Here is a 53261-nt window from a genome sequence, read left to right on the forward strand (position 1 = left end):
CCGCCCGGCAGCGGCAGCCGCGGCGCGCGCACGACGAGGTCCATGTTGAGGCTACCGACAACGGCCACGCGGCCGGCGCCCGTGGCTCGTGTCTCAATGCGCGCCGTCATGCGCGGCCGCCGGCCGGTGGCGGCTCGCGATACACGGCGGTCGATTCGCGCAGCACGAGACGCGGCGACACGACGCGCCTGCGGCTCGGCGCGGCCGACGAGCCGCCGCCGATCCGCTCGATCAGCGTCTGCGCGGCCATCTCGCCGAGCGCGCGCACCGACTGTCCGACCGTCGACAGCGCCGGATACGTGTAGCGGGAGAATTCGATGTCGTCGAAACCGATGATCGAGCAGTCGTCGGGCACGCGCAGCCCGCGCTCGGCCGCCGCGCGCAGCGCGCCGACGCCCATCAGGTCGTTACCTGCGAAGATCGCGCTCGGCCGTACCGATTCGAACAGCCGCGACGCCGCGTGATAACCGCCGAGGCACGAGAAATCGCTTTCCGCGATCGCGCCCGGCACGATGTCGATGCCGCGCTCGGCCATCGCGCGGATGAAGCCGTGCACGCGCATTGCGCTGACGGCCGTGTCGGTCGGCCCCGTGATGCAGCCGATCTTCGCGTGGCCGAGCTCGAGCAGGTGGCGGGTCGCAAGATAGGCGCCGCGCTCGTGGTCGATCTGCACGAGGTCGGCCGCGAGCCCCTCGATGTTGCGGTCGACGACGACGAGCGGCGCGTAGATGTCGGCGAGCGTCTGCGCGAGCACCGCGTCCTCGCCGGCCGACGCGACGATCAGCCCGTCGATGCGCTTTTCCTGCAGCACGCGCAGGTAGTTGCGCTGCTTGACGGGGTCGTCGTCCGAATTGCAGAAGAACACGCAATAGCCGTTCGCCGCGCATTGATCCTCGATCCCGCGCGCGAGCTCGGCAAAGTACGGATTCGTGCTGTTCGGCACGACGAGCCCGATGGTCGCCGTCGCGCGCGCCTTCAGCGAGCGCGCGACGGCCGACGGCACGTAGTGCAGCTCGCGAATCGCCCCTTCGACCTTCGCTCGCACGTCCGCGGACACCGGCCGCGAGTTGTTCACCACGTGCGACACGGTCGTAAACGACACGCCCGCCATGGCCGCCACATCCTTGATCGTCGCCATTTCCCGTTTCTCTCTGGTCTGCTCTGTTGTTTTTACCGGGCGCGTGCGCGCCGGCTGCGATACGTGTCCAGCACGACCGCCACCACGATCACCGCTCCGGTGATGATCCGCTTCGTCGGCTCGTTCGCACCGATCTGCGCGAGCCCCGCGGCCAGCACGGAGATGATCAACACGCCGAAGAACGTGCTGATCACCGACCCGCGGCCACCCATCAGGCTCGTGCCGCCGATCACGACCGCCGCGATCACCTGGAGCTCGAGCCCGATGCCGGCGTTCGGATCTGCCGCCTCGAGCCGCGAGATCTGGAACAGCGACGCGAGCCCCGCGAGCGCGCCCATCAGCGCGAACACGAGGATTTTATACGGGCGCGGGTTTACCCCGGCCAGCCGGACCGCTTCCTCGTTCGTGCCGATCCCGACTAAATAGCGGCCGAACACGGTGCGCGTCAGCACGAACTGCGCGACGACCATCACCAGCACGGCGATCACGAACGCCGGCGAAATCCCGACCGCGATCGGGTTCGACAGGAAGTCGAACGCATCGCCGATGTACGCGGTGCGCGAATTCGTCAGCTGGTATGCGAGCCCGCGCGCGGCTTCGAGCACGCCGAGCGACACGATGAACGACGGAATCCGCCAGCCGACCGTCACCGCGCCCGTCAGCGTGCCCGTCACGGCCGCGGCCGCGATCCCGAGCAGCGCGGCGGGCAGCGGCCCCCACTGCCACTTGAGCGCGGCGACGCTGACCACCGATGCGGCCAGCGCAAGCACCGAGCCGACCGACAGGTCGATCCCCGCGATGATCAGCACGAAGGTCATCCCGACCGACATCACGACGAGATCGGGAATCTGGTTTGCGATCGTGCTGAACGTGTCGTAGCTCAGGAAATGCGAACTCAGCGACGAGAACAGCGCGATCATCGCGGCGAGCGCGCCGGCGAGCCCGAGGTAGTTCGACACGCCGAGCCGCGTGCCGGACAGCGTGCGCGCACGGCGCCCGCTCGCGGGCTGCGAAGCTGCGTCGGTCGGGGTAACGGGGGTTCGGGTCATTGCGGTCGTCCTGTCGTCGAAGCGCCGGGCTCCGTGCGCGGCACCTGCCACGCAGCGGGATCGCGCGCGGCCTCGTCGCGGCCGAAGCCTGCGAACGCGGCAGCCAGCAGCGCGTCCTGGGTCCAGTTGCCGCGCTCGAACACGGCGGTCATGCGGCCGGCCGACATCACGCCGATCCGGTCGCAGATCAGCATCAGCTCGCGCAGGTCGCTCGACACGACGACGAGCGCGCGGCCCTCGCGCGCGAGCGCTCCCATCAGAGTGTAGATCTCGAACTTCGCGCCGACATCGATTCCGCGCGTCGGCTCGTCGAACAGCAGCACGCCCATGTCGCGCGCGAGCCAGCGGCCGATCACGACCTTCTGCTGGTTGCCGCCCGACAGCTCGCCGACCGGCTGCGACGCGCCGTGGGTGCGGATGCGCAGCGCGTCGATCTGCCGCTCGGCGAGCGCCGCCTCGCGTGCGCCGTCGACGATGCCCGCGCGCGCAAACCGGTCGAGCTGGCCGAGCGACAGGTTCGCGGTGACCGACTGCGACAGCAGCAGGCCCTCGCCCTTGCGGTCCTCGGTGATCAGCGCGATCCCGTGCTTCACCGCGTCGACCGGCGAGCGGATCACGGCCGGCTCGAGCGGCTCGCCGACCGCGATCATCCCGGCGTCCGGCGTATCGGCGCCGTAGATCAGCCTCAGCAGCTCGGTCCGGCCCGCGCCAATCAGGCCCGAGATGCCGAAGATCTCGCCCGCGCGCACCTCGAGCGACACGTCGCGCACGGCCGGCTCGCGCGTCATCCCCGACACGACGAGCCGCGGCGCGCCGAAGTGGCGCGCGCCGAGGTCGATGTGTTCGCCGACCTCGCGGCCGACCATCAGCGTGACGAGGCGCTCGGTCGTCGTCGCGGCCATGTCGCCGTGATGCACGAGCCGCCCGTCGCGCAGCACGGCCACCCGTTCAGCCACGCGCGCGAGCTCCTCGAGCCGGTGCGAGATATAGACGATTGCGACGCCGCGCGCCTTCAGCCGGTCGACCTGCGCGAACAGCAGCTCGACCTCGCGCGCGGTCAGCATCGCGGTCGGCTCGTCGAGGATCAGCACGCGGCAGTCGCCGATCAGGTTGCGCGCGATCTCGACCATCTGCTGGTGGCCGATCCCGAGCGCGCCGACCGGCGTGTCCGGATCGACGTCGTCGAGCCCGACCTGCGCCATCGCGGCGCGCGCGTCGTCGCGCAGCCGCTGCCGGTCGATGATGCCGAAGCGGCGCGGCAAGCGGTTCAGGAACAGGTTCTCGGCAACCGACAGCGTCGGCAGCAGGTTCAGCTCCTGCATCACCATCCGCACGCCGAGCGCTTCGGCGTCCTTGCGGCTCGCGGGCGCATACGCGCGGCCGTCGAGCTGCAGCGTGCCGGCCGTCGGCGCGACGAGCCCGCCGACGATCTTCGACAGCGTGCTCTTGCCGGCGCCGTTCTCGCCCGTCAGCGCAAGCGCCTCGCCGGCTGCCAGCGTCAGCGAGACGTCCGCGAGCACCGGCTCGGCATAGGTCTTGCCGATGCCGGAGACGGTCAGCACGGGGACGGCTGAACGGGAAGGTTCGAAGGTCGGTTCCATCGCGATCCTGGTTGCGGCCGCACGCGGCCGGGGCGCGCGGGATTGACGCTCACAAGTGGCACGCTGGGGCCGTGATCGCGCTCACCCCGGATAACGGCCGCCGCGCCGCTTTCTTGAGGGCGGCGGCCGCAACCGGGCACGCGTTACCGGGTCACGAGGTCCACCGGCGTCTCGACCACGCCGGACATGTCGGACTGCTTGCGGTGCTCGGCAATCGCCTTGAGCGCGGTGTCGATGCCGAACACGGCCTGCTTCGCCGCGTACTGGTCGGCGGTCGCGAGCACGCGGCCGTCCCTCAGCATCGGCTTGATCGCGTTGATGTTGTCGTAGCCGACCACCGACACCTTGCCCTGCTTGCCGGCCGCGCGCACCGCGGACACCGCGCCGATCGCCATGTTGTCGTTGCCGCACAGCAGTGCCTTCAGGTTCGGGTATTCGTTGAGCATCGCGGAGGCGACCGCGTTGCCCTTGTCGATCTCCCATTCGCCCGACTGTACCGACACGACCTTCATCCCGCCCGCCTTCATCGCATCCTGGAAGCCGGCCGTGCGCTGCTGCGCGTTGGTCGTCGTCGACACGCCCTCGACAACCCCGACCTGGTCGCCGGCCTTCAGCTTCTTCGCGAGGAAGTCGCCGACCTTGCGCGCGCCCTTGCGGTTGTCGGGGCCGACGAACGGCACGTTCAGGTTCTTCGACTTCACCACGTCCGGATCGAGCCGGTTGTCGATATTGACGACGATGATGCCCGCGTCGACCGCCTTCTTCACGACCGGCACGAGCGCCTTCGAATCGGCGGGCGCGAGCACGATCGCGTCGACCTTCGATACGATCATCTGCTCGACGATGCGGATCTGGCTCGCGGTGTCGGTCTCGTCCTTGATCCCGTTGGTGACCAGGTCGAACTGACTCGCATTGTGCTTCTGGTATTCCTTCGCGCCGGTTTCCATCGTCAGGAAGAACTCGTTCGCGAGCGACTTCATCACGAGCGCGACCTTCGGCTTGCCGGCTGTCTCGGCATGGACGACCGGCGCGACGGCCAATGCGACGGCCGCGAGTGCGGCGCTCAGGAAGCGACGGCGAAAGGTGACATTCATACACATCTCCTGGCGACTGGCCCGGTGGGGCCAATTGTTGTTTTATTGCGAGCAAACGTTTGCGCTACACGTCCCGCCCAATGGCCATCGATGCTGTCGGTACCACGGAAAGAGATGCGGGGCAGACGGCCGGCTGCCGCACGCGCCAGGCGTTCACACGCCACCGCCGGCAGGTCGCCGGCGGAGTGACGGCTATGCTGGACCGTTTCTCGCGCACGCGCAACCTGTCTGATCAATATTTAAGGGTTTATTCGGAGCCCGCGGGGAAAGGCACCGCGCGAGCCGCGCGCGTGTCGCTCGTCGTACCCGGCTGCTGACTGTTGCGCACTGTCACGCGGGCGATGCCGGATCCGGCCGGGACGCCTGCCGCGCCACATCCGGGCGCGGCGCGCGACGGCGAGCGATATACGCGCGGCGTCGTCAGACGGCTTCGCGCAGTTGGCCGGCGATCTCCGCCTCGTTCAGGTGCGGTGCGAACATCTCGATCAGCCGGTATGCATACGCGCGCAGGAACGCACCCTTGCGCAGACCGACCCGCGTCGTGCTCGCCTCGAACAGGTGCTGCGTATCGAGCGCGACGAGGCCCGTGTCGCGCTGCGGATCGTACGCCATCGCCGCGACGACGCCGATCCCCATCCCGAGTTCGACGTAGGTCTTGATCACGTCGGCGTCGATCGCGGTCAGCACGACGTCCGGCACCGCGCCCGCCTGCGCGAATGCCTGGTCGATGTGCGAGCGGCCCGTGAAGTCCTGGTCGTAGGTGATGATCGGATATTCGGCGATGTCGTCGAGCGACAGGTTCTCGCGGCCGACGAGCGGGTGCCCGTTCGGCACGACCACCGTGTGATGCCACGAGTAGCACGGGAACGTGACGATGTCGGAATAGCGGTCGAGCGCCTCGGTCGAGATGCCGAGATCGGCCTCGCCGTTCAGGATCATCTGCGCGATCTGCTGCGGGCTGCCCTGGCGCAGCGCGAGATGCACCTTCGGGAACACCTCCTTGAACTGGCGGATCACCTTCGGCAGCGCGTAGCGCGCCTGCGTGTGGGTCGTCGCGACGACGAGGTGGCCGCTGTCCTGGTCCGCGAACTGGCGCGCGACGCGGCGCAGGTTCTCCGCATCGAGCAGCATCCGCTCAATCAGCTGGTGCACGGCCTTGCCGGGCTCGGTGAGTCCGGTCAGCCGCTTGCCGCGCCGGATGAAGATGTCGACGCCGAGCTCGTCCTCCAGGTCCTTGATCTGCTTCGACACGCCCGACTGCGACGTGTACAGCACGTTCGCGACCTCGGTCAGGTTCATGTTCTGGCGCACGGCCTCGCGCACGAAGCGCAGTTGCTGAAAGTTCATGGGTATGCCTCTTGGGCTGTCTTTTATCTGGTTGTTTGGTGAATCAGTTGCCTGCCGTGTTTCGGGGTGCTTCGGGGTGCGTTGCGCGATGCGTTTTGCCACGCGTTGCGCCGGCCTCAGCGCGCCGGAAACACGCGCACTGCGCGCGGCACAGCCGTCGCGCGATCGCCGACCTGCAGCGCGAGCGCGCGCCATGCGTCGCGATCGAGTTCCGCCTCGAGCGCGCCGCCGGCCCGTGCCTCGAGCTCGACGCGCACCGAGCCGCCAAGCGGCACGACGCGGCGCACGTCGACTGCGATGCCGTCCCGCTGCCCTTCACCTGCCGGCCGGAGCTGCAGGTCGTGCGGACGCACGTACGCATTCGCCGGCCCCGCGAAATCGGCATCGACCGCGATCGGCGCGGCCGCGCCTTCGGCGACGAAGCCGCGGTTGGCGACCGTGCCCGGCAGCCGGTTCGCCGCGCCGAGGAATTCGTAGACGAACGCGCTTTGCGGATGATCATAGACGTCCTGCGGGCTGCCGACCTGCTCGACGCGGCCGCGGTTCAGCACGACGATCCGGTCCGCGACCTCGAGCGCTTCCTCCTGGTCGTGCGTGACGAAGATCGTCGAGATGTGCAGATCGTCGTGCAGGCGCCGCAGCCAGCCGCGCAGTTCCTTGCGGACCTTAGCGTCGAGCGCGCCGAACGGCTCGTCGAGCAGCAGCACCTTCGGCTCGACCGCGAGCGCGCGGGCGAGCGCGATGCGCTGCCGCTGCCCGCCCGACAGCTCGGAAGGATAGCGCTGCGCGAGCCAGTCGAGTTGCACGAGCTGCAGCAGCTCGTGCACCTTGTCGCGGATCACGGCTTCCGACGGCCGCTCGCGGCGCGGCTTCACGCGCAACCCGAACGCGACGTTCTCGAACACGGTCATGTGGCGGAACAGCGCGTAATGCTGGAACACGAAGCCGACCTGACGGTCGCGCGCGCCGACCGACGCGACGTCCTGCCCCTGCAGCACGACCTGCCCCGCGTCCGCGTGCTCGAGGCCCGCGATCACGCGCAGCAGCGTGGTCTTGCCGCAGCCGGACGGCCCGAGCAGCGCAACGAGCTCGCCCGCCGGAAAATCGAGCGACACGCTGTCGAGTGCCGTGAAATCGCCGAAGCGCTTCTGAAGATGACGTACGGTGATGCCCATTCTGGTTGCCTCTTTACGAATTCGACGAAGTGACGGCGGGGCCGGCAGGCGCGGCAGCGGCATCGCGCGCGCCGGCGAGATCGGCCGCGAGGTGGCGCTCCGCGAGGAGCTTCAGCGCGAGCGTGACGAGCGCGAGCAAGGCCAGCACCGATGCGACGGCAAACGCGGCCGCGAAGTTGTATTCGTTGTACAGGATCTCGACGTGCAGCGGCATCGTGTCGGTCTGCCCGCGGATGTGGCCGGACACGACCGACACCGCGCCGAACTCGCCCATCGCGCGCGCATTGCACAGGATCACGCCGTACAGCAGCCCCCACTTCACGTTCGGCAGCGTCACGCGGCGGAAGATCTGCCAGCCGGACGCGCCGAGCACGCGCGCGGCCTCCTCCTCGTCGCTGCCCTGCGCCTGCATCAGCGGGATCAGTTCACGCGCGACGAACGGGAACGTGACGAAGATCGTCGCGAGCACGATGCCGGGCACCGCAAAGATGATCTGCACGTCGTGCGCCTGCAGCCACGGCCCGAGCCAGCCCTGCGCGCCGAACAGCAGCACGTAGACGAGGCCCGAGATCACCGGCGACACGGAGAACGGCAGGTCGATCAGCGTCGTCAGCAGCGCCTTGCCGCGAAATTCGAACTTCGCGATCGCCCACGATGCGCACACGCCGAACACGAGGTTGAGCGGCACCGCGATCACCGCGACGGTCAGCGTCAGCTTGATCGCCGACCATGCATCCGGATCGGCGAGCGACTCGACATAGAAGCCGACGCCCTTGTGCAGCGCCTCGGCGAACACCGCGGCGAGCGGCACGACGAGGAACAGCCCGAGGAACACGAGCGCGATGCCGGTGAGCAGCCAGCGCACCGCGCGCGGCTCGCTGACGGGATCGATCTGTCGGGCGGCGCGCTCACGCGCCGCGGCGGACGGGTTTTTCAGCACGGCGGTGGTCTCCTCGCTCATGGCCGGCCTCCTGCAGTGACGGTGGCGGCAGTAGCAGGCGCGGGAGCGCTTGCGCCGCGGCTCGTGCGACGCTGCAGATACCACTGCAGCGTGTTGATCAGAAGCAGCATCAGGAACGACACGACCAGCATCACGACCGCGAGCGCGGTCGCGCCCGCGTAGTCGTACTGCTCGAGCTTCGTGATGATCAGCAGCGACGTGATCTCGGACTTCATCGGCACGTTGCCGGCGATGAAGATCACCGAGCCGTATTCGCCGAGCGCGCGCGCGAACGCAAGCGCAAAGCCGGTCAGCAGCGCCGGCAGCACGGCCGGCAGCACGACGCGGCGGAACGTCAGCCAGCGCGACGCGCCGAGGCACGCGGCGGCCTCTTCCTGTTCGCGCTCGAAATCCTCGAGCACCGGCTGCACGGTGCGCACGACGAACGGCAGGCCGATGAAGGTCAGCGCGACCAGCACGCCGAACGGCGTGAACGCAATCTTGATGCCGTACGGCGCGAGGTACTGGCCGATCCAGCCGTTGGTCGCGTAGACGGCCGCGAGCGAGATGCCGGCGACCGACGTCGGCAACGCGAACGGCAGGTCGACGATCGCGTCGACCACGCGTTTGAACGGGAACGTGTAGCGCACGAGCACCCACGCGACGAGAAAGCCGAACACGGCGTTGATCAGCGCGCCGCCGAGCGCGGCCGAAAACGTCAGCCGGTAAGACGCGAGCACGCGCGGTGACGCGACGGCCGCGATGAACTGGTCCCACGACAGCGTCGCGGTTTTCAGGAACGTGGCGGCGAGCGGGATCAGCACCACGAGGCTCAAATACGCCACCGTGATGCCGAGCGTCACGCCGAAGCCGGGCAGCGCGCTCGGCTTGCGAAAGGTGTACGTCGTCATCGGATGCTCTTGCTGGGTCGAATCACAAGGGTCCGGCGCGAACGCCGGCGCCCGGAAACGCGCCGACGGACCGCCGGGAGTGCGGCGCGCTCGATGTGGCGCGCCGCTGTCGTTATGTCTGCTGTCGTCAGGTGGTTACTGCGGTTTGTAGATCGAGTCGAACACGCCGCCGTCCGCGAAATGCGTCTTCTGCGCATTCGTCCAGCCGCCGAACGTGTCGTCGACCGTGTACAGCTTCAGTTTCGGGAACTGCTTCGTCAGCTCCGCCGGCACGTTCTTCGAACGCGGCCGGTAGTAGTTGCGCGCGGCGATCTCCTGGCCCTGCGGGCTGTACAGGAAATTCAGGTACGCGTCGGCGAGCTTGCGCGTGCCCTTCTTGTCGACCACCTTGTCGACCACCGCGACCGGCGGCTCCGCGAGGATGCTCACCGACGGCACGACGATCTCGAACTTGTCGGGGCCGAATTCCTTCAACGACAGGAACGCCTCGTTCTCCCACGCGATCAGCACGTCGCCGATGCCGCGTTGCACGAAGCTCGTCGTCGCGCCGCGCGCGCCGGAATCGAGCACGCCCGCATTCCTGTAGAGCTTCGTGATGAAGTCCTTCGCGCTCTGCTCGTTGCCGCCCGGCTTGTGCACCGCGTACGCCCATGCGGCCAGGTAGTTCCAGCGCGCGCCGCCCGATGTCTTCGGGTTCGGCGTGACGATCGACACGCCCGTCTTCGTCAGGTCGTCCCAGTCCTTGATGCCTTTCGGGTTGCCCTTGCGCACCAGGAACACGATCGTCGACGCGTACGGCGACGCGTTGTCCGGCAGGCGCTTCTGCCAGTCCTTGTTGACGAGCCCCTTGTTCGCGAGCGCGTCGATGTCGTACGCGAGCGCGAGCGTGACGACGTCCGCCTGCAGCCCGTCGAGCACCGAGCGCGCCTGCGCGCCCGATCCGCCATGCGACTGCTTGAAGTTGACGGTCTCGCCCGTCTTCGCCTTCCACTCCTTGCCGAACGCCTGGTTGAAATCCTGGTACAGCTCGCGTGTCGGGTCGTACGACACATTCAGGAACGTCGTATCGGCGTGGGCGTGCGCCGCGACGCCGAGCACTGCGGCCGCGCCCAGCGCGAATGTCGTGATCAAGCGGCGTACCCCGCTCACCAGCCCCGTGTTGCGCTTCACCATCCGTGCTTCTCCCGTGTTGTCCGTCATGTTGTCGGTCTTGCGATCTGCGGGCCAGTCTAGCGAACGGCTTACATTATTAAAAATAATCGTTCCTCATTTTTTAATATTGAAAAGTGCTAACGCAGACGGAATCGACGGTTGCAGCGAACGAACCGGCGTCCGGACGTCGCGCGATCGCGCCGGAATCGACGTGATTGCGACGAACCTCACGTAACACTTGAAATTCGCGAAGTACTGTATAAAAATACAGCTCACTGTCTATCCATACAGTTCTGCCATGACCAAACTCACCGCCCGTCAGCAGCAAGTGTTCGACTTGATCCGCCGCGCGATCGAGCGCTCCGGCTATCCGCCCACCCGTGCCGAGATCGCGGCCGAGCTGGGCTTCAGCTCGCCGAATGCGGCCGAAGAGCATCTCCGCGCGCTTGCGCGCAAAGGCGTGATCGAGCTGGCGGCCGGCGCGTCGCGCGGCATCCGCCTGCTCGGCGGCGACGACGCGCCGCACCAGTTCACGCTGCCGCATGCGGGCCTGATGCAGTTGTCGCTGCCGCTCGTCGGCCGGGTCGCGGCAGGCAGCCCGATCCTCGCGCAGGAGCACATCTCGCAGCATTTCGCGTGCGATCCCGCGCTGTTCTCCAGCAAGCCCGATTACCTGCTGAAGGTCCGCGGGCTGTCGATGCGCGACGCGGGCATCCTCGACGGCGACCTCCTCGCGGTGCAGAAGCGCACGGAAGCGAAGGACGGCCAGATCATCGTCGCCCGCCTCGGCGACGACGTCACGGTCAAGCGCCTGAAGCGCCGCCCCGGCGGCCTCGAGCTGATCGCGGAGAACCCTGATTACGAAAACATCTTCGTCAAGGCCGGCAGCGCGGAATTCGCGCTGGAAGGCATCGCCGTCGGGCTGATCCGCTCGGGCGAATTCTGACAATCCGTCTCGCTCAGGAGAACACCATGGAACGCCTTGCCCGCCTGCTGCCTTTCCGTCAATTCGGCCGTCTGCGTCACCTGCGCGGCCGCACGCCATGCGCGCCGCTGTCCGCGGCGCCCGTCGGTCCAGAAGTCGCAGCCGAACAGCAGGCGTCGCTGCTGCCGTCGGCACTGCCCGCGTTCGCGCGGGTGTCGCTGAACGCCGGCCTGAATCACGCCGAACCCGCGCGTCGTGCGCCGGTGCGCGTCTATCACGGCCGGTCGCGGCTGATCATGGTCGGCACGATCGATGCGGTCTGTCGGATGATCGATCGCTGCATTGCGGAGGAACATTCGGCCGCGCACGGTGGTCTCTGATTGCGGATCATTCCCGCACCGGAGGCACCGTGAATCACGCAGCGGGCCGCTCGAAGCGGCTCAAGCCCCTGTTGATCGTCGCGCTGGTGGCCGCCGTGCTGGCGGCGATCGGCTACGGATATGCGTCACCGTACGTCGCGCTCGGTCGCCTGAAAGCGGCGATCGACGCACGCGACGCGCAAGCGGTCAGCGAATATGTCGATTTTCCGGCGCTGCGCATCAGTCTCAAACAGCAGGTCACCGACGAGTTGATGCGCCGGATCGACGCAAAGCGGCACGACAACAATCCGTTCGCGGTAATCGGGGCGTTGATCGGCTCTGCGTTGATCGGGCCGCTGGTTGACGCGTATGCGACGCCCGAAGGCGTCGCTGCGCTGATGAGCGGCATTCCGCCTCGCGGCAATCCCGGCGAGCGTCCGCCTGAATGGACAGCACGACCGTCGGGCAGCGCCTCCGGCACGCAGGCTGCCAGTGCTTCCAGTGCTGCAACTCCGCCTGCTGGCAGCGCGCCGGCCGCCCCATCATCTGCGGCGACCGACCACGCGCAAGCAAATCCGCCAGAGCGACGGCCAACGAGTGCCGGATATCGGAATATCGACGAGTTTGTCGTGACTTACCAGCGTAACGTCGACGGCGCGCGCTACGCGGCGATCTTCCACAGAGAAGGCCTGTTTTCGTGGAAGCTGGCCGCGATCGATCTGCACGGCTGAGCCGGCAGCAAGCCGCTGCCGGCCGCATCCGGCGCGCGGCGTGAAGCCGGCGCCGGTCAGACGGTCAGACGGTCAGACGGTCAGACGGTCAGACGGTCAGACGGTCATTTGGTCGCCGCGGCAGCCTCGCGTTCGCGGGCGATTTCGGCCTTCTGTTCCTCGGCCGACGAGCAGGCCACGAGGATGCTGCAATTCACGCGATCGAGCAGTTGCGTATTGCCCGACCCCATCCACCATCTCGACAGCCCGCTGCGGCAGCGGTGGCCGACCACGATCAGGTCGACTTTCAGCTCCGACGCGAGATTCGCGATCTCGTCGATCGGGTAGCCGAACGCGAAATGGCCTTCGGCCTGCAAGCCCCGTTCGCGCAGCCAGTCGACGCCTTCCTGCAGGATTTCGCGCGCGGTTTCCTCGAAGCGGCCGCACGCGACATCGGTCAGCAAGCCCGCGCTTTGCGCAATGCTCGAACGCATGTCGACGACCGACAGCAGATGCGTCTCGGCCTTCAGGTCCAGCGCGAGATTGGCACCGCAACGCAACGCCTTGCGTCCCTCGAGCGTGCCGTCGTAGCACAGCAGAATCTTGTTGTAGCTAGCCATGAAACCTCCCTATCGCGACATCGAACCCTACGCAATCATCATGGTGCGCCGCAATTCAGGACGCAAGGGATGGAAAACGCTGATTTGCCCCATGCGGCCTGTTCGCGATGATGCAGTGCATGATCCACCGCACACCGCCCGCACATCGTGCATGCGCGCCCTGAAGAGACGCAGCCGATGCACTAGAATGGCCCGTCGGTATCGCACATTCGCATTGCGCGTGCGCATCGCGAAATCTCGCCGGCCGAACCGCGGGCCAGACCGTTCATGCACCGGTTTTCGCGGACGCGCCCACCGGACACAATTGCACGCTACACCTCCAACGACAATCCCGCTCATGGCCGTCGCACCGATCGATTTTCAGAACGTCGAAAAGCGCTATGGCGACAAGCTCGTCGTCAATGGTCTCTCCTTTCGCGTGCATGCCGGAGAGTGCTACGGCCTGCTCGGACCGAACGGCGCCGGCAAAACGACGACGCTGAAAATGCTGCTTGGCATTGCGTACCCCGATGCCGGCGCAATCTCGCTATGCGGCGAGCCGGTTCCGTCACGCGCGCGTCATGCACGGCAGCGCGTCGGCGTCGTCCCGCAGTTCGACAATCTCGACCCGGATTTCACGGTTCGCGAGAATCTGCTGGTGTTCAGCCGCTATTTCGGCCTGTCCGCGCACGAGGCGCGTGCACTCGTGCCGTCACTGCTCGAATTCGCGAAGCTCGAGAACAAGGCGGACGCGAAGGTCAGCGAGCTGTCGGGCGGCATGAAGCGGCGCCTGACGCTCGCCCGCGCGCTCGTCAACGATCCGGATGTGCTGGTGCTCGACGAGCCGACGACCGGGCTCGATCCGCAGGCGCGGCATCTGATGTGGGAACGGTTGCGCTCGCTGCTCGCGCGCGGCAAGACGATCCTGATCACCACGCACTTCATGGAGGAAGCCGAGCGTCTGTGCGATCGCCTGTGCGTGATCGAGGAAGGCCGGAAAATCGCCGAAGGCGCGCCGCACGCGCTGATCGAATCGGAGATCGGCTGCGACGTGATCGAAATTTATGGGCCCGAACCGTCCTCGCTGCGCGACGAACTCGCCGCCTATGCGGTGCGCACCGAGATCAGCGGTGAGACGCTGTTCTGCTACGTGAGCGATCCGGAGCCGCTCAATGCGCGGCTCAAGGGCCGCGCCGGATTGCGCTATCTGCACCGCCCCGCCAATCTGGAGGACGTATTCCTGCGGCTGACCGGCCGCGAAATGCAGGACTGACCGATCATGGACGTACGCGACTATTCCACTTCCGCCCCGTCCGCGCCACCGCGCGCATCGCGCTTCGCGATCGCGATGCCGTCCAATGCGACCAACTGGTTCGCCGTCTGGCGCCGCAACTACCTGGTCTGGCGCAAGCTCGCGGTCGCGTCGATGATCGGCAACCTCGCAGACCCGATGATCTATCTGTTCGGACTCGGTTTCGGCCTGGGCCTGATGCTCGGGCACGTCGACGGCGTGTCGTACATCGCGTTCCTCGCGGCCGGCACGGCCGGGTCGAGCGTGATGATGTCCGCGAGCTTCGAAGCGATGTATTCGGGTTTTTCACGGATGCACGTGCAGCGCACGTGGGAAGCGATCATGCACACGCCGCTCGCGCTCGGCGACATCGTGCTCGGCGAGATCGTCTGGGCCGCAAGCAAGGCGATGCTGTCGGGCGCCGCGATCATGTTCGTTGCCGGCCTGCTCGGCTATGCGAGCTTCCCGTCGATGCTCGCGGCGCTGCCGGTGATCGCGCTCGCGGGCCTTGCGTTCGCCAGCGCCGCGATGATCGTCACCGCACTCGCGCCGTCATACGATTTCTTCATGTTCTATCAGACGCTCGTGCTGACGCCGATGCTGCTGCTGTCGGGCGTATTCTTCCCGCTCAAGCAGTTGCCGGAGATCGCGCAGCATGCGGCATATGCGCTGCCGCTCGCCCACGCGATCGAGCTGATCCGGCCCGCGATGCTCGGCCGGCCCGCGTCGCACATCGGCACGCACATCGCGGTGCTGGCAGCTTATGCAATCGGCGGCTTCCTGCTGTCCGCGTGGCTGTTCCGGCGCCGGATGATGCGCTGAGGCCCGTGCATCGCGCGGCGGGATCGTCCGCTCCCGATGCGCTCGCGGGCCCCATGTGGCCCGTCATGCGGCCCTCATGCGGCCCTCATGCATCCGTTACTCGTCGTCGTCGCTCCACGGAATCTCGACGTCCGTCAGGAACGCGACGGTCGCGAGCGGGCCGCCCTCGTGGCGGCCGAGCTTGCCGTCTGCGCGATGCCATTCGATCCGGAACTGCGTGCCCGGATCGTCGGCCACCAGATAGACCGAGCGCAGTTCTTCCGGATCCGCTTCCTCGATCGGGCCGTCGAACGACACGAGCATCTTCTGCGGCCACAGACCATTGACCGGATCGTAGATGCGGTCGCCCTGCGGAATGTCGATGCTGGCTTCGACGCCGATCGTCGCGGACGCCTCGACGATCATCGTGCCAAGTGCGCTCAGCACGGCAGTCGCGCGCGCCGAATTGGCCTGACGAATCGCGAGATCGCCGCGCGTCAGCGCCTTCTCGAGTCGAGGATGAATCTTGGGTTGGGTCATGCGTTTTCCTGATTGCTTCTTGTGAGTGGCGCTGCACGCACAATGCGGCGGCGCCGGATGAATATGACGATTACTTGGCCGGTCCGCGCGGCGCGGACCCGGCGCTCCTGACTTCGCGTCGCGAACCGCGCGGCCCGGGCTCGACACGCTGGCTGTCGCGTTCGCGACCGGCTGCCTGAACGGTGTGTTCGATGACATGCCGTCTGCCGGGCGATCCTGGCGAGGCTTCCGGATCATGCGCGCCGCACTGGTGCCCCTGTCGGGATACAGTCAGTCGGGACCCAGCCTACGGCGCCGCGGGGTGCCGGACCGCTCCGACGACGCGCGCCGCTAGAACCCCAACGCGATCGCGAGCAGCCCGCCGACGATCCCGAACACGACGACGAGCGCCGTGACGATCGCGAGCATGTATGGCTTGAACGAGCGCGCGAGCATCGCGAGCGACGGCACGCTGACCGGCGGCAGCGTCATCAGCAGTGCGCCGGCCGGGCCGACGCCCATGCCGAGCGACAGCATCGCCTGGATGATCGGCACCTCGCCCGCGGTCGGAATCACGAACAGTGCGCCGACGACCGCGAACGCGACGATCCAGCCGAGGTGGTTGCCGATTTCCGGGCCGATGTGCGGGAACAGCCACGCACGTGCTGCGCCGAGCAGCAGCACGAGCACGATGTACTCGGGCACGAGGCGCGCCGTCATCCGCGCAAGGATCTTGATCCAGCGCACGAACGCGTTGCCGGCCGCCGCCTGTTCGGCCACCAGCGCCGCGAGCCGGGTGTCATGGATCTGGTCCTCGGGGCGCGCGATCCGGTTCAGCAGGTAGCCGACCCCGAACACCATCGCGATGCCGAGCACGAGCCGCAGCGCGCTCCAGTGCCAGCCGAGCACGAAGCCCATGAACACCAGCGCGGCCGGGTTCAGCACGGTATTGCCGAGCCAGAACGCGACCGCGCCGCCCGGCGACGCGTGCCGCTCACGCAAGCCGGCGACGACGGGCGCCGCGCAGCACGTGCACATCATCCCTGGCAGCGACAGCAGGCCGCCCGCGGCGACGCTGCCGAAACCCGTCCTGCCGAGCACGCGCGCGACCCAGTGCGCGGGCAGCAGCGCCTGCACCGCGGAGCCGAGCAGCAGGCCCAGCACCATCGCCTGCCAGATCGCCTTGCCATACGCCCACGCGTAGTCGAGCGCGGCTTTCAGCGACGGTTCGGGCGCCGCCGCCGACGCGCCCATCAGGATCGACTGGCCGATCGAGTGATGTTCGGCGGCGACGAACGCCTTGTTGTAATACGGAAACCATTTCACATAGAACAGTCCCGCGACCGCGATCAGCAGGAAGGTCATCCAGCCGAGTGCCGGACTGGGTTGAGTGCGTGTGTTCTTCATGTTCTGGCCTGACGATCTGGGGTGGGCACCGCGCTGGCTGCCGTCGCCGGCAGGCCCGACTGCGCGAGTTGCGCGAGCAGCGCACTCGCCTGTTCGCGGGCATCGCCCGCATTGGGCCGGAACTGGAACGTGAGCGCCCGGTTCGGCTTGCCGAAATGCTCGCGGTAGGTCCGCGCATAGGCAGGATCGTAATGCCGGTCGATCAGTTCGCCAAACAACTCGGCACGCGCCCCCGCATCGATCATCTCGCCCCAGCGGGCGATCTGTTCGCGGCTGTGCAGGCCGATCAGCCGTGCGAGCTGCGCCCTGAACGCATCCGGCGCGTCGAACAGGTGGCCGTAATCGTCGAGCAGGAACGCGATGCGCTCGTCGCGCGCGGCGTCGACCTGGACCCACGGCGCTGCGTGGATCGCCTGCAACAGCGCGAGCGGCATCTGCACGAGGCCGATCTTGCGGCTCTCGGACTCGACGAATACCGGCCAGGCCGGATCGAAGCGCTCGAGCGCCTCGACGAGCGCCGAGTCAAACGACTTCTGCGTCGGCTGCGGCACGCCCGGCAGCGCGCCGAGCAGCGAGCCGCGATGGCATGCAAGCGCCTCGAGATCGAGCATCTGTGCGCCTGCGTCATGCAGCGCCTGCAGCAGCCGCGTCTTGCCGCAGCCCGTGTGGCCGACGAGCGCGATATAGCGCAACCGCGCGGGCAGCGCGTCGAGCGACGCGCAGACCGAGCGGCGGTACGCCTTGTAGCCGCCGTCGAGCTGGCGCGCCTGCCAGCCGATCAGGTTGAACCACGTCGTCATCGAGCCCGAGCGCTTGCCGCCGCGCCAGCAGTAGATCAGCGGCCGCCAGTTGCGTGGCCGGTCGGCGAACGTCGTGTCGAGGTGACGGGCGATGTTGCGCGCGACGATCGCCGCGCCGACGCGCGTCGCCTCGTAAGGCGACACCTGCCGGTACATCGTGCCGACGAGCACGCGCTCTTCGTTGCTGAGCACGGGCGCGTTCAGCGCGCCGGGGATGTGATCCTCGGCGAATTCGAGCGGCGTGCGCACGTCGATGATCTCGTCGAACTCGCCGGCGCGATCGAGGGTGACTATCAGGTTCTTCAATTTGGCGTCAAACGGAGGCGGCGCGACGTCGCGTGCCGCGTGGGCGCAGAGGGCGGATCGCTGATTATCTCACGCGACGGCCCGGCGGGCGTCGGGCGGGCGTCGGGCGGGCGTCGGCAGCGCCGGCGCCGCCGTGATCGCGTCGATCAGATGATCGCGGAACGCGCGCACCGACGCCGGCAGATCGCGCCCCGCCATCGTCTGCACCTGGATGCTGCGTTCGCGCAGTTGCGGGTTCGACACCGGCACCACGACGAAGCCGTCCGCGTCGCAGCGGTCGCGCACCGACAGCAGGCCGGTGAACATCACGGCACCCGTATGCTGCGCGTAACGGTACATCGACGCCGTGTTGTTGCTCGTCAGCTCGGGCGCAAGCAGCAGCCCGTCGAGCGCGCATGCGATGTCGATCAGCTGGCGCACGGTGGTGCCCGCCTCGGGCAGCACATGCGGGAAACGCGCGACATCGGCGAGCGACACCGTGTCACGCGCCGCGAGCGGATGATCGCGGCGCACCAGCGCGTAGATCGGCGCGCGCTCGGTGTGCTCGACGCGCACGCCCTTCTCCGGCGCGAGGCTGAAGGTCAGCGCGACATCCGCGTCGCCGTCGCGCACGCGCCGCGTCGCGTCGGCCGGCGACACGACCCACACCGAGAAGTCGACGCCCGGATGGCGCGCCTTGAAGCTCGCGAGCGCGCCCGGCAGGAAATCGATTGCAAAGCCCTCCGAACACGCGACCTTCAGCACGCTGCCGTGCAGCGCGTCGAGCCCGCCGATCTCCTTCATCACGTGCTCGGCCTCGAGCAGGCTGCGCTGCGCGAAGCTCAGCAGCCGCTCGCCCGCCTCCGACAAGGCCATGCCGCGCGGCCGCCGCTCGAACAGCGGCGTGCCCAACTCGCTTTCCAGCTTCGCGATCTGGCGGCTGACCGCCGACACCGCGACGTGCAGCCGCGTCGACGCGTCGCTGAGCGAACCGGTGCGCGCCACTTCAACGAAATACCGCAATCCGAGGCCGTGCAGGAAAGCCGCCATCGTTCTGTCCCCCGGCCGCCGGCGGCCGTCACGCTTTGCCTTTTCGACAAGGAAAGGTTCGAAATTCGATCATTGTGACAAATAAAACGGCTTTCTAGAATCGATCGCATTTCAGGCCACGGGCATCCACGGCCTGCCACCGGACAACTTTGCATGCGTCCCGTGTGCGAAGCATGGGGCCTGAGCAAGCGCTAAAGCGCCAACTCCGGTCGACAAAGGAGACACGTCTTGACCCGCACCGCCGCCATCCAGCACGCGCAAAGCCAGTTCGAATCCGGCGCGTTCTTCGCAACCCTCAGCCGCCGCATCGGCCTGCGCACCGAAAGCCAGGAAAGCGGTTCGGCCGCCGCGCTGCGCGCGTACCTGACCGACGAGATCGCCCCCGAAGCCGAACGCCTCGGTTTCGCAACCCGCATCGCGGACAACCCCGTCCACGGCGGCGGCCCGTTCCTGATCGCGTCGCGGCACGAGGACGACACGCTGCCGACCGTGCTGATCTACGGCCACGGCGACGTCGTGCGCGGCTACGACGCGCAATGGCGCGCGCCGTTGTCGCCGTGGTCGCTGACCGTCGACGGCGACCGCTGGTACGGCCGCGGCAGCGCCGACAACAAGGGCCAGCACTCGATCAATCTCGCGGCGCTCGCGAGCGTGCTGGCTGCACGCGGCGGCCGGCTCGGCTTCAACGCGAAGCTGCTGATCGAAATGGGCGAGGAAACCGGCTCGCCTGGCCTCGACGCACTGTGCCGCCGCGAGCGCGACGCGCTGGCCGCCGACGTGCTGATTGCGTCCGACGGACCGCGCATCGCCGCCGACCGGCCGACCGTGTTCCTCGGCTCGCGCGGCGCCGTCAATTTCAGATTGAGCCTGCGCGCGCGCGATGGCGCGCATCATTCGGGCAACTGGGGCGGGCTGCTGCGCAACCCGGCGATCGTGCTTGCGCACGCGCTGGCGAGCCTCGTCGACGCGCGCGGCGCGATCCGCGTCGCCGGCCTGCGTCCGCCGCCGATTCCGGCCGCCGTGCGCGACGCGCTCGCCGATCTGACCGTCGGCGGCGGGCCCGGCGACCCGACGATCGACACGGACTGGGGCGAACCGGGTCTCAGCGCCGCCGAGCGCGTGTTCGGCTGGAACACGCTCGAGATCCTCGCGTTCAAGGCCGGCAACCCCGAGTACCCCGTCAACGCGATCCCGCCCGCCGCCCATGCGCACTGCCAGCTGCGTTTCGTCGTCGGCACCGACTGGGAAGCGCTGCACACGCGCCTGCGCGCGCACCTCGACGCACATGGCTTCGCCGACGTCGACATCGACGTCGAGCGCGGCGCGCCGGCAACACGCTTGCCACCCGACGATCCGTGGGTGCGCTGGGCCGTCGCGTCGCTCGCGCACACGACCGGCAAGAAACCCGCGATCCTGCCGAACCTCGGCGGCACGCTGCCGAACGAAGTGTTCTCCGACACGCTCGGGTTGCCGACGCTTTGGGTACCGCACTCGTATCCCGCGTGCGCGCAGCACGCGCCGGACGAGCACCTGCTCGGCAGCGTCGTGCGCGAGGGTCTCGCGATGATGGCGGGACTCTTCTGGGATCTCGGCGAACACCCGCCGTCCGGGCATCGTGCGGCGCTCGATGCCGCCGGCGCCGGCCACTGACTCGACGCGGCCGTCGAGATTTCATGCATCGCCAGTCGTCCACCCTTTCGCCGGACACGCACACACGATGACCACCACTACGCTGACCACACCGGAAGCCGTCCGCCCGAGCGCCGCGAAGATCCGGCGCATCATCCTCGCCGCGTCGATCGGCAACGCGCTCGAATGGTTCGACCTGATCGTCTACGGCTTCTTCGCGGTGACGATCGCGAAACTGTTCTTCCCCGCGACGAGCGAAGCGACGTCGCTGCTGCTCACGCTCGGCACGTTCGGCCTGTCGTACCTGATCCGGCCGATCGGCGGCTTCGTGCTTGGCGCGTACGCGGACCGCGCCGGACGCAAGGCATCGCTGCTGCTGTCGATCGCAATGATGATGGGCGGCACGCTGCTGATCGCGGCGATGCCGACCTATGCGTCGATCGGCATCCTCGCGCCGCTCGGGATCATGCTGTCGCGCCTGATGCAGGGCTTCTCCGCGGGCGGCGAGTTCGCGAGCTCGACCGCATTCCTCGTCGAACATGCGCCGCAGCGGCGCGGCTTCATGTCGAGCTGGCAGTTCGCGAGCCAGGGGCTCGCGACGCTGCTCGCATCGGGGTTCGGCGCGCTGTTGACGAGCACGCTGACGCCTGCGCAGCTCGAAAGCTGGGGCTGGCGCGTGCCGTTCCTGTTCGGTCTCGCGATCGGGCCGGTCGGCCTGTACATCCGCCGCTACGTCGACGAAGGCGTCGAGTTCAAGACGCAAGCCCGTTCGGAGGCGCCCGTGCGCGAACTGTTCGCGGGCCAGAAGCTGCGCGTGCTGCTCGCGATCGGCGCGCTCGTGATCTCGACCGCGGTCAACTACATGGTGCTGTACATGCCGACCTACGCGATCAAGCAGCTCGGCCTGCCCGCATCGACCGGCTTCGCGGCGACGCTCGCAACCGGCTTCGTGCTGACGCTCGTCACGCCGCTCGTCGGCCACTGGTCGGATCGCACCGGGCGGATCCGCGTGATGACGGTCGCGGCGCTGCTGTTGCTCGTCACGGTCTGGCCGACGTTCGCGTGGCTCACGCATCATGCGTCGTTCGCGACGATGCTTGCCGCGCTGATCTGGATCGGTGCGTTGAAGGCGATGTATTGCGGCGCGCTGCCCGCGCTGATGGCGGAGATGTTCCCGGCGCAGACGCGTGCGACGGGGCTTGCGGTCAGCTACAACACAGGCGTCACGCTGTTCGGCGGTTTCGCGCCGTTCGTCATCACGTGGCTCATCAGCGCAACCGGGAACCGCCTGTCGCCGGCGCTCTACCTGATGGGCTGCGCGCTGCTGAGTCTCGCGGCACTGTTCGTCGCGCGCACGCGGCTGCGGATGCGCTGATCGTTGCAATCGACGTGATAAACACGTTCGCCACGGCCCGCGCGGCGATGCGCGCGCTGCGGCCGTGACAAGCGTCAAGACGTCATTTACGGTGCGGGGTTCGGCTGCAGTTCGTGCAGCGCGTCGATCTCGGCGAGGATCTCGTCGGACAGCTTGACGTTGACGCTGCCGATGTTCTCCTTCAGTTGCTCGAGCGACGTCGCGCCGATCAGGTTGCTGGTCAGGAACGGACGGCTGTTGACGAACGCGAGCGCGAGCTGCGCAGGCGACAGGCCGTGCTGCTTCGCGAGCGCGACGTAGCGCGACGTCGCCGCGACCGCCTGCGGCTTGCTGTAGCGCTGGAAGCGCTCGAACAGCGTGATGCGCGCGCCGGCCGGACGCGCGCCGTTCTCGTACTTGCCGGACAGCCAGCCGAACGCGAGCGGCGAATACGCGAGCAGGCCGACGCCGTCGCGGTGCGTGAATTCCGACAGCCCGTTCTCGAACGTCCGGTTCAGCAGGCTGTACGGATTCTGGATGCTGGCGATGCGCGGCAGCCCGAGCTTCTCGGCCGCGCGCAGGAATTGCGCGACGCCCCACGGGGTCTCGTTCGACACGCCGATCGCGCGCACCTTACCCGCCCTGACGAATTCCGCGAGCACGCCGAGCGTTTCCTCGATCGGCACCGTGTAAGCGTCGTCGACCCACGGATACGCGGGACGGCCGAACGTCGTCGTGCTGCGGTCCGGCCAGTGGAGCTGGTAGAGGTCGACATAGTCGGTCTGCAGGCGCTTGAGGCTGCCGTCGAGCGCTTCAGTCAGGTTCTTGCGGTCGAACTGATTGCCTTCGCCGCGAATGTGGCGCGGGTTGTGCGGTTGCCGCGCAGGGCCGGCGATCTTCGTCGCGAGCACGATCCTGTCGCGCAGCGCGCGATGCTGCGCAAGCCAGGTGCCGATGTACTGCTCGGTGCGCCCCTGGGTTTCGGGCTTCGGCGGCACCGGATACATTTCCGCTGCGTCGATCAGCGTGACGCCTTGCGCAATCGCATAGTCGAGCTGCTCGTGCGCATCGCGCTCCGAGTTCTGCTCGCCCCACGTCATCGTACCGAGACCGATCAGGCTGACTTCGATGCCCGAATCGCCAAGTGTGCGGTATTCCATGCTGTTCCTGTCGCGTCGGTGGAAAGCAGGAAAGCTATCACATTGAAGCGTCTGCTTCAGATCGGCGCCGCAATCGCTTACAAGCGGCCTTCGCGAACGGATGCGATGCGCCAGAACCGGCGCGAGCCGGCCAGCTCAACCTCGCCGCTTCGGCAGCGCGCACGCCGGGCGCCAGGCGCCGGGAGCGACGGATGCGCACCCTTCCCGCGGCACCGCGCTTGCGCCCCGCTCCGTCACTGCGGCCGCTGAATGAAACAGGTCGCCGACGCGTGCGCGACGATCTTGTCGTCCGGCGTCTTCAGCGTGCCTTCGGCGACGCCGAGCGAGCGCGACAGATGAATCACGCGGCCTTCCGCGATCAGGTCGACGTCGCGCGGCACGGGCCGCAGCATCTTCACATGCAGGTCGATCGTGCCGTAGCCGATGCCCGCGTCGAGCATCGTATGCACCGCGCAACCGGTGACCGAATCGAGCACCGTCGCCGCGAATCCGCCATGCACGCCGCCGAGCGGGTTCAGGTGCCGGCCGTCGGCGCGCGCCGACATCTTCACGTAGCCGAGTTCGACCGCCTCGAACTGCATCGGAACGGTTTCGGTGATCGACGCGCGCGGCACGTCGCCCGTGGCGGCGGCACGCAACAGTTCCAGACCGGACATGGAAAGCGGCTTCATCGGGTGACTCCTGATGGCAAGCGCATTGCAGCGCTAGTAAGTTCCAAATTGGAACTGATTATTCACAACGGAAAACCGGCTGTCAATGCCAGCGTCGGCCGATGCATCCGAGGGTCGGTTCTATAATCGAACCCGCTCTTTCCTGAACCGACTCACGGAGCCCGACGATGAAATGGGATGACATCGGCTCGCTGAACTGCTCGGTCGCGCGCACGCTCGCCGTGCTCGGCGACCGCTGGACCATGCTGATCCTGCGCAATGCGTTCCTCGGCTGCCGCCGCTTCGATGCGTTCCAGGCGCAGCTCGGGCTGACCCGTCACGTGCTGGCCGAACGTCTCGCCCGCCTCGTCGACGAAGGCGTCTTCGTCAAGCGCGCATATCAGGAGCGCCCGCCGCGCTTCGAATACCGCTTGACCGAGAAAGGCCGCGACCTCTACCCGGCGCTGCTCGCGCTGATGGCGTGGGGCGACCGCTGGAAGGACGATGGTCAGGGAGCACCGCTGCAGCTGCGCCATCGCACCTGCGGTCACGTGATGCACGCGGTCGCGGTGTGCTCCGCGTGCGGCGAACCGCTCGATCCGCGTGACGTGCAGCCGGAGGCAGGCCCGGGATGGATCGGGTCGGATACATCGGAGGCGCCGGCCGCGCCTCGTGAGTAATGTGTTCGGTGGAAAAGCCGATTGGCATCGTGTGTCGCATGACTCCGCATTCACACTGACGAACGCAGATCGTTTCGCAGCCGCATACGACTCGAAACAAGACAGCCGTGGTCGCCGCAACGCGTCTGCGCTAAACTCACGGCCCGCTGTCTCAAAAAACCCCGTTGTCCACGATGTTGTCGAGAAATCGCGTCGCCGCTGTCTGCCTTGCCTCATCCCTGCTCGTCACGCCATTCGCCGCATTCGGCAAGACGCAATCCGAATCATTCCTGCAGCAGGCGATCGATTTCGTGTCGCGCCTGCTGCCGGCCCCGACGCACGAAGCACCGGCCAGCCAGGTCGTCGAGTCGGCGTTCTCGCCTGACGGCGGCGCGGAGGCGCTCGTGCTGAAGGCGATCGGCGCCGCGCGCAGCTCGCTGCGCGTCGCGGCCTACTCGTTCACGTCGCCTGCCGTGACGCGCGCGCTGCTCGCCGCGAAGCGGCGCGGCGTCAACATCGCGGTCGTTGTCGACGACAAGGGCAATCGCGCGAAAAGCAGCAAGCAGGCACTGAACCTGCTCGTCAACGCAGGCATTCCGACCCGCACCATCGATGCATACGCGATCCATCACGACAAGTACATCGTGGTCGATGCCGAACATGTCGAGACCGGGTCGTTCAACTACAGCGCATCGGCGGCAACGCGCAACTCCGAGAACGTCGTCGTGGTCTGGAACAATCCGCAGCTCGCGTCACGCTATCTCGCGCACTGGCAGAGCCGTTTCGACCGGGGTACCGCTTACCGCTCCACGTACTGATACGCGCGAGCGCAACGCGCCACGTGCCGCGCGGAACGACGCCGCACGACGACACGACCGCCGGCAGCCCCCAGCACACGATCGATGATCGCCGACCATCGAACGGCAATCAACCCGGCCGAACGGCCAACGATTTGGCCAACGATTTGCGGCTCTTACGCGCGCGGAGCGGCGACGACGTGCAGCGCCGATTTGCTCAATGCAGCCCGCCCGCTTGTCCGGCAGCGGCATTGGTTCGTGACATCAGCAACGCGCAGTCGCGCTGGCTCTGCTGCGCGCCGCTCGCCGGATGCCCGTCCGGACCGGCTGCATCGATCATTGCGGCGCTGCGAACGCAGGTCGCGTCGGCTGCGAGGAAGGTCTGAACCATCGGATAGAGGATGTAGAGCGCCAGCGCGAGATACCCGGCGTACAGAAATCGAACCATGTGGCGTTGTCGTGAACAGATCAATTCGCTCTGTTTACGGCACCGCGACGCACGACTTGAGGCCGCGCGCAAAGCACGCGCACGAGCGCGATGCATGCGCCGCACCGGTCGAACCTGCATGCGCGGCCCGCGTGCGCCGCCGGCCTCCCGCAGCCGCATGGCGGCGCGGCGCGGAACGCGCGACACAATCGCGCGTGATCCACGCCGCTCTTGCGCGAACCCTCAGCCGCCGCACCCCGGCGCGCTCGCCATCGCGGCGGCAATCTGTTCCGGCGTCAGGTCGCGCTGGTGCGTCGCGAGCGACCAGCGATGCCCGAACGGATCCTCGACCTGGCCATAGCGATCGCCCCAGAACATGTCCGTCGCCGGCATCTTGAGCGTCGCACCGGCCGAGACGGCCTGTGCGATCGCCGCATCGACGTCCGGCACGAACAGGTGAAGCACGACCGGCGTGCCTTTCAGCGCCTGCGGCCCGAGCGCGCCATGCTCGGGCATCTCGTCGACGAGCATCAGCGCCGAATCGCCGATGGTCAGGCAAGCGTGCGCGAGCATCCCGTTCGGGACCTGCAGCCGGAACAGCTCGACCGCGTTGAACGCGCGCTTGTAGAACTCGATCGCATCGGCGGCGCCGGCGCAGATCAGATGAGGGGTCAGCGTACGCATCCCTTCGGGGATCGGTTTGACGGACGTGGACATGAGCATCGCTCCTTCGGTCGGTTGTCGGTTTGGAAAGCGAGGCGTGGCGCACGATGCGTACGCCTCCGACGATACGACGGACGAGCGGATGCGGAATCGACATGTCGGGCAAAAAATTTTCGCACGACGGACGCGGAGGACGTTTCGACGATGCGTTGCGCACCGTTCAGATCTGCGGAAGATCCCTGAGCGTGCGGGCCTCTCTCGTCGCATCCACATCGAGCTCGATGCCTTCAGTGGCGTCGCGATAGACGACGCTCTTCAATTTCGGTCCCGCCACATGATCTCCCGACGCGTCGAAGATCACATGGACGTCGTCGCCTCCGACGACGGCACGGACCACCTCCGCCACCGGCGCTTCACGGGGCGCTGCGATCCACGCACGACCCGCGGCATTCACCTGCCCCCATCGCACGTGGGTCACGCGTCCACTGCGTGGATCGATTCTGACGCCATTCACTGCGAATACCGACATCGGGACCTCCGTGAACTCGTTTGCGGGCGATACGCGTGGAACGATCATCTCCGAATCGCGGCGCGCTTGTCCAGCGTGAATCCGCACGGGTGTGCGCAGCAGTGATTCGGTCGACCACGCACCCGGCACGATCGAGTTGCCGTGCAGGCTCGGCGGGACCGCCGGCCGAAGGCAAAAAAAATCCCGACAGCACGAGATGCGCTGCCGGGACCAAGGCATTGCCGACACGACATCGACAATGGGCCTAAGTACAAGCCTAGGCACGAGGATCGTTACGCACACATGTTATGCGAATGAAAGAATGTTTCGGAATGGCACAATCCGCCAAACACCTGTTCGAATCGGTCAAGACGACCAGTGAAACGGCCATGCGCCCGTTCGCGATTCGCGAGTCAGACACGATGCGATCGGCTGGCGGCGCGCTTGAGCCACGCGGCGGCGACTGCAGTGCGCCGTACAGGAATCGTGACGCGGCGCCTCGACGAGGACATACGTCAACGGGATCACGACGCATCCGAATTGCATTTCGAACTGATGACATCGGGCATAGATGCGCTATGCTGGTCTTTCAATTTCGTTACCAACACAGGCCCCGGAAACCGATGAAATTCGCCTCGCTCGTCGTCACCGCACTCATCGCGCTTGTCCTCTCAGGCTGTGCGATCTCGACGCCTGACGGCGGATACAGGATCGGGCCGGCTGCTACTGGCGGCTTCTGAATCGGTTCGACAGCCCGCTCGACGCAGCACAATTTCACGCGGAATTGGCAGTCGACAACAGCACGTCGCATGCTGACGCCCGCATCGGCAATCACGTCCGGGATGCGTGACGTCAAGGCAAATGAACACCTGGCCGTTCCTCTACGTAGAGTCGCGATTCGCGCTTCCGTGCGTACTGCAGTTGTTGTCCCTGACCAGCGACGCTCTCCCCGGCCGCGCAATATCCATGCGTCGCTGCGGGGACCTTGAACCACGCTCGCCGTGTCTCCCGATATGGCTGCATCCGACAGCATCTTGGGACTGGCGTTCGCCCACCGCATACCTTAGTCTATGGGTTCTTTCGGCAAGCGTCTGCAAGCACAATGAGCATCTCGGGTCCGAGTCTCACCACAGCGATCATATGCCGGGATTCATGCATATGGTTCTCCGCTTACCAATTCGGATGGGGCTACGGGGCCTACGCCTTACCAGGCACGATCGTTTGCAGCCTGCTTGGCGCCGCCGACACAACCCCACCGCAATTGCTATTGGCCTTTGAACTGGGCACGCAGAAAATCCTGCGCGCCGTCACGCGACGCGGACCGGCCGCAAGCGGCGAGCGCGTGTATCTCGATGCCTGCGATTTCCACTTCGAGCAGACCGTCTCGCCTGACTCGATAGCCGAGGTTGCAATCTCGTCTGCCGGATAAAGCAAGAGCATCGCGAGGCCGCGTCGATGTTGTTCGTGTCATGAACCGACCCATCACGTTGCAAGCCGCATCGTCGGCCGACATGCCGTTTCTCCTGAGTCTTCGCAAGCTCACGATGACCGAGCATTTGCTGCGGGTCGGCTTGCCTGTCGACGACGACGCACACGACCAGCGCATCCGGTTGCACTTCGAAGACGCGACGATCATTTGCGAAGGAAGTGAACGTATAGGGCTGCTTAAACTGAGCCGCGCCGTTGACGAATGGCACTTGCACCAGATTCAGATACTGCCCGATCACCAAGGAAATGGCGTTGGGAGACTCGTGCTATGCACCGTCCTCGAGGAGGCCAGACTCGAACGCGTCCCTGTCTCCCTGAGCGTCGTTCACGGAAATCCGGCGCGTCGCCTCTACGAGCAGCTTGGTTTCCGCCCCGTCGCCGAGACATCGATCGATGCGAAGCTGATATGGCGTCCGTGAAGGTGCGTGACGCGCAAGTTTGCCTGGGAATCGATCGGGAAATTCAGCCAACCCATCTCAGCACGCTGTTGTCATCGTCTGATTGCGAGAGATGGACGGGACCTTGCTATACGCCCTCCAACATGCCCGCCCAGACCTCGGCGGTCTCGTCGAACGTGCCGTATTCGTGGTTGCCGCTGACGCCAAACCAACCGTTTTTGATCGCGTGGCTGATTGCCCTTCGGCAGATTTCCTCGAGTCCGTCACTTTTCGCGCGGGTCCAGAGTTTCCCGGGCAAAGGGATGCTGAACCAGGTATCGCTGAAATCGTCGAATGCGCTGAATTGAATATTGGTCGGAAAGCAATCGTCTCGGCAAACGACACCGACATGGAAGCCTCGCGCATAGCCGTTGACGTCCACTTCGAAGAGATAACCTGGTGCGAAGAGTTCGATCATCATTCTGGTCACCTATATTCAATTCGTGGTGATCGTACCAGCGGGGACCGGCGTACTTTTATCAAAAGCTAGTCCGCTGACGCCAACCTCTATGTCACCAAGCGGCCGCCAGGCAACCGCGCCCCATTCCGTCACGCGCGCCTCAACACGCCAGGCCAACACTCGGCGATCTCGTTGAACACGACGTCGTACTCACGATGGCCACTGACGTCGAACCAGCCACTGCGGAGAGCCTGGCTGATTGCCTTGCGGGAGACAACCTCAAGGCCGCCCTCTTTCGCGGGACGCCAGAGTTCGGCGGGCAAATGGATACCGAACGAGGTTCGACGAATGCCGCTGCTATCGGCAAACTCGTTGAAATGAATGCTGGTGGGATATGAATCGTGCCGGCACACGACGTCGACATGAAACTTTCGCGGGTCACCGTCGATGTCAATTTCGCAAATGTAACCCGCAGCAACGAGTTTGGTCGTCACCCCGCTCCCCTTCATTCAAATCGGGGCGATCGTAGCATTGGAGAACGAGCAATTTGTCTCAAAAGCTAGGCGGTTTGAGACATCGTTGGTGGTGGCCGACACCGCCATATTGCCTGGATGGTACCCGTCCTTGAACGCGGTCACGTCGGCGACGATTTATCTTCGCCTTTATTTATTTCGGAATGCATATAAACTGCAATGCGCCCCGATGTCGGGACGTTCAAAGCAATTGGGTTACTTGATAGAGAAACCCGGCACTTACGGGAATTGAAAAGCAGCTTGTGGACGGCTTGTATGGCGCCCGCATTTTTTGACTTGAGGATGCGATGGGCGATCGATCAAAAAAAACCCGGCAGCCGGAGCCGCCGGGACAATCACCCGCTGTTTGTCGGCGCGCTAGCGGGAGGGTCATAGCGCGAAATCCGCGCCAGAGGACGCTGAGAGGTTGAGGTCAATGCTATCGCCGAAAAACTGGTGCGATCCGCCAAGCCTGTGGTCGATTCAGCCATTGTGGCCGTTTGACAGGCAACCCGGACCACGACTGACCAGAACGAAAAAAGCCCGCTCTCAGGGGATGAGAGCGGGCAAGTGTTTGGCACACCTCTGGCACGAGCTGTGTCAAGAGAAGATAACGGCATCTCCGCGGACAACCTTATCCTCGGGAAAACCCTCACTCCCGAACGGGATGGCCGGGGCGCGGCGGAGAAAAGCAACGTCCGTTGGCGCTCGGATGGTTTCGAATTCCGCTGCGACGACGGCGCATCCTTGCGCGTTGTTTTCAGGCAGGACCGCTACATTGCCGACCGAACGCTAATGTTCTTGCCGCAAATTGTCCGGAAGCCGGCGACGAAAATCGTCAGAAGTCCATATAAATTGGATGACTTAGCGCTTCGTCAAAGCGATGAAGCATGATTTCGTTTCGTGGATGCGTAAGCCCGGCGCCAGAACGGCGCAGCAGAATCGGGCGATCGCGCTCGATCACGACAACGAGCCGCATCAGCACGGCGCGCACCCAACGCAGACAGCGTCGGACATGGAAACGAAGAAGCCCGCTTGCTTTCGCAGAGCGGGCTTCGATGTTGGTTGCGGGGATAGGATTTGAACCTATGACCTTCGGGTTATGAGCCCGACGAGCTGCCAGACTGCTCCACCCCGCGGGCGAAATTATATGGGTTTTAGTTCGTCAATGCAAACATAAAAACGCGCTTGCTTTCGATTGCGGGCCTGGCTTCCTGCAGACGCCCGTCCTCATGGGGAGAGCGCTCATATCAGCGAGGCGGACGCGCACGCCGAACGCATGCACGCATGGAGTACTGCTGGCGGAGGCGGCTACGACGAAGACGGGGAATCTGCCAGCGAGCAATTTGCCGATCTGTGGAATGGCCTCGACTCCGTGCGCGGCTACGAACGGACACGCACCCTTGGGTCTCGGCCATCGGTTCGCGAAGGTGCACCTGTGCTAAAGGTCACCCTCATCGATCTGGATCACGAACGCGTCAGGGGCATCAACCGGCCCGAGCGAGTCGTAGTGCCCGATACGTTTCGCGACGATTTCTCGCACGCGCCTCTCGATCCGAGTCTGCTCGCTCGCATTGCTGGACCGACCTCGTCGACTGCAAACCGAACTGATGCCAACCAAGCACCCCGACTACTTCTCGTTGCAGGACATTCGCCCCGTCGCGATTCCGACGAAGCTCACGAATCGCGATGTCGATGCATACGATTTCGCGGCGCACGCGAACCCAGGCGCGACGCCTCGGCACTACGATCGACGGGAGGTGAAAGCCGCGGACGCGACAGAGTGAATTCCGAAATTGCGATTTCCGTTCCGGAATTCAGATCGTGAAAAGCAAAACAGGCGCCTAAGCGCCTGTTTTGTTTATGCATTCTGTGGGGTGGCTGATGGGACTCGAACCCACGACGACAGGAATCACAATCCTCTAAAGACGACATTTCCCCGCATTGACTGAAATTCACAAAATTGTGCGTATCGCTCTACAGACAACGTATACAGCCGATTAAGGTTACAACATCCTGTTGACTTGCGTTGATTTGTCTGCCTAGAATCGGGTTACATGGCGGTTACATGGAACGTATGTAACCCGAAACCCGAATGGTGGCGACAGTGGCGAAGGTCAATTTCACGGCGGGGCGGGTCAACGGGCATAGCTGCCCCGCTGGCAAGTCTCAGGCGTTTCTCTGGGACAGCGGTGCTTCCGGCCTAGGCCTTCGTGCCACGGCGGCGGGCGCGCTGGCCTATATCTATCAGGGCAAACTGAACGGGGCGACGGTGCGCGTCACGATTGGCTCGCCGAAAGACTGGGGCATTGATGATGCGCGGGACGAAGCGCGCCGCCTTCAACGCTTGGTTGACGCCGGCAAAGACCCGCGCGAGGAAGCCGCCGAGCAACGCGCCGCCCATGAAGCTCGAAAAGTTGAGGCGCGCCGCCTGGACGTGACTCTGACCGAGGCGTGGACTGCGTACATCGAGGCTCGCCGCTCGAAGTGGAGCGACCTGCATCACCGCGACCATGTAACCCTCGCCAGCGCCGGTGGCCAGCTGAAGAAGCGTGGCAAGGGGCTGACGGAACCCGGGCCGCTCGCCGCATTGATGCCACTCAAACTGTCGGACCTGAGCGCCGACCGCGTGAGCGAATGGCTGACGGATGAGGCCGCCAAGCGTCCGGCCCGTGCCCGTCTCGCTTTCAATCTTCTGCGCATCTTCGCGACGTGGTGCGAATCGAAGGCCGAATATCAGGGGCTCATCGACCCGCAGGCCGTCACCACCCGCCTGTCGAAAGACGCCCTGCCGAAACAGGCCGCCAAGACCGATTCCATTCAGCGCGAGCAACTGGCCGCCTGGTTCGCCGCGGTCCGCCAGCTCAGTAATCCGGTCATGGAGGCGTATCTGATTGGTCTGCTGCTGACCGGCGCGCGCCGCGAGGAATTGGCCGAGCTGCGTTGGGATGATGTGGATTTCCGGTGGCGCAGCCTGCACCTGAAAGACAAGGTGGAAATTGAGACCGGGCGAGTTATTCCTCTGACACCTTATTTCGCCAGCGTGCTGCTCGAACTGAAGCGCATCAACGACACGCCGCCGAACGTCCGACAGATGCGCAGCCTTGAGACCAAGGGCGAAACGTGGCGGCCGCCAGATTGGGTATTCGCCAGCAAGACTTCGAGCGGGGGCCGACTGGCTGCGCCGAACAGCGCCTTGCATCGCGTCTGCGGGATTGCGGGCATCGCGCCAGTGACGTTGCACGGCCTGCGGCGGTCATTCTCGAGCCTGGCCGAATGGACGGAAGTCCCGTCCGGCATCAAGGCGCAAATCATGGGCCACAAGCCGTCCGCCATCGCCGAGCGCCACTACAACGTGCGCCCGCTCGACCTGCTGCGCATGTGGCACGACAAGCTGGAGGTGTGGATTCTCAAGGAGGCCCGTATCGACTTCAAGCCCGAACAGAACCAACAGGGCCTGCAGGCTGTCAGTCAGTAACCTGCAAACATAGCAAAAAAGAGATAAACTGATGACGTGGCATGTTGAGCTGATATCCGAGGCCGAAGCCGAATTGCTGGCGCTGCCGCCCGATATGCGCGCCCGGTTCGTGCACATCGCGGAAATGCTGGCGGAGTTCGGGCCGCAGCGTGTCGGGATGCCCCATGTGCGCCCGCTGGAGGGGAAGCTGTGGGAAATCCGCATGACGGGCCGGGATGGCATCGCGCGGGCGATATACGTTACTAGGACCGGGCGGCGGCTGGTTGTGCTGCACGTGTTTGTGAAGAAGACACAGAAGACTCCGCGCCGTGCCATCGAAACGGCCTACGCCCGGATGAAAGAGGATTGAACGATGACTGACCTTGCAACCCTGAAGAAGCGCCTGCTGGCGGACCCGGCTACCCAGGCCGAGTACGAGACGCAGGCGCCGGAATTTGCCGTCGCGCGCGAACTCATCGCCGCTCGCGTGCGTGCCGGACTGACTCAGGAACAGGTGGCCGAGAAGATGCAGACGACCCAATCGACCATCGCGCGCATGGAGAGCGGCCGCACGATGCCGTCGCTGCGCACGCTGTCCCGCTACGCCGAAGCAACGGGAAGCCGCGCCGTGGTGCGCCTGGAGGCCGCGAAGTAGTTTGACCGCCGCCTGACGGTATCAGGCAGAAGCGGCGGCCAAGGTGCTGCAACACCAAGGCCACCTAACCACAATCCAAGCTAAAAAGGAGCTTGAATCATGGCTGAAGCTGATTTTACCCTCGACGACAAGGCACTCGACGAACTCTATGAGCAGGTCTTGCACTGCGAGCCTGCCATTGCGCCACAGGATGTTCGCCAGCTAGCTGACCTCGTGATGAACCAAGAGCAGGTAGGTCGCAATTGGCGGTTGACCGCCCTTATTGCGGGCAAGGGGGGCGGATTTTATCGGGAACTTGCCGAAAATGCGGACCAAGCGCAGACGTTTGCACCCACCACCATTTGCCTGCGCGACTTTGCCAAACTGCTTCGTCAAGTGGCTGATTTAGCCGATTCGGCGTCAGCGCGCATCATGGTGGCGGGGTGCAACCACGAACATTTTAATGATTGGGTGAACGAGCCGGCATAGGCATGTTGTCCAACTTCCCCAACTCCGCCATGTTCGCCAACTTTTCCAACGTGGAAGACGTGGCGTAGTTGGCGGACTTGACCCGTTTTGCCTCTGCCTAGCTCGACGGAGCGAAAAGCCGGACACCTTCACCGGCCTGGCAGGGGCTCCCGATTGAAGGTTTGCGCTTGAAGGAGCGCAGATGAACCACAACCATGTAACGTCGGCTGGACTCCCCGACCGGCTAACCATTGACGAGGCTGCAAGCCTCGTTGTCAAGAACACCGGGAAGCCGCGGGATCACGTCATCTCGTACCTGATCGATTGCGCCGGACAGGGTTATTTTTCGGCAGATGTCGCATCGCAAGCGGACTACGAGAACGTAAGCCACATTTCCCGCATTGCCCCGTCGAAGTCGACCGTCTCAACGGCAGAACTTATCGAATGGCTTAACGACGAAATCGAAGACGCGCACCAGAGAGCTCGTGAGGCGGTAGCTCGCAAAGAAACCGACAAGTGGGGTTATCCCGTCAAGCCTGAAGATGTGCGTGTACATCTCATCCCATGGTCGGAGCAACTGGACGATTTATCGCGAGACGAAACCATCAGCATGTCGCCACGAGGCTGGATCGAATATCTCGCTGTCGAGGTTGCCGAGCGACGGCAATGGGAGAAGGCCGAGCGCGATGCCAAACTCCCGACGGTCCGGGCTGAATACCTCAATTTTTTTGGTCAACTCTCGACCACGTTGCCGCTACGCGAGCAATTCACGGGCGTTCGATGGGCTGGCACGGATCTCCCACACGATTGGCTCACGCGATTCCATATCGGCAAGTCGGATCTGCGTGACTGGGCCATGTCATATGCGCCAGAAATCGCCCAGGCACGCATCCTCACCAAGCCATCGTTCGCTTCCACTCCAGATCAGAACACTGAACGCGGCGAGACCGCGCCGGCGAGCCAGTCGCTAACCGCTCATACGTCCGCGCCTTCGGCTAACGCGGCATCGCCGACCTGGGTCAGCCGCGCACGTGAAATCGCGCTAGAGTACATCGATCGCCATGTCGCGAAAGACCTGTATCCAACGCAGGATGACGTAGCTAGTCATGCGGAAACTGAATGCCGCGCACGCAAGATACTGGGCCCTCGCGGTCCCCTGAGCGCCGCCACAATAAAACGGGATGCGATTCAAGGCGATTGGTGGCGGGAAAACCAGCCCTCGAAGCGTTTTGGGAAACTGGGAAAATTGGGCCAGTCCGACTAACGTCTAGGGCAGTAGCAACCGTAAATGTCCGAAAGCCAGCACCCGTAAGGGTTTGCTGGCTTTTTTGTTTCCCGATTGAGCCCTTCCACCCCAATTTCCCCAGGCACTCAATTTCATCGTCGATCAACGAACCGCACAGCGCGGAAAGGAAACAGACGATGCATACCGCCCAATCAACACCCCACTTCGGGGCCTCGCTTGCAGCGCGCGGCATTGAGCCAACACTCACGACCGAGGATGCCGCCGCGGCGCTCAACCGGCAACCGCAGACTCTACGGAAATGGGCCTGCCTCGAGAACGGACCGATTCGCCCGATTCGCGTCCATCGCCGCCTCGCGTGGAAGGTTTCGGACATTCAGAAGTTGCTGAATGGGGAGGCCGTATGAGCCTCTGGAGCCGCGCTTTTAACCCGATGCAGCGCAACGAGCAGGAAGTGCCCAAAAGCGTAGCCGCCCGCGCCGCCGAGAATGCCAAAGATGCCTTTGAGCATGCTCGTATGCAGAAGGAATCCTCGATGCCTATTAGCCTTGACGATCCGGAAATTCTGCACGACTCGAAACCGCTTTTCTTTGAGATTAGGCCTTCCCGGGTCGGCCTTGTCGAAGTTTTCTATAGTCGACGGGAAAGCTTTTCGCCCAAGCGCGCTTTGGGCGAGATGCGACATGAAGATCTGGGGTCTACCCTGCTCAAGCTGCTTGCCAATGTGCAGCCCCCAGAAATCGATATTTATAACGGAATCGACGGCGGCGGCGACGATGAATAAAAAAATGGCCACCCCGCAAAGCAAGGCAGCCCAGAACGATAAGCCGAATAATAACGCACTGACGCTTCATGAGTCACGCGGAGAGTCGCGCGTCGATAGCCGCGTGATCGCGGCATACCTGGGACAGACACATCAACACGTCCGCGAACTGATCGAAGATCACCGCCAACACTTTGAGCGCTTCGGGGTTCTCCGGTTTGAAACCGGAAAACCTCCACGCGGAAGCGCTGGCGGTCGTCCAGAGCGCTTCGCCCTTATTAACGAGGACCAGTGTTACTTCCTACTGTCGCTGTCTCGAAACACCGAACGCGTCGTCGACCTGAAAGCCCGACTCGTCCTCGCCTTCCGCGAGGCCCGCGAGCGTCGAAATTTGGCCGATGCTACCTACCTACCGGGGTATCACGCCCTGCACGACGAGGTAATGGCACTGGCAAAGCTCGCCCACGATAACGGCAGTATGGCTGACGACAACGTCTTCCATTGCAACGCCAACAAGCTTGTGAACACGGCGGCAGGCATCAGCCCGGGAATGCGCGACAGACTCACGGACAGCCAACGCTTGATGGTCATCAATCTGCAGGAGGTCATTCGTAACGCGATTCGCAGAGCCATCGCTGCTGGTGCCGATCACAAGGCTGCGTACCAACAGGCAAAAGAGGCCGCCGCGTCTTTCGCGTCGACTGCTGGTCGCTTGCTGGGAGGTGCGTGATGTATGGCGAAGCCACGGCGACACAGCAAGTCCAGCCGGGACGCTGGAGGCTTTCTCGCGATTCCATGGAGCGTATTGGACAGCCCGGCGTACTTGTCACTGTCGCACCCTGCTCGATCGCTCTTGCTCGAGATGGCGAGGCAGTACCACGGGGACGACAACGGACGTTTGATCGCGACGCTGGCGCACCTCAAGCCCCGGGGCTGGACGTCCAACGACACAATACAGCGAGCCAAGCAGGAATTGCTGGATGCCGGTCTGATCTACGAGACGGCGAAGGGTCGACGGCCGAACCGCGCGAGCTGGTACGCGCTGACCTGGCAGACGCTCGACAAACTGGACGGGTACGACGAGGGAACTGCGGCCGGGTTTGTGCGCAGTGCGTATCTGAAAACGCAGCCCTTACACCGCGAGACGGTGTAGAGGCCACTCCTATTGCACCGCGAGACGGTATAGAGACCCCTTCCGCTACACCGCCAGACGGTGCAATGAAGGCCATTTTTGGGGCGTTCTCTACACCGCCAGACGGTGACCCTCTAGAGATGCCATCTTTACCGGTCATTCAAGCAAAGGAGATGCAGCAATGATCCAGCAATCGATGCTGCCCGATACTGAAACGTTACTGAAACGGAAACGTCGGCACGAAGAAGTCACGATGGCCGAGTTCCTCGATGCTTGCAAGGCTGCTGGCGAGATGTCGATTCCGGCCGACGATCCAGCCTATCGCTACGCCGAGCGCGCCGGCATCCCGGACGATTTCCTCGAACTCGCCTGGCTGGAGTTCCGCGAGCGCCATCTGGACAACCCGGCGAAGAAATATCGGGATTGGCGTGCGGCCTTCCGAAATTGCGTCCGGGACAACTGGTTCCGTCTCTGGCGCTATGCAGACGGCCAATGCGTCCTGACCGTCACGGGAGAACAGGCGGCACGAGTACACGGTAAGGCGCCATCTCAGTCGTCACGCCTGCGTTACGACGATGCTCGCTTCGAAAACGCACCGAAAGCCCCTTCTAAGCCCCTCCGGAGCCGTTGGAACAACTTCGATCAGATCGACTATCGCGAGGGCGTCAATGAAGACGGTTCGTTCTGAAGTTCGCCCTGCGTCGACCGGTGAGGCTGAGGTTCAGCGTCTCGTGCCGTTGGAGACGTGGTTGCACGAAAACGCCCGGATGCGTTCCATCTGGTGCTTCGGCAGTCCGCGTCTAACCGGGCCCGCCGACATGGGCAAATGGTTGCGGCGACATGAGGCGAGGTTGACCGACCGCGGCGCGGTGATGCGTCTGGGCACTGCGTGGCGGATTGTCGAGCCGGCGTTCCGGCCGGTGCTGTTCGAGATACTGGCCGAGGAGCGTGAGCGCGCCGGCCGCAAGGGAGGTAAGCAATGACAAACCCGCCAGCAATCACGCATTCCGAAGCTGCAAGCCAAGGCGATGAGGCAACCCCGGAAGAGATCGAAAAAGCCCAGGTGCGTGCAGCGCGAAAGGCTCGCATGACCGTCGACGGAGGGATGGCGTCTATCCAGATCATGCAGATGTTTGGAGCGCCGATGGCCTGCGAAAAGCTCTCCGTGGTGGAACTAGGCCTCGCCATGAACGATATGGTCGGCCAGATCAGGGATGGCGACATGTCCAGCGTGGAGCGCCTTCTGGTGACGCAGGCCATTGCACTGAACACGCTGTTCGGAGAATGCGCCCATATGGTCGGGAAAAGCATGGGCAAGCATCTGCAGGCGACGGAGGCATACATGCGCATGGCCCTAAAAGCGCAGCAGCAATCGGCGACGACACTCAAGATCCTGGGCGAAATCAAGAACCCGCGGCAGGTGGCGTTCATCAAGCAGCAGAACAACGCGCATCAGCAGCAGGTGAATAACGGCACTGCCCCGCCCTCCCGCGCACGGGAAGAAGGCCGTGACCGGACGAACGAACTTTTGGAGCACCAGCATGGCGAACGGATGGACGCCGGAACGGCGGGCAAAGCAGGCCGAGGCAATCAGGCGATGGAAGCCATGGGAGCGGTCAACTGGCCCGCAGACTGAGGCCGGCAAGACCACCGCAGCAGCGAACTCAAAAAAGCACGGCATGCGCTCGGCCGAGTGGCGTGAACAGCAAAAGCGGATCAATGCATTCCTGCGTGATTGCCTGAACCGTTTGAAAAACGAAGTCTAGGGCAACAATTGACGTGAACGCTGCCGCATAAAAGTGGCAGCGTTCGATGAAGCCCGTTTAATGCACCTATTGGTCAACAGCAATATCTTTCCAGTCGTCCGGCATGACAATTTTTGCTTCGACGTTGGCGTGCTCCTGCAACAGATAAAGCAGGTTACTTCCAGCCAAAAGCTCGATCGGTTTGCCGTTGGCAAATTCGAACGCAGCCTTTCCATAACCGCTGGTAGTAACGAGGATTCCTTTCGATGCCCCTTCGTTCTGCATGGTGCCAAATAGATCGCGGACAGCGCTGACGCCAACGGTGTTTTTGTAGCGCTTGGCCTGAATCACCACCTTGCCACCGAAGATGGGCCGCGGGTCGAATGCCACGCAGTCAACACCGCCGTCACGTGAAGCTTGCGTCTGCCGGGTTTCGAGGCCCATCGTCTGGAACAGATTTGTAATCAGCGATTCGAACTCGCCTGGCGTTAGGTCCATCAGGTTAGGCCGCTGATCGAGTGTCGAGAGCACGTCACCTTCTTCGATGAAACGCGGATCCGACATATTCAGCTCGAGCACTGGCCGCACAGGCGCCAATTCCGCAGCGCTCTTGGACACGGAGGCATTCAGTGCTTTGAGACAGGTGGCCGGATCCACCTGCGCCAAATCTATGTCACCAAAAGTGTCACGGTTAGTCCGAACCGTGACGATACACGGATGGACGGGTTTGCCAGTCCCTCTATCGATCGCGTGCACGTAGCCATTGAAAACGACCGTGTCGACGTACCCGGGCGAATCCGATGCATAGATCTCGTGGATGGATCGCAATGCCGTTTGCGCAATTACTTCAGCGTACAGCGCGCGGCGCTGGCTTTCTGGCCGAGCACTCTCGGTGAACGAATCCGAAGTTCTGACGTATTTCACTGACTTTAGCTTTGGGATCAGGGCGTCGTATTCTGGCAAGTCGTAGGCCACGATCAATTGCTTCGATTCGGGCTGGTATTCGGCCTGGGCTTTTTGAGGAAAGCCGTCACAGTACGGACTGCTGCCGAGGACAGTGACGAAATACGACGAAATGGCATCAGGATCGCACTGCGAGAAAGCCTCGAGGAACTGCTTTATTGCTTGGTTATGGTCGTCTGCTTGACGCTTGGCACACTCGACCGCGCGCTCGTGTTCCTTATGGCGTTGCCTGATAGTAGCCTGACGATGATCCTCTGCTGCTTGAAATTCCCGATGGGCTTGCTCGAAAGCACGCTTCGCCGCTTGGACGCGTTGCTCGTAAGCACTTTTGACCCAAGGGAACATGCTCGCGATGCCTTTGGGTTTCTCTGGTTCGTACTCGGACCAGAGAGGCTCCGCATATATCTGAGCAAGATCACTCAAGTCGAGCGAATCATAGATCGGGGTAACGTATAACTCCGAGAAATCGATCGTTGGGTTGCGGCTCAACCCGTTGGCCAGAATCTGTCCGAGAGACTGCACACAATCTTCGATCTGCTCATTCCGGCTTTCGGCGTCAGCGACTTGCGACTCGGCGTAGAGTCTTTTCTGCTCCTTCTCGTCGGCTTTGGCTGCTCGCTCATATGCGCGCTGGGCACGCTCAGCCTCTCGAACTGCCCGCAACTGGGCGCGGTGCTGCATTTCGGCTTCGCGCTGGCTAGCGCGAGCGGAACGCTCCATTTCGCGCACAAGTCGATTCATGCTGCTGACAAACCCCCGAGCCATATCATCCCCCGCTTGTTTTCGCGCAGTGTACCAACAGCCGATTCGTCAGTCACGCCGGTCGACTGGTAACTCCAAAGAGCGTTGATGCAGGCTGCATAACCAAAACGGCTGAGTGAGCTGCCCTTTGAAAATTCGCGACTAGTACGCACGCGCGCGCGAGACGGTCGCGAAAACTGGCGAAGCAATGGCGGAAGATCGGCCGCACCGCGCGCGCCAGAAGCCGCTGAGGCAGGCTTAACGCTTTGCCGCCATGCCGACGAGACTCGACGACGTGAGCCTGACGAAGCCCGTTCCGCGCGAGACGCCTGCTTCACATTGCCGTGTCTTCCTTGCATCCGTGGACGGCCGTAGCATCTTGTTCCGCCGTCATGCCGGGGAAAATCTCCATGTAGGTGGTGGCAGCGCGCATCCTCACCATGTCGGGCCCGGAAACCCGCCAAGTAATCACGGCGGGAGCTCCATGCGGTCCGGATACTTGATATTGCGGCCCCGAGTCGCCATAGCATACCCGCTGCACGGTAACACCGGCCCTCTCGAGGGATTCGCGAATATCGCCAGCGCATACGCTCGAATCGGCGGACGTGCAATCGTTTGTGCTGATGCCTATCTGGGTCAAGCCGCCACTCTTCGGGGCGATGCGAATATCGCCGAGTGCTCCGTTCGCAAACACCAAGATACCGTCACGGCTCGGTATATCGCTCTGCTTCACCCACTTCACAGGCAGCCCCCCGCTGTTCGTCCACGCCGCCTGCGTGCCCGCCGTTGCTAGCAACGAGGCGGCCAGTTTCCCAATGTCCACCGCAGGCGCGCCGCACGCGTATCTGTCGCGCGACGGATTGCATATCATGCTGTCACTGCTATGTGCCGTCACGGCCGCAGCGACTCGCTGTTCGACAGAGGGCGGATTAGTCTGCCGTTCGGACACAGACCAGTTCGCGGAAGCCGCTCGACCGGAACTATAACTGCCGCCATAGCCGCCGCCCGGTTTCTCCCATGTGCTGAAGTGATAGTTCTCGTCGACGTGGCCGTCATCCCAGGAAACTGAAATCATGCAGTCGATTCGATAGCGGCCATTACCGATCTCGCGTGCATGAGAGTTGCCGGTCGGGACGATTCCCAAGATTTTCGGGCCGTCCGATGGGAGGTGGAGCATCTTCGGTATAGCTGAAAGCTCTACGAAGTTTGCCATCGGCGCACGGCAGTTCTCTGGTATCCCTTGAGCGAGCGACATCGTTGGCACCACCAGCAGTGCAGCAATCCACAAACGATTCATCATCGTCCCCTGTTGGTCTTAGTTCTCGCTCCAGATTCAATCGAAGACCACGCCGACGGCAGACAACGCCGAATTTTTCCGCGCGTTACCTCGTACATTTCGGAACGACTCAATCGGCTGAAAGCCTTACGTGGCGGCGCGTGCGTGGATATGCGCTTCGCAGTTTCCGAACGAATTTCCCCCAAGGTAAACCCGCATCGGAAAATCCGCCAGCACGGATTGTTGCGGAATCGTCAACGGCTGGCGGGCCTGGTTTCCAGTTTGGTTTCCACGGTATCGGGCTGGCTGGCAACCATCTCGGCAGTTCGCGCCGCCGAGGTACGCAGGCAGGTACGCACGGAAAGCTTGGCTCCGCCACTTGCACACAATAACTTGATCCTACCGGTCCTGGGATCTATGCGACTCGCAAAGCCATATAGGCCAGCGATTCCAAGTACACAACAAACCATGAAGGCCGCGAGCATGCCGGACAGCAAAGGGCGAATGGAAGATGGCGAATTGTACGTGGCCGCAAAGTTCCTCGGTTAGACGGTTGCTGCCAATATCATGGCGGATTTCGCCAGTGCTCATTGGTGACAAACGGAGAATTTGGCGCATGGAGAACGTTTCCATGGCGGTGGAATGCGATATGCCTGTATTGCAGGGGTTGCAAATTTTGCTGTTTAATCGTCCGTAGCCGATTGCGTCGGTTCCTTAAATACATTTTTCTTACAAGCTACGGGGTGTGGGCATGAGTATTGTCGAGGGGTTTGAGCGCAAAGCGCTGTTTACTATCACACGGGGTGTTGCACTCGTATGCGTCACCGTGCTTCTCGCCGGAATAGTCGTGGGGGCACTCTACGGAGTTTCCGTTTGGCAGCAACAGGTCACGACAAAGGTCTCTCCACAGGAGATCGTCGACCAATTGAAACCTGCGGAACCCCCTGCGCCCGCGCCTCAATCGCCGCAGGGTGCTCGGCCGCCAGCAGATCAGACTCCGCCCGCAAGTCCGTTGCAGGGTTATCGCATTCCCTTCAATCTGCAGAACTACGCATCCGGGGACAACGCCCAGGTCATCAAGCGCCATTTGGACGATGTTCCGGAGGTCGACCGCCAAGAATATCTCGATGAGATGGGGGCTGTTGTAGCGGTAACTGACGCGAGCAAAGTCGATGCAGTTGACGCGATCAATGCTTACATGAAGACGAAAGCGGAGCGCTACACAGCGGCTGCCGCGAAGCGCGTGGAGAAATGGGAAACGTTGAAATTTGTCGGCGAAGTCGCCGTCGGTGGACTTATGCTCATTGCGCTATTCAGTCTTGTTCTCGTCCTGCTTGCAATCGAACGCAACACTCGCCCTCTCCGTCGTGAAGCGAGCCGAGTCGCGCCGCATACAGAGAGTGAGGCACTGAAAGCATGAAAGCAAGCGGCTCATATCTGATACGCGTCGCATCCACCGGCGTGTTATGTGCCAGCGCATTTGTGGTGGGTTGCGGGCAGCAGTCAGGTCAGTCAGACCAGACCACGTCGTCCAAACAGTTCCCTGGATACCAGCAGGTTGGCGGCTCCGGCGATGCTGCCCAACTTTGGTTCAACCCAACGGATATTGCTCGCGCGGGCAGCGGATACGTCATTCATGCCCTGAAGGCGTTTCAGCAAGGCTATGCGCGATTCGACGTCGTGACGAACTGCCGGGACTCAGCGCAACGACTTGCTGGCACTCAATACCGCGCGGACGGTACGGCAGATAAGGAATATCCGGGAAATGACGGACCAGTGCCAGCCAAGTCCGAACCCGGAATGAGCGAGCTCATGAGTTCCGCTTGCGCAGTCGCAATGGCCTCACGCGCTATCTCGGGAGCTTTCAACGTCCCTGCTGCATTGGAGTTGCTGTACGGTCCTTACGACGCAAACACAAAGGCCGCCACGTGGCAGGACGCGTCAATTCCATCCGAACTTCCTTGGAGAGACAACTTGGCTCTCGCTCCAGGAAAATCCTTGTTGGTGACGGGCCTGGCCGCGTTTGACCTTTCTGAAGACGGTAAGCAAAAAAAGGTTCTCGTTACAAACGCTGTCCCGGATGGTGGCGGCTGCTATGCCTGTACCGGGTTGCTTGGGATCGCGATCTTCACTCGGGATGGCGAGAAATGGAAAGTGGAGTCGAGCTCACCGTATGTTGCGTCAATGGGGGCGAATGGTTCGGTGGGCGACCATTTTGAATGGGTTCCAGCCGGTGACAAGAGCTACGCTCTCGTCGTCTATGGGCAAAGCCTACACCAAGGCTATGTTACCGCCGCCACCGACGCATTTCTCCGAGGACGTGATGGAACGTTCGTTCGACTTCTATCAGACGCTGACACAGCAGAATCAGAGCAGGAGCAGGTGTCTGTTCAAACAACGTTCTTGAAAGGCAAGAATCCGGCACATTACGATGTAAAGGTCGGCTTTTCCTATGAGATTCCGGGGCGACCTAGGTACTTCGCGAACCACGTCTACCAATTCGCGGATGGCAAGTATGTTCCGGTGCGGAAAGATGACCCGCCGAAATTTGGCCGGCCCGACGTTGCCGAATCGGGAGAAATCAAACAATCAAGTGCTTTTCCATCAACGCCAGCACAAGCTGAGTCTGGATCCCATGGTCCAGCGGTAACGCCAAGCTTTGATTGCTCAAAGGCTCGATCCGATTCCGAACATCTTATTTGCAGTGACGCACAGCTTGCGGCGGACGACGTTGAGCTTGCAGCGATATTCACTCGAGCCAAGGCCGTAGCGGTTGATCAAGCCGCATTTAAACAACGTGTCCGGCAACAGTGGAACTATCGAGAACGGAACTGCCACGATCGAGAATGTTTGATCCGCTGGTACGCAGATCAAAAAGTCGCGCTAAACGAGATCGCCCGCACCGGGCGAGTCGATTCGAACTAGCCAGCGATTTTGCGCCTATGCCGGAGGGGTACGTGGCATCATGCACTTCGCCACGATGCAACTCCGGCTTCTTGTCTAGTTTCCGGCGGCGCTGCCATACAGTTACCAACGATAACTAGAGTATTTATTCTAATTTATCACGCACAATCAATATAGATCAACTCAAATCGGAGGCGATCAATATCCGGCGCGCGAAGCGCAAATATCTTTGATATTTGCAATCATAGAAACCAATCTATAATTGATTTAAGCGATAACAACGACCATAGCTAGATCCGACAGGCACTGCTCGAGACAACGAGTAATCCCCGGGCAATCAGCGAAGGTACTAGACCAGAAAAGCCAACTCCCCTAGGTGGGGAAGTTGCGCATCAAATCTGTCCGCTTCCCTAGCGGCCTATCAAAGGAAGTCTCGATGACTAACCTGCTCCGCTCGCGTCGCCATGAAGCACGCGCAGTCAATTCTCGCAATCTCTCGTGGGCTGAATCGCACATGACAGACGTCGACGTGCTGACGGCACGTGGCATGTCCAGCTCAGCGCTCGGCGCCGATCTCGAGCGCTTGAAATATGGCTATGACCGTGGCGTGTATCACGCATGCGTCGACCAGCTCTGTGCGAAGTTCAAGCGACGCAACCGGTGCTGCGTGTCAACGAGTTTGGTTCATGCGGCACTGCACGAGTATCTGGACGACCGCTGCACAGAATGCGGTGGCAGCTCGATGATCCAAATCGACATCGACGAGTTTTCCAGCTGCGCAGACTGCAATGGCAGTGGCCTGCGGCGCTATACCGACGCCGAACGAGCTCACGCCTCCAGCGTCCGTCTCTCTGCCTGGAGTCATCACGAGCGCGACTATCTCGAACTTCTAAACGACATCGAAAACGCGGTCGGTGCACACCGCAGGGGAATGTCTGAGGCACTTTCTGAAGGCAATTGAGCCCGTCAAGGGCGAAATAGAGAACGACAACTAGCCGCATCAGGACGGCCTTTTTACGTCCGCCCCGGCAACGCGCATCCGGCGTGCGCAAATTCGCAGTTTTCGCCCCTTCGAATCTCGCAGAGCCTTATCTGCAAAGGTTTTCACGGCGCGCGCCGCGCGAAGCGACGGCGGCGCCGGAAGGCCTGATTCTCGACTCATAAATCCCGCAAAGCCTTGCCAAACAAGGCTTCGTCGGCGGCGCCCAAACCGTGCTGCACGACAGGCACAGACCTTCACCAACCCACACATCACGGCTCGCATTCGCGGGCCTTTTCATTTGTAAAGGAGCAAACGATGAGCACTCAGCGATTCTTCACTACGAAAGAGGTCGCCGAACGCATGCGAATCACGTCAAACACGGTCTACCAGCGCTGCTGCGTTCACGGTGACTTCTGGGGCGTCTTGCCGGTCAGGGGGCCAAATGGCCGGCTCCTGTGGCCCGTTGAAGCCATTCAAGCACTGCTTGATCGACACGAAGCGGGTCACAAATAGTGAGGTAAGGCATGACACCAAGAAAAACCCGAGGCTGCTCCGCCATTCCAAGGGCACCATTGATCACCGGTAGAGAGTCATCGGCAAACATCAAACGCAAAATCGAGGCTCATTTCAAGGCGCTCCGCTGCCACTGGAAACAACTCGGAATCGAGGTCGACACGACGGAAAGCGAAGCGCAACTGATCCGCCTTGGCGCGATCCTCCGCGCCCATGGTAGTCGCGGCCTCGGGTCGCTCGAAGGACGCGCCGCCGGCGGGTTCGTGCAGTTGCCCACCCGCATCTTTGAACTAAAAGAGCGAGGCTGGAAAATCGAGTCTGTACGCGAAGGTGCGTGGGGCGGCGACGGCCTGTGGCACGTCGGCACTGTTCGCTATTTCCTGATCAAAGAACCGCCAGCCGTAGTGGCTGCGTAACACCAACGCAAATTCAATTCACAGGAGATCAATAGTGATCGTCAACAGCAGGCCATGCAACACACTGCCGGCCAACGCTAGGTGCCGTGGAAAGCCGGACGCTGGCAATGCACAAAAGCCGGACACGCCCGAGACCGAGCCGTCAGTGAAAGAAGGACTATGTCCCGAGACTGGGACGAGCGAGGACGGCAAGCTTTAACCATTACATCGCTCACCCGAGTGATATAGCCGCCATTCCTTTAGTTATCCTACTTTTAAACATATATCTATTTTAAAAAATGACTCAATACGTTATAGATAACAACATCAACACGACGTTGGCGTCCGCACTTCCGTCGTCGTCCACGACGATTGTTCTTGCTAATAGCGCCAATCTGCCGACGCTCTCCGCAGGGCAAATCATGCCCATTACGCTGAACGACACAGCGACCGGGCAGCTCTATGAAATTGTCTACGTGACGGCTATCAGTGGTACATCCCTAACTGTTATCCGGGCGCAAGAGGGAACTGGCGCATTGGCGTGGAACGTTGGCGACTACGCCTATTGCGCCTTCACCGCTGGCACGACTGCGGCATCGACTGGCAATCCCAGCAACACCTTTCAAGTTGCCCCCGCCACGCAGAGCCAGCATGCGATGCAGTTGGGTCAGGCAAACGGACGCCTGCTCCGCACGACGATTTACACCAATCCGTCCGGCACGCAGCTAGTTTCCGTGAACGGCGGCACCACGACCTCAACCGGAGCAACGACCTTTAACGCCCTGGCATTGACGACTCTAGTTGATGTTGAGGTGTTGTCGGCCGGCGGTGCCGGCGGTGGTGCAGTTGCGACGGGAGCATCGACATGCTCGGCTGGCAGCGGTGGAAATTCCGGCACTTGCGGCAGGAGCATTTTCACGTCCGGCTTCAGCGGTACCGCGATCACGGTTGGCGCCGGCGGGACTGCGAATGCCGGTGCAGCGGGAAACAACGGCGGTTCCTCATCGTTTGGCGCGTTGCTGTCGTGCCCGGGAGGCGCCGGCGGTACATCGACCATTGCGGGAGCGCCTCCAATCCTGTCGGGGTCGCCAGCTGCAACGGGTTCTCCGTCGGGCACGAACGTCATCAGTGCATCCAGTAATGTCGGCTCGGTTGGATTGGGCTTCTCGTCCAGCTCCCTCATAGGTGGTAACGGTGCTGGGTCCATTTTCGGTGGTGAGGGATTAGGTGGCTTTGCATCGCCGGGGACGAGCGCTTCGGGGCCTGGAGCGGGTGGCGGTGGGTCAGTGAATACGTTCAGTCAATCCGCCAAGTCTGCTGGTGCCGGCTTCGGTGGCATCGTTATCGTTCGGGAGTACGCTTAAGATGGCGAAATACGCGAGGGTCGATTCGGGCACGGTCATGGAGATCATCGGACCGATATTTTTCGAAGACGGCACCGAGATTCCAATTGCCGAGCGCTTCACGCCAGACTTTGTCGCAACACTTGTTGACATCACAAACGCAAGCCCGTCCCCGCAGCAGGACTGGACCTACAACGGGTCCACGTTCAGTCAGCCTGCCTGACTCGAGCCGCCTTCGGGCGGCTTTTCCTTTTCACCGGCCGCCGTTCTTTTTGCCCCGCGGCTGGATATGAGCTTCCACCGAGCCGGCGATCTTTTGCACCTGCTTCTTCGTCAGTTTGCCGGGCTTTTTGAGCCCCTCACCGGCAAGGTGTTTCACCTCTTTTCCTGTCTTGGTCGGTTTGCTCGCCATGATGTGCCCCCGTTGTGGATGAATCATCATAGGTAAACATTGCCACCATCCCAAGGATTAGTGGGAGAACTTACGCGAAATTTGCGGGCGGCTGATAGGCTATATGCTGGATGAATCAGCAACTCTGGCCCGCTACGAGCTGCGGGGCGGGGGGAGTGTCCACCGGGGGGATTCTCCACGATAGGAGGTTGACATGCTGACGAGCGGCTTTTGTGAATCACGCCTCGTCGGGTGCTGTGCCTCGGATCGCTTCCACGTGTCTTTCCGCGGCGATTTTCGCTTCCTTCAGTGTTGCTTCGTAGGACCGATGCGGAGGCTCCTTGTTTTCCGTTCGGTGTTGTCCGTCGATGGTGTACGACCAGTTCCAATTACCCTGATTGTCGTCGGTCAGTTCAATGGCGATGTCCGAGCCGCTATAACGGAACGATTCTGTTGGCATGGCTATCTCCTTTAAAGTTGCCACCATCTTGGCAAAGCTGAAAATATTCTAGGTCATGCCCTTGCAAGGCAGAACCTGCTTCCGCCCTGCATCTAATGATGGCGCGGAATCTGGGTCGGGCGCGCACACCTACCCGCCATCAACCCACCAACCAAGGCCTCGGCATCGCTCGCCGGTTTAGGTCTTCTTGCGCCTCTTCTCCCGCTCGTCAAGCACCTGGCCGACCTTCTCGGCAAACAGATCTAGCGTTCGGTCGTCGATCGGGCCAGTCGCGCCCCTGTCCAGCGCGAAACTTTCCTCCAGTCGCGCCACCACCTCGGCAGTGAGCGAGCGCTTACTTTGAGCCGACGCTTGTTCTAGCCGCTCCTTGAGAGCGGACGGGATACGCAGATTGATTTGGGGTTCATCTCGAGCCATGACCAATTTTAATGCAGCACGGTGCTTGCAATCAATAAAGCACGGTGCTACATTTAAATCAACGCCGCTCAACACTGAGTTCAAGGAGATCGCGATGGAAGCCATTCTTGCCGGACAACGTAGCGCCGCCATACCTCTGGCCGACCTGCTCGGCTGTCCGATTGAGACGAGCAAGCCGACTTCTGGTGTCACAAATCTGCGCAGCAACGCTGGAGACCTCGCCCTCCTGTCGACTCGCTTCGGCACCCGCATCGTCCAGGTCAAGGGCCGCGCCGCGGATCTCTGCTACGACTGGAAGGTCGAGGTGCTGGGCTCGCCGATTTGGTGTGTCGACGCGCGCAGCGACCTGCCGGCACTCACGAATCTGGGTCTGGTCAAGGACAAACAGTTGTTCCCGCTCGAGACAGGTGTCACAGAACTGTCGCTGGCCTAAGCGCAGGATGAGCAATGCGGAGCCATGAGTTTGCCGCAGTCATGCCATTAATATTCGGAGTCCTTAATGAGTGCCATAGCAGACGATCGTCCTGAGCAAAGCGAGCAGCCACACTCTGACGACACTTCATATAGCCGCGCCGACCGTGAGGCACTGCTCGATCGCATCAAGTGCTTGCTAAACGACAAGAGTGGTGACGCTTGGGGCATCTTCAATATTCTGAGCTTCATGGCTGAGGCGGTTCCGTGCGACAAGCCGGATGGGCTGCCCGTCCAATGCACGCTGGCTGATCTCCGCAAGCGTGCCGAAGCGCTTGCTACGGACCTTGGCGACCTGCTGCATGAGGTGCGCCATGGATAAGCGCAATCCTTCCAGTGAACGAGAGTCAGACTCCGAACTGTGCAAACTCCATCGGGTGATCAACGACATCGATTCGATGTGCCAGATCCAACTTGGCCAGATCAGCGCTCTCTCCACATCGATGCTTCGCGGCATGGAGACTCAGGAGTTTTGGCGGCATCCATCCAACATCACGGAATTGGTCGGCCTTGTAATGTATCTCGCTGACGATTTGATGAACTACGTCAACGCAACGGCGGAAGCGGTTGGCTCCAACTACGTAGACGAAATTGAACGTGCACGCGAAAGTCGAGTCCTCGCGGCATTTCGCGCAGCTTCCAACGCGGAGGCTTGTCATGCATAACGACGCGAAAGAGTTTGTGGAACAACTGACCGCAGAAAGTGCCTGCAAAGAGCCGTCGTACCCCGTCGACACTGCGGGGTTGCTCAGATACTTCTGGGATCGGATGGATCCAGAAATCAAGTCTTTGCCAGATGCCGAGCTCGAATGGCTTGCGCGGGCCGCAGACGAGACGAAGATGATGGCGGGCAATCTCAGCGAGACGCTAGGCAACGTCGCAGCGCTGGTCGGCTACGAGGTGGACAACGGAGGCCTGTGCTCTGGAGGATTTCAGCCGCATGGGCTCGAGCAGTTGCTGCTCCACGCGTCCGACACGCTGAAGACTATTGAGCAAATTTCCGAAATCAGCGGCCAAGCGGAGTGGTCACTTCGAGATCGCTGGAAGCAACGCGCATTGGCGCTCGGCTTCAAACGTGCTGGCGATGAGGGGAACGGCAATGGATAAGCCGCAAACGTTGACTGCCGGCTGCAAACCCACAGCGACATTCATCGGTTATTGCGAATGGCGTCCGACGCGTTACCGTGTGAAAGACTCCACTGGCCGCAACTACGGCTTGTTCACAAGCCATGCGAAAGCGGTCATCTTCGCCGATGGCGTGTTAGCGTCGCTCGACGAGAATGAGAACGACGTGTACGTAACCATCAAGGCGGAGCGAGACGCCAATTTCTTCGTATGGGACGGGGACAACATCGGCCTTGGTGACGGTCCCGCGACTGTGATACTGCACGATGAGTTTGGGTCTCAACTGCTGCGGTCAGTGCGCCAGATCTTGGCAATGGCTTCAATGATCGACGCCCGCGGGATGACACGTATTGTCTCGGCGCTGCGCCATTTCGGCGACACCGGCGAACTACATCCAGACGATCTCGCGGCGTGGCAAGAGGTAAAGGATGATCTCCCGGTATTCACGCGTGGGGAGGTGCTGTGATGTCCAACCTCGACCTCGAGCAGGGAGACTTCGATGTCACCTATTGGCAGGTGGTCGAAGACCGTCCGAATGAATACGGTGGGAAGTTGCTGGGCGCTCCGTTGTCCGCGAAGCTCTCGAACCGCGAGGCGAGTCGAGAAGCCTTGGCTGCTATCAAAAGCACCAACCTTCAGGCCTACGTGAGCCGCGTCACCCTGTTCTTCAACGAGGATTGCCCGAACGACGTTGCGTTTCGGAAATCCCTGCTGGAGGAACTGCGATCATGAGCGCCATAGTTTATACATTTCCAGTTGCAAAGAAGGCGCCACGGCGCAATTCCGCGCCCGGGTTCTCGGCAATGCGTCACGAGTCGCTGGCAAAAATGACGGAAGCGAAGCACCAAACAGTACCAGTCGAATCGGAACAATGCCGCCAATGCCGAATCAAGCTTCGAGAACTCACTGAGCTAATCTATCTGGCAGCGAAGGTTGCCGATGAGATTGGATAACGTTGACAGGAACCTGATGGGATGAACGATGCAAGAAGAACAATTTCTCATCCGCGATCGTGCCTACGGCGTATGGCACCGGCCACGATCGATTAGTCGCTACCTCGGCCGTCGCAAGGCGCAGTCATTGACGATGGCCGATCTTGATAGCGTGCTTTTCGTCGAGTACGGATACTCGAACAAGCTTCCATTGGCCCTTGTGGAGGTCGCGCAGGATATTGGACAGGAGAAACCAACGGGAGTCATCCGAGAGCTGGCGAAGATGGCGAACCTGCCGGCGTTCGTCGCGCTCTACACGCCGGCGCGGCAGGCAAACCCTTCAAGCCCGGCCTGGCACGATATTGATGGCTTCCGCGTCAAACGAGTATGGCCGAAGCCCGAGGCGAGATGGCGCTCATTGACGCCCGATGAATGGGCCAACGCTCTAGTGCAGATCCGGGACTGGCAACTGCGCAGGTTCGCATCGCAAGCGGCGGCTAACGATGGGATCTTTTGAGGCTCCATCTGTAGCCTGCACAGCGAGCTTGCGGCTACCGCAAGCTGCCCGCGTTCGAAACGCGACCAAGGCGCGTCGACGGTGCCGTCGCCTAACCCTGAAAGCGCAAAGTCTGGCACAAGCAGATGGATTCGGTCGCCGCCTCAACCCCTATGAGCACGCATCGCTAGCTGATAAAAGGTTTCGCACGCTCGCGTTACAAGGATGTAGTAGTTGGTGCCTTTCGGGTCTCGCGGAAGGCCGCGCGGCAGCGCCGATTCCTCCAGCAATCCACAATTCACCAACTTCACGGCGAACGGCCCGACCTCGCGATAGAGGTTGAAAGTCACATCGGGCATATAGCGATCGAAGTCGTCGATATCGACTCCGGGCCCATTCATGCCGCGAGCCAAAACTGCGGCCGGATTGCCCTCACCGTCGCCCGCGGTCCATTCTGCAATTGCCTCTGCGAACGACGGAAAATTGCGCGCATACTCCATCCAAGCGAAGAAGGAATCGAGGTCGCGATCATTCATCGATTCAGCGGCTTCGAATATCTGCTCTTCCTCGTCT

The 53261-nt window shown here is 62.9% G+C and carries 64 protein-coding genes, 2 tRNA genes and 1 pseudogene (1 of these 67 running past the window's edge); 37 read left to right on the top strand and 30 right to left on the bottom strand.

Going from position 1 to position 53261, the window contains the following annotated elements; translation table 11 throughout:
* From G3N94_RS15385 to G3N94_RS15430, 10 genes and pseudogenes are all read right to left on the bottom strand, one after another.
* Positions 1 to 110 (bottom strand): annotated as a pseudogene (locus G3N94_RS15385) (ribokinase); the annotation flags it as partial.
* Positions 107 to 1138, bottom strand: coding sequence for a LacI family DNA-binding transcriptional regulator (locus G3N94_RS15390; protein WP_205793361.1), 1032 nt, complete (start codon positions 1136 to 1138; stop codon positions 107 to 109). The gene G3N94_RS15390 and the pseudogene G3N94_RS15385, both read right to left, overlap by 4 nt.
* 32 nt (positions 1139 to 1170) lie before the next feature.
* A complete protein-coding gene (locus tag G3N94_RS15395) occupies positions 1171 to 2187 on the bottom strand; it encodes an ABC transporter permease (RefSeq protein ID WP_205793362.1) in 1017 nt (338 codons plus the stop codon).
* Complete coding sequence (locus G3N94_RS15400) at positions 2184 to 3788, bottom strand: sugar ABC transporter ATP-binding protein (protein ID WP_205793363.1); 1605 nt, start codon at positions 3786 to 3788, stop codon at positions 2184 to 2186. The genes G3N94_RS15395 and G3N94_RS15400 overlap by 4 nt, the downstream gene beginning before the upstream one ends.
* A gap of 143 nt (positions 3789 to 3931) precedes the next feature.
* Positions 3932 to 4882, bottom strand: a complete 951-nt coding sequence (locus G3N94_RS15405) for a sugar ABC transporter substrate-binding protein (RefSeq protein WP_205793364.1) — start codon at positions 4880 to 4882, stop codon at positions 3932 to 3934.
* Between the two features lie 420 nt (positions 4883 to 5302).
* Positions 5303 to 6229: a CysB family HTH-type transcriptional regulator gene (locus tag G3N94_RS15410; protein ID WP_124597909.1), complete on the bottom strand. Its 927-nt coding sequence runs from the start codon at positions 6227 to 6229 to the stop codon at positions 5303 to 5305.
* A 116-nt stretch (positions 6230 to 6345) separates the two neighbouring features.
* Positions 6346 to 7404: a sulfate ABC transporter ATP-binding protein gene (locus tag G3N94_RS15415; RefSeq protein WP_205793365.1), complete on the bottom strand. Its 1059-nt coding sequence runs from the start codon at positions 7402 to 7404 to the stop codon at positions 6346 to 6348.
* A 13-nt stretch (positions 7405 to 7417) separates the two neighbouring features.
* Entirely contained in the window at positions 7418 to 8365 is a 948-nt protein-coding gene (gene cysW / locus G3N94_RS15420; protein WP_205793367.1) for a sulfate ABC transporter permease subunit CysW, read from the bottom strand.
* A complete protein-coding gene (cysT, locus tag G3N94_RS15425) occupies positions 8362 to 9255 on the bottom strand; it encodes a sulfate ABC transporter permease subunit CysT (RefSeq protein ID WP_205793369.1) in 894 nt (297 codons plus the stop codon). The genes cysW and cysT overlap by 4 nt, the downstream gene beginning before the upstream one ends.
* Positions 9256 to 9390: 135 nt before the next feature.
* Positions 9391 to 10428, bottom strand: a complete 1038-nt coding sequence (locus tag G3N94_RS15430) for a sulfate ABC transporter substrate-binding protein (protein WP_205793433.1) — start codon at positions 10426 to 10428, stop codon at positions 9391 to 9393.
* A 277-nt stretch (positions 10429 to 10705) separates the two neighbouring features.
* Between G3N94_RS15430 and lexA the strand changes: the two genes are divergently transcribed.
* Genes lexA through G3N94_RS15445 form a run of 3 tightly spaced genes read left to right on the top strand, consistent with a single transcriptional unit; the run spans position 10706 to position 12422 of the window.
* Positions 10706 to 11353 (top strand): transcriptional repressor LexA, encoded by a 648-nt coding sequence (lexA, locus tag G3N94_RS15435; protein WP_124597904.1) that lies wholly within the window; start codon positions 10706 to 10708, stop codon positions 11351 to 11353.
* Positions 11354 to 11379: 26 nt separating this feature from the next.
* Entirely contained in the window at positions 11380 to 11712 is a 333-nt protein-coding gene (locus G3N94_RS15440; protein WP_205793370.1) for a hypothetical protein, read from the top strand.
* Positions 11713 to 11741: 29 nt separating this feature from the next.
* Positions 11742 to 12422: a DUF2939 domain-containing protein gene (locus G3N94_RS15445; RefSeq protein WP_205793372.1), complete on the top strand. Its 681-nt coding sequence runs from the start codon at positions 11742 to 11744 to the stop codon at positions 12420 to 12422.
* 104 nt (positions 12423 to 12526) lie between these two features.
* Here G3N94_RS15445 and G3N94_RS15450 read toward each other — a convergent pair whose 3' ends face one another.
* On the bottom strand, positions 12527 to 13021 hold the full coding sequence (locus tag G3N94_RS15450; RefSeq protein ID WP_205793374.1) for a universal stress protein: 495 nt from the start codon (positions 13019 to 13021) through the stop codon (positions 12527 to 12529).
* Positions 13022 to 13358: 337 nt separating this feature from the next.
* Here G3N94_RS15450 and nodI point away from each other — a divergent pair, with 337 nt between their 5' ends.
* The gene (nodI, locus tag G3N94_RS15455; protein WP_205793375.1) at positions 13359 to 14273 is read left to right on the top strand and encodes a nodulation factor ABC transporter ATP-binding protein NodI; all 915 of its coding nucleotides are present in this window, start codon (positions 13359 to 13361) and stop codon (positions 14271 to 14273) included.
* 6 nt (positions 14274 to 14279) lie between these two features.
* A complete protein-coding gene (locus tag G3N94_RS15460; protein WP_205793376.1) occupies positions 14280 to 15113 on the top strand; it encodes an ABC transporter permease in 834 nt (277 codons plus the stop codon).
* Between the two features lie 96 nt (positions 15114 to 15209).
* On the opposite strand, the gene G3N94_RS15465 is transcribed toward G3N94_RS15460, so the two are convergent.
* The 4 genes from G3N94_RS15465 to G3N94_RS15480 form a co-directional block, all read right to left on the bottom strand.
* Positions 15210 to 15632, bottom strand: a complete 423-nt coding sequence (locus tag G3N94_RS15465; protein WP_205793377.1) for a hypothetical protein — start codon at positions 15630 to 15632, stop codon at positions 15210 to 15212.
* A gap of 330 nt (positions 15633 to 15962) precedes the next feature.
* Positions 15963 to 17018, bottom strand: a complete 1056-nt coding sequence (locus G3N94_RS15470; protein ID WP_205793378.1) for a permease — start codon at positions 17016 to 17018, stop codon at positions 15963 to 15965.
* A complete protein-coding gene (mnmH, locus tag G3N94_RS15475) occupies positions 17015 to 18124 on the bottom strand; it encodes a tRNA 2-selenouridine(34) synthase MnmH (RefSeq protein WP_205793379.1) in 1110 nt (369 codons plus the stop codon). The genes G3N94_RS15470 and mnmH overlap by 4 nt, the downstream gene beginning before the upstream one ends.
* Before the next feature lie 69 nt (positions 18125 to 18193).
* Complete coding sequence (locus G3N94_RS15480) at positions 18194 to 19153, bottom strand: LysR family transcriptional regulator (RefSeq protein WP_205793380.1); 960 nt, start codon at positions 19151 to 19153, stop codon at positions 18194 to 18196.
* Between the two features lie 228 nt (positions 19154 to 19381).
* Between G3N94_RS15480 and G3N94_RS15485 the strand changes: the two genes are divergently transcribed.
* Positions 19382 to 20803, top strand: a complete 1422-nt coding sequence (locus G3N94_RS15485) for a M20 family metallopeptidase (protein WP_205793382.1) — start codon at positions 19382 to 19384, stop codon at positions 20801 to 20803.
* A gap of 67 nt (positions 20804 to 20870) precedes the next feature.
* Positions 20871 to 22157, top strand: coding sequence for an MFS transporter (locus tag G3N94_RS15490; protein WP_205793384.1), 1287 nt, complete (start codon positions 20871 to 20873; stop codon positions 22155 to 22157).
* 86 nt (positions 22158 to 22243) lie between these two features.
* On the opposite strand, the gene G3N94_RS15495 is transcribed toward G3N94_RS15490, so the two are convergent.
* Complete coding sequence (locus tag G3N94_RS15495; protein WP_205793385.1) at positions 22244 to 23296, bottom strand: NADP(H)-dependent aldo-keto reductase; 1053 nt, start codon at positions 23294 to 23296, stop codon at positions 22244 to 22246.
* Positions 23297 to 23529: 233 nt separating this feature from the next.
* Positions 23530 to 23967, bottom strand: a complete 438-nt coding sequence (locus G3N94_RS15500; protein WP_205793386.1) for a PaaI family thioesterase — start codon at positions 23965 to 23967, stop codon at positions 23530 to 23532.
* A gap of 167 nt (positions 23968 to 24134) precedes the next feature.
* On the opposite strand from G3N94_RS15500, the gene G3N94_RS15505 reads away from it, so the two are divergent.
* On the top strand, positions 24135 to 24626 hold the full coding sequence (locus tag G3N94_RS15505) for a helix-turn-helix domain-containing protein (protein ID WP_205793387.1): 492 nt from the start codon (positions 24135 to 24137) through the stop codon (positions 24624 to 24626).
* Between the two features lie 173 nt (positions 24627 to 24799).
* Entirely contained in the window at positions 24800 to 25423 is a 624-nt protein-coding gene (locus G3N94_RS15510; protein WP_205793388.1) for a phospholipase D family protein, read from the top strand.
* 196 nt (positions 25424 to 25619) lie between these two features.
* Here G3N94_RS15510 and G3N94_RS15515 read toward each other — a convergent pair whose 3' ends face one another.
* The 3 genes from G3N94_RS15515 to G3N94_RS15525 form a co-directional block, all read right to left on the bottom strand.
* Positions 25620 to 25850: a hypothetical protein gene (locus tag G3N94_RS15515; protein ID WP_205793389.1), complete on the bottom strand. Its 231-nt coding sequence runs from the start codon at positions 25848 to 25850 to the stop codon at positions 25620 to 25622.
* A gap of 222 nt (positions 25851 to 26072) precedes the next feature.
* On the bottom strand, positions 26073 to 26546 hold the full coding sequence (locus G3N94_RS15520) for a VOC family protein (RefSeq protein ID WP_205793390.1): 474 nt from the start codon (positions 26544 to 26546) through the stop codon (positions 26073 to 26075).
* A gap of 166 nt (positions 26547 to 26712) precedes the next feature.
* A complete protein-coding gene (locus G3N94_RS15525; RefSeq protein WP_205793391.1) occupies positions 26713 to 27021 on the bottom strand; it encodes a phosphatidylserine/phosphatidylglycerophosphate/cardiolipin synthase in 309 nt (102 codons plus the stop codon).
* 1448 nt (positions 27022 to 28469) lie between these two features.
* Here G3N94_RS15525 and G3N94_RS15530 point away from each other — a divergent pair.
* Positions 28470 to 28907 carry a GNAT family N-acetyltransferase gene (locus tag G3N94_RS15530; protein ID WP_205793393.1) on the top strand — a complete coding sequence of 146 codons (438 nt, stop codon included), beginning with the start codon at positions 28470 to 28472 and terminating at the stop codon, positions 28905 to 28907.
* A 106-nt stretch (positions 28908 to 29013) separates the two neighbouring features.
* Here G3N94_RS15530 and G3N94_RS15535 read toward each other — a convergent pair whose 3' ends face one another.
* The 3 genes from G3N94_RS15535 to G3N94_RS15545 all read right to left on the bottom strand — a co-directional run bounded on the left by G3N94_RS15535 (position 29014) and on the right by G3N94_RS15545 (position 30976).
* The gene (locus G3N94_RS15535; protein WP_205793396.1) at positions 29014 to 29346 is read right to left on the bottom strand and encodes a hypothetical protein; all 333 of its coding nucleotides are present in this window, start codon (positions 29344 to 29346) and stop codon (positions 29014 to 29016) included.
* Positions 29347 to 29474: 128 nt separating this feature from the next.
* Positions 29475 to 29819: a hypothetical protein gene (locus tag G3N94_RS15540; RefSeq protein ID WP_205793398.1), complete on the bottom strand. Its 345-nt coding sequence runs from the start codon at positions 29817 to 29819 to the stop codon at positions 29475 to 29477.
* Positions 29820 to 30899: 1080 nt separating this feature from the next.
* Positions 30900 to 30976 (bottom strand) — tRNA-Met (locus tag G3N94_RS15545).
* A 471-nt stretch (positions 30977 to 31447) separates the two neighbouring features.
* Here G3N94_RS15545 and G3N94_RS15550 point away from each other — a divergent pair.
* A complete protein-coding gene (locus G3N94_RS15550) occupies positions 31448 to 31624 on the top strand; it encodes a hypothetical protein (RefSeq protein ID WP_205793400.1) in 177 nt (58 codons plus the stop codon).
* An 86-nt stretch (positions 31625 to 31710) separates the two neighbouring features.
* Here the strand turns inward: G3N94_RS15550 and G3N94_RS15555 are convergent.
* Positions 31711 to 31825 (bottom strand) — tRNA-Ser (locus G3N94_RS15555).
* Positions 31826 to 31932: 107 nt separating this feature from the next.
* On the opposite strand from G3N94_RS15555, the gene G3N94_RS15560 reads away from it, so the two are divergent.
* From G3N94_RS15560 to G3N94_RS15615, 12 genes are all read left to right on the top strand, one after another.
* Positions 31933 to 33315 carry an integrase family protein gene (locus tag G3N94_RS15560; RefSeq protein ID WP_241021868.1) on the top strand — a complete coding sequence of 461 codons (1383 nt, stop codon included), beginning with the start codon at positions 31933 to 31935 and terminating at the stop codon, positions 33313 to 33315.
* 31 nt (positions 33316 to 33346) lie between these two features.
* Positions 33347 to 33664 (top strand): type II toxin-antitoxin system RelE/ParE family toxin, encoded by a 318-nt coding sequence (locus G3N94_RS15565; RefSeq protein WP_205793401.1) that lies wholly within the window; start codon positions 33347 to 33349, stop codon positions 33662 to 33664.
* A 3-nt stretch (positions 33665 to 33667) separates the two neighbouring features.
* Positions 33668 to 33949 (top strand): helix-turn-helix transcriptional regulator, encoded by a 282-nt coding sequence (locus G3N94_RS15570; protein WP_205793402.1) that lies wholly within the window; start codon positions 33668 to 33670, stop codon positions 33947 to 33949.
* Between the two features lie 99 nt (positions 33950 to 34048).
* Positions 34049 to 34417 (top strand): hypothetical protein, encoded by a 369-nt coding sequence (locus tag G3N94_RS15575; RefSeq protein ID WP_205793403.1) that lies wholly within the window; start codon positions 34049 to 34051, stop codon positions 34415 to 34417.
* A 181-nt stretch (positions 34418 to 34598) separates the two neighbouring features.
* Positions 34599 to 35660: a hypothetical protein gene (locus G3N94_RS15580; protein WP_205793404.1), complete on the top strand. Its 1062-nt coding sequence runs from the start codon at positions 34599 to 34601 to the stop codon at positions 35658 to 35660.
* Positions 35661 to 35818: 158 nt separating this feature from the next.
* On the top strand, positions 35819 to 36046 hold the full coding sequence (locus tag G3N94_RS15585; protein WP_241021869.1) for a helix-turn-helix domain-containing protein: 228 nt from the start codon (positions 35819 to 35821) through the stop codon (positions 36044 to 36046).
* On the top strand, positions 36043 to 36423 hold the full coding sequence (locus G3N94_RS15590; RefSeq protein WP_205793405.1) for a hypothetical protein: 381 nt from the start codon (positions 36043 to 36045) through the stop codon (positions 36421 to 36423). The genes G3N94_RS15585 and G3N94_RS15590 overlap by 4 nt, the downstream gene beginning before the upstream one ends.
* Positions 36416 to 37132: a Rha family transcriptional regulator gene (locus G3N94_RS15595; RefSeq protein ID WP_205793406.1), complete on the top strand. Its 717-nt coding sequence runs from the start codon at positions 36416 to 36418 to the stop codon at positions 37130 to 37132. Before G3N94_RS15590 ends, G3N94_RS15595 begins: the two co-directional genes overlap by 8 nt.
* Positions 37133 to 37255: 123 nt before the next feature.
* Positions 37256 to 37555, top strand: coding sequence for a hypothetical protein (locus G3N94_RS15600; protein ID WP_205793407.1), 300 nt, complete (start codon positions 37256 to 37258; stop codon positions 37553 to 37555).
* 160 nt (positions 37556 to 37715) lie between these two features.
* Positions 37716 to 38222: a hypothetical protein gene (locus G3N94_RS15605; RefSeq protein ID WP_205793409.1), complete on the top strand. Its 507-nt coding sequence runs from the start codon at positions 37716 to 37718 to the stop codon at positions 38220 to 38222.
* Positions 38203 to 38517, top strand: a complete 315-nt coding sequence (locus G3N94_RS15610; RefSeq protein ID WP_205793410.1) for a hypothetical protein — start codon at positions 38203 to 38205, stop codon at positions 38515 to 38517. Before G3N94_RS15605 ends, G3N94_RS15610 begins: the two co-directional genes overlap by 20 nt.
* Positions 38514 to 39170 (top strand): hypothetical protein, encoded by a 657-nt coding sequence (locus G3N94_RS15615; protein ID WP_205793411.1) that lies wholly within the window; start codon positions 38514 to 38516, stop codon positions 39168 to 39170. Before G3N94_RS15610 ends, G3N94_RS15615 begins: the two co-directional genes overlap by 4 nt.
* 196 nt (positions 39171 to 39366) lie before the next feature.
* Here G3N94_RS15615 and G3N94_RS15620 read toward each other — a convergent pair whose 3' ends face one another.
* Positions 39367 to 40983: a restriction endonuclease gene (locus tag G3N94_RS15620; protein WP_205793412.1), complete on the bottom strand. Its 1617-nt coding sequence runs from the start codon at positions 40981 to 40983 to the stop codon at positions 39367 to 39369.
* A gap of 334 nt (positions 40984 to 41317) precedes the next feature.
* On the bottom strand, positions 41318 to 42283 hold the full coding sequence (locus tag G3N94_RS15625; RefSeq protein ID WP_205793413.1) for a hypothetical protein: 966 nt from the start codon (positions 42281 to 42283) through the stop codon (positions 41318 to 41320).
* Between the two features lie 727 nt (positions 42284 to 43010).
* On the opposite strand from G3N94_RS15625, the gene G3N94_RS15630 reads away from it, so the two are divergent.
* The 6 genes from G3N94_RS15630 (at position 43011) to G3N94_RS15655 (ending at position 48619) form a co-directional block, all read left to right on the top strand.
* Entirely contained in the window at positions 43011 to 43679 is a 669-nt protein-coding gene (locus G3N94_RS15630) for a hypothetical protein (protein ID WP_205793414.1), read from the top strand.
* Positions 43676 to 45184, top strand: a complete 1509-nt coding sequence (locus G3N94_RS42375) for a hypothetical protein (RefSeq protein ID WP_241021870.1) — start codon at positions 43676 to 43678, stop codon at positions 45182 to 45184. The genes G3N94_RS15630 and G3N94_RS42375 overlap by 4 nt, the downstream gene beginning before the upstream one ends.
* 415 nt (positions 45185 to 45599) lie before the next feature.
* A complete protein-coding gene (locus tag G3N94_RS15640) occupies positions 45600 to 46124 on the top strand; it encodes a hypothetical protein (protein ID WP_205793415.1) in 525 nt (174 codons plus the stop codon).
* Positions 46125 to 46669: 545 nt separating this feature from the next.
* Positions 46670 to 47074, top strand: a complete 405-nt coding sequence (locus G3N94_RS15645; RefSeq protein WP_205793416.1) for a helix-turn-helix domain-containing protein — start codon at positions 46670 to 46672, stop codon at positions 47072 to 47074.
* A 278-nt stretch (positions 47075 to 47352) separates the two neighbouring features.
* Entirely contained in the window at positions 47353 to 48417 is a 1065-nt protein-coding gene (locus G3N94_RS15650; protein ID WP_205793418.1) for a hypothetical protein, read from the top strand.
* A gap of 1 nt (position 48418) precedes the next feature.
* On the top strand, positions 48419 to 48619 hold the full coding sequence (locus G3N94_RS15655) for a hypothetical protein (RefSeq protein ID WP_205793419.1): 201 nt from the start codon (positions 48419 to 48421) through the stop codon (positions 48617 to 48619).
* Between the two features lie 30 nt (positions 48620 to 48649).
* On the opposite strand, the gene G3N94_RS15660 is transcribed toward G3N94_RS15655, so the two are convergent.
* The 3 genes from G3N94_RS15660 to G3N94_RS15670 all read right to left on the bottom strand — a co-directional run bounded on the left by G3N94_RS15660 (position 48650) and on the right by G3N94_RS15670 (position 49769).
* The gene (locus G3N94_RS15660) at positions 48650 to 48838 is read right to left on the bottom strand and encodes a hypothetical protein (protein ID WP_205793420.1); all 189 of its coding nucleotides are present in this window, start codon (positions 48836 to 48838) and stop codon (positions 48650 to 48652) included.
* 187 nt (positions 48839 to 49025) lie between these two features.
* Positions 49026 to 49247, bottom strand: coding sequence for a hypothetical protein (locus G3N94_RS15665; protein WP_205793421.1), 222 nt, complete (start codon positions 49245 to 49247; stop codon positions 49026 to 49028).
* A 177-nt stretch (positions 49248 to 49424) separates the two neighbouring features.
* Entirely contained in the window at positions 49425 to 49769 is a 345-nt protein-coding gene (locus tag G3N94_RS15670; protein ID WP_205793422.1) for an Arc family DNA-binding protein, read from the bottom strand.
* Between G3N94_RS15670 and G3N94_RS15675 the strand changes: the two genes are divergently transcribed.
* The 8 genes from G3N94_RS15675 (at position 49759) to G3N94_RS15710 (ending at position 52709) form a co-directional block, all read left to right on the top strand.
* Complete coding sequence (locus G3N94_RS15675) at positions 49759 to 50097, top strand: hypothetical protein (protein WP_205793423.1); 339 nt, start codon at positions 49759 to 49761, stop codon at positions 50095 to 50097. The genes G3N94_RS15670 and G3N94_RS15675 overlap by 11 nt on opposite strands.
* Positions 50098 to 50163: 66 nt before the next feature.
* On the top strand, positions 50164 to 50457 hold the full coding sequence (locus G3N94_RS15680; RefSeq protein ID WP_205793424.1) for a hypothetical protein: 294 nt from the start codon (positions 50164 to 50166) through the stop codon (positions 50455 to 50457).
* Positions 50450 to 50800 (top strand): hypothetical protein, encoded by a 351-nt coding sequence (locus G3N94_RS15685; RefSeq protein WP_205793426.1) that lies wholly within the window; start codon positions 50450 to 50452, stop codon positions 50798 to 50800. Before G3N94_RS15680 ends, G3N94_RS15685 begins: the two co-directional genes overlap by 8 nt.
* Positions 50793 to 51242, top strand: a complete 450-nt coding sequence (locus tag G3N94_RS15690) for a hypothetical protein (protein WP_205793427.1) — start codon at positions 50793 to 50795, stop codon at positions 51240 to 51242. Before G3N94_RS15685 ends, G3N94_RS15690 begins: the two co-directional genes overlap by 8 nt.
* The gene (locus G3N94_RS15695) at positions 51235 to 51726 is read left to right on the top strand and encodes a hypothetical protein (RefSeq protein WP_205793428.1); all 492 of its coding nucleotides are present in this window, start codon (positions 51235 to 51237) and stop codon (positions 51724 to 51726) included. The genes G3N94_RS15690 and G3N94_RS15695 overlap by 8 nt, the downstream gene beginning before the upstream one ends.
* Positions 51726 to 51992: a hypothetical protein gene (locus tag G3N94_RS15700; protein ID WP_205793429.1), complete on the top strand. Its 267-nt coding sequence runs from the start codon at positions 51726 to 51728 to the stop codon at positions 51990 to 51992. The genes G3N94_RS15695 and G3N94_RS15700 overlap by 1 nt, the downstream gene beginning before the upstream one ends.
* Positions 51989 to 52213 (top strand): hypothetical protein, encoded by a 225-nt coding sequence (locus G3N94_RS15705; protein WP_205793430.1) that lies wholly within the window; start codon positions 51989 to 51991, stop codon positions 52211 to 52213. Before G3N94_RS15700 ends, G3N94_RS15705 begins: the two co-directional genes overlap by 4 nt.
* Before the next feature lie 28 nt (positions 52214 to 52241).
* Complete coding sequence (locus G3N94_RS15710) at positions 52242 to 52709, top strand: hypothetical protein (RefSeq protein ID WP_205793431.1); 468 nt, start codon at positions 52242 to 52244, stop codon at positions 52707 to 52709.
* A 143-nt stretch (positions 52710 to 52852) separates the two neighbouring features.
* Here the strand turns inward: G3N94_RS15710 and G3N94_RS15715 are convergent, their stop codons facing one another.
* Positions 52853 to 53261, bottom strand: partial view of a hypothetical protein gene (locus G3N94_RS15715; RefSeq protein WP_205793432.1) — the 3' portion only. 356 nt of this gene lie beyond the right edge of the window; 409 of the gene's 765 nt are visible here — the last part of the coding sequence; the start codon falls outside the window, past its right edge — the gene reads right to left on this strand; it ends in the stop codon at positions 52853 to 52855.

The sequence above is a fragment of the Burkholderia sp. Ac-20353 genome (assembly GCF_017104785.1).
GTDB lineage: Bacteria > Pseudomonadota > Gammaproteobacteria > Burkholderiales > Burkholderiaceae > Burkholderia.

Bases quoted from the DNA above. Each gene is read 5' to 3' on its own strand.
- G3N94_RS15700 (WP_205793429.1), top strand. From the start codon at position 51,726: ATGTCCAACCTCGACCTCGAGCAGGGAGACTTCGATGTCACCTATTGG.
- G3N94_RS15665 (WP_205793421.1), bottom strand. From the start codon at position 49,247: ATGCCAACAGAATCGTTCCGTTATAGCGGCTCGGACATCGCCATTGAA.
- G3N94_RS15625 (WP_205793413.1), bottom strand. From the start codon at position 42,283: ATGATGAATCGTTTGTGGATTGCTGCACTGCTGGTGGTGCCAACGATG.
- G3N94_RS15685 (WP_205793426.1), top strand. From the start codon at position 50,450: ATGGATAAGCGCAATCCTTCCAGTGAACGAGAGTCAGACTCCGAACTG.
- G3N94_RS15650 (WP_205793418.1), top strand. From the start codon at position 47,353: ATGACTCAATACGTTATAGATAACAACATCAACACGACGTTGGCGTCC.
- G3N94_RS15670 (WP_205793422.1), bottom strand. From the start codon at position 49,769: ATGGCTTCCATCGCGATCTCCTTGAACTCAGTGTTGAGCGGCGTTGAT.
- G3N94_RS15570 (WP_205793402.1), top strand. From the start codon at position 33,668: ATGACTGACCTTGCAACCCTGAAGAAGCGCCTGCTGGCGGACCCGGCT.
- G3N94_RS15500 (WP_205793386.1), bottom strand. From the start codon at position 23,967: ATGAAGCCGCTTTCCATGTCCGGTCTGGAACTGTTGCGTGCCGCCGCC.
- G3N94_RS15405 (WP_205793364.1), bottom strand. From the start codon at position 4,882: ATGAATGTCACCTTTCGCCGTCGCTTCCTGAGCGCCGCACTCGCGGCC.
- G3N94_RS15480 (WP_205793380.1), bottom strand. From the start codon at position 19,153: ATGGCGGCTTTCCTGCACGGCCTCGGATTGCGGTATTTCGTTGAAGTG.
- G3N94_RS15640 (WP_205793415.1), top strand. From the start codon at position 45,600: ATGACTAACCTGCTCCGCTCGCGTCGCCATGAAGCACGCGCAGTCAAT.
- G3N94_RS15430 (WP_205793433.1), bottom strand. From the start codon at position 10,428: ATGGTGAAGCGCAACACGGGGCTGGTGAGCGGGGTACGCCGCTTGATC.
- G3N94_RS15560 (WP_241021868.1), top strand. From the start codon at position 31,933: ATGGTGGCGACAGTGGCGAAGGTCAATTTCACGGCGGGGCGGGTCAAC.
- G3N94_RS15610 (WP_205793410.1), top strand. From the start codon at position 38,203: ATGAAGACGGTTCGTTCTGAAGTTCGCCCTGCGTCGACCGGTGAGGCT.
- G3N94_RS15710 (WP_205793431.1), top strand. From the start codon at position 52,242: ATGCAAGAAGAACAATTTCTCATCCGCGATCGTGCCTACGGCGTATGG.
- G3N94_RS15465 (WP_205793377.1), bottom strand. From the start codon at position 15,632: ATGACCCAACCCAAGATTCATCCTCGACTCGAGAAGGCGCTGACGCGC.
- G3N94_RS15580 (WP_205793404.1), top strand. From the start codon at position 34,599: ATGAACCACAACCATGTAACGTCGGCTGGACTCCCCGACCGGCTAACC.
- G3N94_RS15505 (WP_205793387.1), top strand. From the start codon at position 24,135: ATGAAATGGGATGACATCGGCTCGCTGAACTGCTCGGTCGCGCGCACG.
- G3N94_RS15675 (WP_205793423.1), top strand. From the start codon at position 49,759: ATGGAAGCCATTCTTGCCGGACAACGTAGCGCCGCCATACCTCTGGCC.
- G3N94_RS15440 (WP_205793370.1), top strand. From the start codon at position 11,380: ATGGAACGCCTTGCCCGCCTGCTGCCTTTCCGTCAATTCGGCCGTCTG.
- cysT (WP_205793369.1), bottom strand. From the start codon at position 9,255: ATGACGACGTACACCTTTCGCAAGCCGAGCGCGCTGCCCGGCTTCGGC.
- G3N94_RS15460 (WP_205793376.1), top strand. From the start codon at position 14,280: ATGGACGTACGCGACTATTCCACTTCCGCCCCGTCCGCGCCACCGCGC.
- G3N94_RS15490 (WP_205793384.1), top strand. From the start codon at position 20,871: ATGACCACCACTACGCTGACCACACCGGAAGCCGTCCGCCCGAGCGCC.
- cysW (WP_205793367.1), bottom strand. From the start codon at position 8,365: ATGAGCGAGGAGACCACCGCCGTGCTGAAAAACCCGTCCGCCGCGGCG.
- G3N94_RS15530 (WP_205793393.1), top strand. From the start codon at position 28,470: ATGAACCGACCCATCACGTTGCAAGCCGCATCGTCGGCCGACATGCCG.
- G3N94_RS15525 (WP_205793391.1), bottom strand. From the start codon at position 27,021: ATGTCGGTATTCGCAGTGAATGGCGTCAGAATCGATCCACGCAGTGGA.
- G3N94_RS15390 (WP_205793361.1), bottom strand. From the start codon at position 1,138: ATGGCGACGATCAAGGATGTGGCGGCCATGGCGGGCGTGTCGTTTACG.
- G3N94_RS15410 (WP_124597909.1), bottom strand. From the start codon at position 6,229: ATGAACTTTCAGCAACTGCGCTTCGTGCGCGAGGCCGTGCGCCAGAAC.
- G3N94_RS15400 (WP_205793363.1), bottom strand. From the start codon at position 3,788: ATGGAACCGACCTTCGAACCTTCCCGTTCAGCCGTCCCCGTGCTGACC.
- G3N94_RS15645 (WP_205793416.1), top strand. From the start codon at position 46,670: ATGACACCAAGAAAAACCCGAGGCTGCTCCGCCATTCCAAGGGCACCA.
- G3N94_RS15520 (WP_205793390.1), bottom strand. From the start codon at position 26,546: ATGTCCACGTCCGTCAAACCGATCCCCGAAGGGATGCGTACGCTGACC.
- G3N94_RS15395 (WP_205793362.1), bottom strand. From the start codon at position 2,187: ATGACCCGAACCCCCGTTACCCCGACCGACGCAGCTTCGCAGCCCGCG.
- G3N94_RS15680 (WP_205793424.1), top strand. From the start codon at position 50,164: ATGAGTGCCATAGCAGACGATCGTCCTGAGCAAAGCGAGCAGCCACAC.
- lexA (WP_124597904.1), top strand. From the start codon at position 10,706: ATGACCAAACTCACCGCCCGTCAGCAGCAAGTGTTCGACTTGATCCGC.
- G3N94_RS15575 (WP_205793403.1), top strand. From the start codon at position 34,049: ATGGCTGAAGCTGATTTTACCCTCGACGACAAGGCACTCGACGAACTC.
- G3N94_RS15565 (WP_205793401.1), top strand. From the start codon at position 33,347: ATGACGTGGCATGTTGAGCTGATATCCGAGGCCGAAGCCGAATTGCTG.
- G3N94_RS15690 (WP_205793427.1), top strand. From the start codon at position 50,793: ATGCATAACGACGCGAAAGAGTTTGTGGAACAACTGACCGCAGAAAGT.
- G3N94_RS15695 (WP_205793428.1), top strand. From the start codon at position 51,235: ATGGATAAGCCGCAAACGTTGACTGCCGGCTGCAAACCCACAGCGACA.
- G3N94_RS15550 (WP_205793400.1), top strand. From the start codon at position 31,448: ATGCCAACCAAGCACCCCGACTACTTCTCGTTGCAGGACATTCGCCCC.
- G3N94_RS15515 (WP_205793389.1), bottom strand. From the start codon at position 25,850: ATGGTTCGATTTCTGTACGCCGGGTATCTCGCGCTGGCGCTCTACATC.
- nodI (WP_205793375.1), top strand. From the start codon at position 13,359: ATGGCCGTCGCACCGATCGATTTTCAGAACGTCGAAAAGCGCTATGGC.
- G3N94_RS15585 (WP_241021869.1), top strand. From the start codon at position 35,819: ATGCATACCGCCCAATCAACACCCCACTTCGGGGCCTCGCTTGCAGCG.
- G3N94_RS15495 (WP_205793385.1), bottom strand. From the start codon at position 23,296: ATGGAATACCGCACACTTGGCGATTCGGGCATCGAAGTCAGCCTGATC.
- G3N94_RS15655 (WP_205793419.1), top strand. From the start codon at position 48,419: ATGGCGAAATACGCGAGGGTCGATTCGGGCACGGTCATGGAGATCATC.
- G3N94_RS15630 (WP_205793414.1), top strand. From the start codon at position 43,011: ATGAGTATTGTCGAGGGGTTTGAGCGCAAAGCGCTGTTTACTATCACA.
- G3N94_RS15605 (WP_205793409.1), top strand. From the start codon at position 37,716: ATGATCCAGCAATCGATGCTGCCCGATACTGAAACGTTACTGAAACGG.
- G3N94_RS15510 (WP_205793388.1), top strand. From the start codon at position 24,800: ATGTTGTCGAGAAATCGCGTCGCCGCTGTCTGCCTTGCCTCATCCCTG.
- G3N94_RS15705 (WP_205793430.1), top strand. From the start codon at position 51,989: ATGAGCGCCATAGTTTATACATTTCCAGTTGCAAAGAAGGCGCCACGG.
- G3N94_RS42375 (WP_241021870.1), top strand. From the start codon at position 43,676: ATGAAAGCAAGCGGCTCATATCTGATACGCGTCGCATCCACCGGCGTG.
- G3N94_RS15595 (WP_205793406.1), top strand. From the start codon at position 36,416: ATGAATAAAAAAATGGCCACCCCGCAAAGCAAGGCAGCCCAGAACGAT.
- G3N94_RS15450 (WP_205793374.1), bottom strand. From the start codon at position 13,021: ATGGCTAGCTACAACAAGATTCTGCTGTGCTACGACGGCACGCTCGAG.
- G3N94_RS15415 (WP_205793365.1), bottom strand. From the start codon at position 7,404: ATGGGCATCACCGTACGTCATCTTCAGAAGCGCTTCGGCGATTTCACG.
- G3N94_RS15590 (WP_205793405.1), top strand. From the start codon at position 36,043: ATGAGCCTCTGGAGCCGCGCTTTTAACCCGATGCAGCGCAACGAGCAG.
- G3N94_RS15660 (WP_205793420.1), bottom strand. From the start codon at position 48,838: ATGATGATTCATCCACAACGGGGGCACATCATGGCGAGCAAACCGACC.
- G3N94_RS15615 (WP_205793411.1), top strand. From the start codon at position 38,514: ATGACAAACCCGCCAGCAATCACGCATTCCGAAGCTGCAAGCCAAGGC.
- G3N94_RS15535 (WP_205793396.1), bottom strand. From the start codon at position 29,346: ATGATGATCGAACTCTTCGCACCAGGTTATCTCTTCGAAGTGGACGTC.
- G3N94_RS15470 (WP_205793378.1), bottom strand. From the start codon at position 17,018: ATGAAGAACACACGCACTCAACCCAGTCCGGCACTCGGCTGGATGACC.
- G3N94_RS15620 (WP_205793412.1), bottom strand. From the start codon at position 40,983: ATGAATCGACTTGTGCGCGAAATGGAGCGTTCCGCTCGCGCTAGCCAG.